Source organism: Streptomyces xingningensis, assembly GCF_054957865.1.
Genome location: NZ_JBDJPF010000065.1, coordinates 1 through 41,967, shown reverse-complemented (window position 1 = coordinate 41,967; position 41,967 = coordinate 1). Strand labels below are relative to the sequence as shown.

Annotated in this window: 39 protein-coding genes and 2 pseudogenes; 21 read left to right on the top strand and 20 right to left on the bottom strand. The window is 70.5% G+C overall.

What is annotated here, in order from left to right; genetic code table 11:
• The first annotated feature begins 77 nt into the window (after positions 1-77).
• Positions 78-311 carry a DUF7848 domain-containing protein gene (locus ABCR83_RS27025; RefSeq protein ID WP_462697814.1) on the top strand — a complete coding sequence of 78 codons (234 nt, stop codon included), beginning with the start codon at positions 78-80 and terminating at the stop codon, positions 309-311.
• Between the two features lie 338 nt (positions 312-649).
• On the top strand, positions 650-1,798 hold the full coding sequence (locus tag ABCR83_RS27020) for a Cmx/CmrA family chloramphenicol efflux MFS transporter (protein ID WP_462697813.1): 1,149 nt from the start codon (positions 650-652) through the stop codon (positions 1,796-1,798).
• Here the strand turns inward: ABCR83_RS27020 and ABCR83_RS27015 are convergent.
• Positions 1,788-2,450 (bottom strand): biliverdin-producing heme oxygenase, encoded by a 663-nt coding sequence (locus ABCR83_RS27015; protein ID WP_462697812.1) that lies wholly within the window; start codon positions 2,448-2,450, stop codon positions 1,788-1,790. The genes ABCR83_RS27020 and ABCR83_RS27015 overlap by 11 nt on opposite strands.
• Positions 2,451-2,608: 158 nt before the next feature.
• Complete coding sequence (gene map / locus ABCR83_RS27010; RefSeq protein ID WP_462697811.1) at positions 2,609-3,466, bottom strand: type I methionyl aminopeptidase; 858 nt, start codon at positions 3,464-3,466, stop codon at positions 2,609-2,611.
• Between the two features lie 67 nt (positions 3,467-3,533).
• Here map and ABCR83_RS27005 point away from each other — a divergent pair, with 67 nt between their 5' ends.
• Entirely contained in the window at positions 3,534-3,764 is a 231-nt protein-coding gene (locus tag ABCR83_RS27005) for a hypothetical protein (RefSeq protein ID WP_462697810.1), read from the top strand.
• A 112-nt stretch (positions 3,765-3,876) separates the two neighbouring features.
• On the opposite strand, the gene ABCR83_RS27000 is transcribed toward ABCR83_RS27005, so the two are convergent.
• Entirely contained in the window at positions 3,877-4,473 is a 597-nt protein-coding gene (locus tag ABCR83_RS27000) for a hypothetical protein (protein ID WP_462697809.1), read from the bottom strand.
• 99 nt (positions 4,474-4,572) lie between these two features.
• Here ABCR83_RS27000 and npdG point away from each other — a divergent pair, with 99 nt between their 5' ends.
• Both npdG and ABCR83_RS26990 read left to right on the top strand, forming a co-directional pair.
• Complete coding sequence (npdG, locus tag ABCR83_RS26995) at positions 4,573-5,295, top strand: NADPH-dependent F420 reductase (protein WP_462697808.1); 723 nt, start codon at positions 4,573-4,575, stop codon at positions 5,293-5,295.
• A gap of 68 nt (positions 5,296-5,363) precedes the next feature.
• Positions 5,364-5,546, top strand: a complete 183-nt coding sequence (locus ABCR83_RS26990; RefSeq protein WP_462697807.1) for a hypothetical protein — start codon at positions 5,364-5,366, stop codon at positions 5,544-5,546.
• Here the strand turns inward: ABCR83_RS26990 and ABCR83_RS26985 are convergent.
• Positions 5,536-6,354 carry a site-2 protease family protein gene (locus ABCR83_RS26985; protein WP_462697806.1) on the bottom strand — a complete coding sequence of 273 codons (819 nt, stop codon included), beginning with the start codon at positions 6,352-6,354 and terminating at the stop codon, positions 5,536-5,538. The two genes, ABCR83_RS26990 and ABCR83_RS26985, sit on opposite strands and share 11 nt — an antisense overlap.
• A 110-nt stretch (positions 6,355-6,464) precedes the next feature.
• Here ABCR83_RS26985 and ABCR83_RS26980 point away from each other — a divergent pair, with 110 nt between their 5' ends.
• Positions 6,465-9,761: a BTAD domain-containing putative transcriptional regulator gene (locus tag ABCR83_RS26980; RefSeq protein ID WP_462697805.1), complete on the top strand. Its 3,297-nt coding sequence runs from the start codon at positions 6,465-6,467 to the stop codon at positions 9,759-9,761.
• 20 nt (positions 9,762-9,781) lie between these two features.
• On the opposite strand, the gene ABCR83_RS26975 is transcribed toward ABCR83_RS26980, so the two are convergent.
• From ABCR83_RS26975 to panB, 3 genes are all read right to left on the bottom strand, one after another.
• Positions 9,782-10,618: an ABC transporter permease gene (locus ABCR83_RS26975; RefSeq protein ID WP_462697804.1), complete on the bottom strand. Its 837-nt coding sequence runs from the start codon at positions 10,616-10,618 to the stop codon at positions 9,782-9,784.
• Positions 10,615-11,628 carry an ATP-binding cassette domain-containing protein gene (locus tag ABCR83_RS26970; RefSeq protein ID WP_462697803.1) on the bottom strand — a complete coding sequence of 338 codons (1,014 nt, stop codon included), beginning with the start codon at positions 11,626-11,628 and terminating at the stop codon, positions 10,615-10,617. The genes ABCR83_RS26975 and ABCR83_RS26970 overlap by 4 nt, the downstream gene beginning before the upstream one ends.
• A 67-nt stretch (positions 11,629-11,695) precedes the next feature.
• A complete protein-coding gene (panB, locus tag ABCR83_RS26965) occupies positions 11,696-12,553 on the bottom strand; it encodes a 3-methyl-2-oxobutanoate hydroxymethyltransferase (protein WP_462697802.1) in 858 nt (285 codons plus the stop codon).
• A 168-nt stretch (positions 12,554-12,721) separates the two neighbouring features.
• Between panB and ABCR83_RS26960 the strand changes: the two genes are divergently transcribed.
• The 3 genes from ABCR83_RS26960 to ABCR83_RS26950 all read left to right on the top strand — a co-directional run bounded on the left by ABCR83_RS26960 (position 12,722) and on the right by ABCR83_RS26950 (position 16,196).
• Entirely contained in the window at positions 12,722-14,341 is a 1,620-nt protein-coding gene (locus ABCR83_RS26960; protein WP_462697801.1) for an MFS transporter, read from the top strand.
• Positions 14,338-14,970: a TetR/AcrR family transcriptional regulator gene (locus tag ABCR83_RS26955; protein WP_462697800.1), complete on the top strand. Its 633-nt coding sequence runs from the start codon at positions 14,338-14,340 to the stop codon at positions 14,968-14,970. Before ABCR83_RS26960 ends, ABCR83_RS26955 begins: the two co-directional genes overlap by 4 nt.
• Before the next feature lie 206 nt (positions 14,971-15,176).
• The gene (locus ABCR83_RS26950) at positions 15,177-16,196 is read left to right on the top strand and encodes an endonuclease/exonuclease/phosphatase family protein (RefSeq protein WP_462697799.1); all 1,020 of its coding nucleotides are present in this window, start codon (positions 15,177-15,179) and stop codon (positions 16,194-16,196) included.
• Between the two features lie 18 nt (positions 16,197-16,214).
• Here the strand turns inward: ABCR83_RS26950 and ABCR83_RS26945 are convergent, their stop codons facing one another.
• Positions 16,215-17,969, bottom strand: a complete 1,755-nt coding sequence (locus ABCR83_RS26945; protein WP_462697798.1) for an NAD+ synthase — start codon at positions 17,967-17,969, stop codon at positions 16,215-16,217.
• 217 nt (positions 17,970-18,186) lie between these two features.
• Here ABCR83_RS26945 and ABCR83_RS26940 point away from each other — a divergent pair, with 217 nt between their 5' ends.
• A complete protein-coding gene (locus tag ABCR83_RS26940) occupies positions 18,187-18,801 on the top strand; it encodes a DUF4234 domain-containing protein (RefSeq protein WP_462697797.1) in 615 nt (204 codons plus the stop codon).
• Positions 18,802-18,926: 125 nt separating this feature from the next.
• Here ABCR83_RS26940 and ABCR83_RS26935 read toward each other — a convergent pair whose 3' ends face one another.
• Positions 18,927-20,501: a multicopper oxidase family protein gene (locus ABCR83_RS26935; protein WP_462697796.1), complete on the bottom strand. Its 1,575-nt coding sequence runs from the start codon at positions 20,499-20,501 to the stop codon at positions 18,927-18,929.
• Between the two features lie 63 nt (positions 20,502-20,564).
• A complete protein-coding gene (locus ABCR83_RS26930) occupies positions 20,565-20,969 on the bottom strand; it encodes a hypothetical protein (protein ID WP_462697795.1) in 405 nt (134 codons plus the stop codon).
• Positions 20,970-21,115: 146 nt separating this feature from the next.
• Here ABCR83_RS26930 and ABCR83_RS26925 point away from each other — a divergent pair, with 146 nt between their 5' ends.
• The 3 genes from ABCR83_RS26925 (at position 21,116) to ABCR83_RS26915 (ending at position 24,098) form a co-directional block, all read left to right on the top strand.
• Positions 21,116-22,003, top strand: coding sequence for an alpha/beta fold hydrolase (locus ABCR83_RS26925; protein WP_462697794.1), 888 nt, complete (start codon positions 21,116-21,118; stop codon positions 22,001-22,003).
• A gap of 104 nt (positions 22,004-22,107) precedes the next feature.
• A complete protein-coding gene (locus ABCR83_RS26920; RefSeq protein ID WP_462697793.1) occupies positions 22,108-22,884 on the top strand; it encodes a MerR family transcriptional regulator in 777 nt (258 codons plus the stop codon).
• The gene (locus ABCR83_RS26915) at positions 22,881-24,098 is read left to right on the top strand and encodes a glycosyltransferase (protein WP_462697792.1); all 1,218 of its coding nucleotides are present in this window, start codon (positions 22,881-22,883) and stop codon (positions 24,096-24,098) included. Before ABCR83_RS26920 ends, ABCR83_RS26915 begins: the two co-directional genes overlap by 4 nt.
• A gap of 39 nt (positions 24,099-24,137) precedes the next feature.
• Here the strand turns inward: ABCR83_RS26915 and ABCR83_RS26910 are convergent, their stop codons facing one another.
• Both ABCR83_RS26910 and ABCR83_RS26905 read right to left on the bottom strand, forming a co-directional pair.
• Positions 24,138-24,593, bottom strand: a complete 456-nt coding sequence (locus tag ABCR83_RS26910) for a DUF6196 family protein (protein WP_462697791.1) — start codon at positions 24,591-24,593, stop codon at positions 24,138-24,140.
• Positions 24,594-24,602: 9 nt separating this feature from the next.
• Positions 24,603-25,211: a CGNR zinc finger domain-containing protein gene (locus ABCR83_RS26905; RefSeq protein WP_462697790.1), complete on the bottom strand. Its 609-nt coding sequence runs from the start codon at positions 25,209-25,211 to the stop codon at positions 24,603-24,605.
• A gap of 87 nt (positions 25,212-25,298) precedes the next feature.
• Here ABCR83_RS26905 and ABCR83_RS26900 point away from each other — a divergent pair, with 87 nt between their 5' ends.
• Entirely contained in the window at positions 25,299-26,207 is a 909-nt protein-coding gene (locus tag ABCR83_RS26900) for a ketopantoate reductase family protein (protein ID WP_462697789.1), read from the top strand.
• Here ABCR83_RS26900 and ABCR83_RS26895 read toward each other — a convergent pair.
• Entirely contained in the window at positions 26,204-27,490 is a 1,287-nt protein-coding gene (locus ABCR83_RS26895) for an MFS transporter (protein WP_462697788.1), read from the bottom strand. The genes ABCR83_RS26900 and ABCR83_RS26895 overlap by 4 nt on opposite strands.
• 56 nt (positions 27,491-27,546) lie before the next feature.
• Between ABCR83_RS26895 and ABCR83_RS26890 the strand changes: the two genes are divergently transcribed.
• Positions 27,547-28,548, top strand: a complete 1,002-nt coding sequence (locus ABCR83_RS26890; protein WP_462697787.1) for an ArsR/SmtB family transcription factor — start codon at positions 27,547-27,549, stop codon at positions 28,546-28,548.
• On the opposite strand, the gene ABCR83_RS26885 is transcribed toward ABCR83_RS26890, so the two are convergent.
• Positions 28,545-29,489, bottom strand: coding sequence for an aldo/keto reductase (locus ABCR83_RS26885; RefSeq protein ID WP_462697786.1), 945 nt, complete (start codon positions 29,487-29,489; stop codon positions 28,545-28,547). The genes ABCR83_RS26890 and ABCR83_RS26885 overlap by 4 nt on opposite strands.
• Positions 29,490-29,549: 60 nt before the next feature.
• Between ABCR83_RS26885 and ABCR83_RS26880 the strand changes: the two genes are divergently transcribed.
• Entirely contained in the window at positions 29,550-29,972 is a 423-nt protein-coding gene (locus tag ABCR83_RS26880) for a MerR family transcriptional regulator (RefSeq protein WP_462697785.1), read from the top strand.
• Positions 29,973-29,986: 14 nt separating this feature from the next.
• On the top strand, positions 29,987-31,471 hold the full coding sequence (locus tag ABCR83_RS26875; RefSeq protein ID WP_462697784.1) for an AAA family ATPase: 1,485 nt from the start codon (positions 29,987-29,989) through the stop codon (positions 31,469-31,471).
• A gap of 87 nt (positions 31,472-31,558) precedes the next feature.
• On the opposite strand, the gene ABCR83_RS26870 is transcribed toward ABCR83_RS26875, so the two are convergent.
• Positions 31,559-32,638 (bottom strand): hypothetical protein, encoded by a 1,080-nt coding sequence (locus ABCR83_RS26870; protein WP_462697783.1) that lies wholly within the window; start codon positions 32,636-32,638, stop codon positions 31,559-31,561.
• A 315-nt stretch (positions 32,639-32,953) separates the two neighbouring features.
• On the opposite strand from ABCR83_RS26870, the gene glnA reads away from it, so the two are divergent.
• Entirely contained in the window at positions 32,954-34,315 is a 1,362-nt protein-coding gene (gene glnA, locus ABCR83_RS26865) for a type I glutamate--ammonia ligase (RefSeq protein ID WP_462697782.1), read from the top strand.
• 75 nt (positions 34,316-34,390) lie between these two features.
• Here glnA and ABCR83_RS26860 read toward each other — a convergent pair whose 3' ends face one another.
• From ABCR83_RS26860 to ABCR83_RS26840, 5 genes and pseudogenes are all read right to left on the bottom strand, one after another.
• Positions 34,391-35,659 (bottom strand): site-specific integrase, encoded by a 1,269-nt coding sequence (locus ABCR83_RS26860; RefSeq protein WP_462697781.1) that lies wholly within the window; start codon positions 35,657-35,659, stop codon positions 34,391-34,393.
• Positions 35,660-35,905: 246 nt separating this feature from the next.
• Positions 35,906-36,136, bottom strand: a pseudogene (locus ABCR83_RS26855) (helix-turn-helix domain-containing protein); the annotation flags it as partial.
• A complete protein-coding gene (locus tag ABCR83_RS26850) occupies positions 36,133-37,794 on the bottom strand; it encodes an AAA family ATPase (RefSeq protein ID WP_462697780.1) in 1,662 nt (553 codons plus the stop codon). The gene ABCR83_RS26850 and the pseudogene ABCR83_RS26855, both read right to left, overlap by 4 nt.
• Positions 37,791-38,495, bottom strand: coding sequence for an HNH endonuclease (locus tag ABCR83_RS26845; protein ID WP_462697779.1), 705 nt, complete (start codon positions 38,493-38,495; stop codon positions 37,791-37,793). Before ABCR83_RS26845 ends, ABCR83_RS26850 begins: the two co-directional genes overlap by 4 nt.
• Positions 38,492-39,523: a GntR family transcriptional regulator gene (locus tag ABCR83_RS26840; protein ID WP_462697778.1), complete on the bottom strand. Its 1,032-nt coding sequence runs from the start codon at positions 39,521-39,523 to the stop codon at positions 38,492-38,494. The genes ABCR83_RS26845 and ABCR83_RS26840 overlap by 4 nt, the downstream gene beginning before the upstream one ends.
• A 310-nt stretch (positions 39,524-39,833) precedes the next feature.
• Between ABCR83_RS26840 and ABCR83_RS26835 the strand changes: the two genes are divergently transcribed.
• The 3 genes and pseudogenes from ABCR83_RS26835 to ABCR83_RS26825 form a co-directional block, all read left to right on the top strand.
• Positions 39,834-40,166, top strand: a complete 333-nt coding sequence (locus ABCR83_RS26835) for a GntR family transcriptional regulator (RefSeq protein ID WP_462697777.1) — start codon at positions 39,834-39,836, stop codon at positions 40,164-40,166.
• Between the two features lie 158 nt (positions 40,167-40,324).
• Positions 40,325-41,572, top strand: a complete 1,248-nt coding sequence (locus ABCR83_RS26830) for a tetratricopeptide repeat protein (RefSeq protein WP_462697776.1) — start codon at positions 40,325-40,327, stop codon at positions 41,570-41,572.
• 277 nt (positions 41,573-41,849) lie between these two features.
• A pseudogene (locus ABCR83_RS26825) lies at positions 41,850-41,967 on the top strand (glutamine synthetase); the annotation flags it as partial.

Below are 41,967 nucleotides of genomic sequence, written 5' to 3'. Positions count from 1 at the left end.
TCGCAGCCCCTTGCCCTGCTCCGCAGGAGTCCGATTCCTCCCCCGCCTGAAGGCGAGGGTCTCCTCGGAGGTATCCGATGAACGCCCATTCCGCGGTCTGCCACGCGGACTGGGCGATTCGGCCGGAGGCTGAATCGGAGACGCCCGTCGCCTTCGCGATGCAGTGCACCACCTGTGGCATGGCTTCCGACCTCGACGCCGACTTCGAGGTCGCACACGGCTGGGCCTTGGACCACGTCGGCCGCAACCCCACCCACACCGGTTACCGGGAGGTCATCAATCGCCACTGGTGCGCCACGGTGGTGAGGTGAGCATCCGCTCAGCGCAACAGGCGTGACGGTCGGAGGCGGGCGAGCTCTCATGGGTCCGCCCGCCCATGACCGCCACCGGAAAACCCTTGGACGTGTGCGCCCGGTGTGGTTAGCCTGCACGCATGTCCAGTCCCGAGGCGTCCAGACTCTAGCCACCGGTCTCCGGTGGCTCTTTGTGCTGTTGCGTTGAAGCTCCGCGGCCAAGTGCGGCCGTCGGCAATGTCTTCCGCGACCCCTGCCACCGGATCGATCGCCGTAGTGCGGACTGTTTTCACCCTCCACTCTTCACTTGGGCCGTGTTGATCTGCCGGTCCTTGATCTGGTTGCGGAGCTTTGCTGTGCCCTTCGCTCTTTACATGCTCGGCCTTGCGGTGTTCGCGCAGGGGACGTCCGAGTTCATGCTGTCCGGACTGGTGCCGGACATCGCATCCGATATGCAGGTGTCCGTCCCCGTCGCGGGAATGCTGACCTCGGCGTTCGCGGTGGGAATGGTCGTTGGTGCGCCGTTGATGGCGATGCTGAGCCGGCGCTGGTCGCGGCGTCGGGCGTTGCTGGTCTTTCTGGTCGCGTTCCTGGTGGTGCACATTCTCGGTGCGGTCACCACCAGCTTTGGGGTGCTGCTGGCCACCCGGGTCGTCGGGGCGTTGGCCAACGCCGGTTTCCTGGCCGTGGGGTTGGCGACCGCGACCGGGATGGTGGCGCCGGATGCCAAGGGGCGGGCCACCTCCGTGCTGCTCGGTGGTGTCACGCTGGCCTGTGTGGCGGGTGTTCCCGCCGGGGCGCTGCTCGGTCAGCTGTGGGGGTGGCGCTCGGCGTTCTGGGCGGTGGCCGTGGTGTCGGTGCCTGCCGTGGTGGCGATTCTGTGGTCGGTGCCGGGTGGTGCTCCCGGGCGTGAGGGCGCGGGTGTGCGGGGGGAGTTGCGGGCGCTGCGCGAGCCACGGTTGGCGGTGACGTTGTTGCTGGGTGCCCTGGTGAACGGGGCCACGTTCTGTGCGTTTACCTATCTGGCCCCGTTGGCGACCGATGTCGCGGGGGTCGGGTCCCGGTGGGTGCCGGTGGTGCTGGCGCTGTTCGGGGTGGGGTCGTTCATCGGGGTCACGGCCGGCGGCCGGATGGCCGATGTGCGGCCCGGGCAACTTCTGGTGTTCGGCGGGGCGTTGCTGCTGCTCGGCTGGGTGGTGTTCGCGGTGGCCGCCGGGAATCCGGTGGTGGCGCTGGTACTCGTCTTCGTCCAGGGAGCGCTTTCGTTCGGCGTCGGATCGACCCTGATCGCGCAGGTGCTGTATGCGGCGACCGAGGCGCCGACCCTGGGCGGGGCATTTGCCACGGCCGCCTTCAATGTGGGCGCGGCGGTGGGGCCTTCGTGCGGTGGGCTCGCCATCGGGGCGGGGCTGGGCTATCGCTCGCCGCTGTGGGTCAGCGCGTTGCTGGTGAGCTTCGCGCTCGCGACAGTGGGAGCGACGCGCAGGTCCGCCGTCAGGCACTGAGCGGGAACGCCTCGCCGAGCTCCCGGAACATGGCCGTATTGAGGGCGAAGGCGCGCTTGCACTCGGCGATGACCTGCTGCTTCTCCAGGTCGTCCAGGGGCAGCGCGTCCAGCAGCTCGCGGTAGGCGCGCTTGAAGGCGGCGGGGTTCCCTATGGACTCGAAGACATAGAAGCGGACTCCGTCGCCCTTGCGGGCGAAGCCCCAGGTCTTCTCGGCGGTGCCGCGGATGATCTGGCCGCCGGAGAGGTCGCCCAGGTAGCGGGTGTAGTGGTGGGCGACATAGCCGGCGGTCCAGGTGCGGGCGCACTCCTCGATGCGGGCCGCATAGGCCCTGGTGGCGGGCAGTGGGGTGAGGCCGGTGTGCCAGTCAGGGCCGCCGAGATGGGTGAGGTCGCGCTCGAGCTGTTCGGTGCGGGCCAGTTCGGGGCGGATGAAGGGGCCGGCCACGGGGTCGGCCGCGAGGGCGGCGGAGGCGGACTCCAAGGCCTGGTAGACGAACCAGAGTTGCTCGGTGTAGCGGCGGTAGGCGGCGACCCCGAGTCTGCCGCCGAGCATGTCGCTCATGAACGACGAGTTCTCGGCTTCCGTGTGCTGCTCATGCGAGGCCGTGCGGATGAGCGTGGAGAACGGTGTCGTGACGGGCGAGTCCAAGGCGGACCTCCGGTGACGGAAGGGCGGAAAGGGAACGAGAGGGCCGGCGCAAGGCCGTGGGTGCCCGGGGAGCACCCGCCGATTCTCTCTAGTTAGGCTTACCTAAGTCAATTGCTTCCCGACGTGCTGTCGGGAAAACCTTACCGCCCCGGCCCGCCCTACGGCAGGGTGAGGATCTCCGCCCCCGTCCCGGTCACCACCAGAGTGTGCTCGAACTGCGCCGTCCGCTTGCGGTCCTTGGTGACGACCGTCCAGCCGTCCTCCCACATGTCGTATTCATGCGTCCCCAGCGTGAGCATCGGCTCGATGGTGAAGGTCATGCCGGGCTGGATGAGGGTGTCGTGATGCGGACTGTCGTAGTGCGGGACGATCAGGCCGGAGTGGAACGAGGAGTTGATGCCATGGCCGGTGAAGTCGCGCACCACGCCATAGCCGAAGCGCTTGGCGTAGGACTCGATGACCCGGCCGATGATGTTGATGCGACGGCCCGGCTTGACCGCCTTGATGGCCCGGTCGAGCGCCTCCCGGGTCCGCTCCACCAGCAGCCGGGACTCCTCGTCCACCGCTCCGCAGAGATAGGTGGCGTTGTTGTCGCCGTGCACGCCGCCGATGAAGGCCGTCACATCGAGATTGACGATGTCACCGTCGCGCAACACGGTCGAGTCGGGGATGCCATGACAGATCACCTCGTTGACCGAGGAGCACAGCGACTTGGGGAAGCCGCGGTAGCCGAGCGTGGAGGGATAGGCGCCGTGGTCGCACATGAACTCGTGCGCGACCCGGTCCAGCTCGTCCGTCGTCACGCCCGGGGCGATGTGCTTGGCGGCCTCCGCCATCGCCTGCGCGGCGATGCGGCCCGCGATGCGCATGCGCTCGATCGTTTCGGCGTCCTGCGCCTCGGGTCCGCTGTACGGGGTCGGGGCCTCCTTGCCGACGTACTCGGGCCGCGGGATGGAGGCGGGAACGGGGCGGGCGGGAGAGAGTCTCCCCGGGGTGAGAAGCGACTGGCCAGACATGTCAGCGAGTGTAGTCAGCGTCCATCGGGGAGCATGTGGGCGAGAGCACGGTGTGAGGAGATCGCGGATGGCACTGTTCAAGCGGCGTACGGCCGGCAAGCCCGGCGAGTGGTACTACTGCCTGAAGCACCAGACGGTCGAGGAGGGCCCGGAATGCCGGGCCGCCGACCGCTTCGGCCCGTACGGCACCCGCGAGGAGGCCGAGCATGCGATGGACACCGCGCGGGAACGGGATTCCGCGTGGCGGGAAGACCCACGGTGGAACGATGACGGGGGCGCCCCGGGCCGGGAAGATTAGGACGCCTCGGCTACCCCCGGTGCCCGCGGCGGCGTGCAGTGCCAGGGCCGGCAGCCCCACCGAGGCGACACGGGCCGGCCCGCCCGCTCACACCGCCGGCGGAACAGTCCGCTCACCAGCGGTCCGGGGGCGGTGCCAGCAGTTCGTCCGCGAGCCGGGAGAGCCGGTCGCGGAAGCGGCGGCCGGGCCGGGCAAGCTCCCCGGCGGCGGCGCTGACCAGGTGCTGGACGAGCTCGAGGTCGAGCTCCGCCGAGTCGGGCACGGACAGTGCGTCATGGGCGAGCGAACGCACCTCGGAGCGCGCTCCGCCCAGCGCGAGCACGGTCGCCCCGCCCCGCCGGACCTCGTACACCCGCTCCAGCAGCTCTTCCCCCAGCGGTGGACCGGTCTGCTCCACCACCAGCACGGTCTCGCCCTGCCGCGCCGCCGCCAGCCGGCCGAGCCCGACCGCCAGGTGGGCCGGGGCGCCGGGCGGCACCCGGTGGCGGACCAGGGTGGGGGAGAGCTCCGGCAGCCCGGACCGGGCGGCCTCCTCGTCCAGGTGGGCGGCCAGGTGCCAGGGCTCGTACTCGGCCGTCCCGATGAGCAGCAGCCCCCCGCCGTGCGCGGTGACCGACTTCCGCAGCGCCCCCGCGAACCGGCGGGTGGCCCGCGGCCACTCCGTTCCGGCCAGCGCCTCGCGCACCAGCGCGACCTGTGCGGCGTCCATGGCGCCCCATCGTGCCGCAGCCGCCGGGGACGGGAACCGGGCCGGGCCCGGTCTCACCCGTTCGGGAATGACGGCCGGGTGCGTGACAGTATCGCTGGCATGACATCTTCTGCCGAACCGACGAAGGCCGCCGACCCAACCAAGGCCCCCGCAAAGGACCCTTGGGCTCTCCCCGATGTTTCCGGCCTGGTCGTCGGAGTACTCGGGGGCACCGGCGACCAGGGGCGCGGTCTCGCCTACCGGCTGGCGAAGGCGGGCCAGCGAGTGATCATCGGCTCGCGGGCCGCCGAGCGGGCCCGAACCGCCGCGGCCGAACTCGGCCTCGGCGTCGAGGGCGCGGCGAACGCCGAGTGTGCCCGGCGCAGCGACATCGTGATCGTCGCGGTGCCCTGGGAGGGGCATGGCAAGACCCTTGAGGCGCTGCGCGAGGAGCTCGCCGGGAAGCTGGTCGTCGACTGCGTCAACCCGCTGGGCTTCGACAAGCAGGGCGCCTACGCCCTCAAGCCCGCCGAGGGCAGCGCCGCCCAGCAGGCCGCCGCCCTGCTGCCGGACTCCCGGGTCACGGCCGCCTTCCACCACCTGTCCGCGGTGCTGCTCTCCGACCCCGGGGTCGCGGAGATCAACACCGATGTGATGGTGCTGGGCGAGAAGCGGGCCGACACCGACCTCGTCCAGGCGCTGGCCGCCCGCATCCCCGGCATGCGCGGCGTCTTCGCGGGCCGGCTGCGCAACGCCCACCAGGTGGAGTCGCTGGTCGCCAACCTCATTTCGGTCAACCGCCGCTACCGGGCGCACGCGGGGCTGCGCATCACCGACGTGTAGGCGCGGGAAGGGCATGGGGGACAATGGCCCGGATCGTCCGTACCGCGTCCCCGACAGGAGCCGCCCCCATGCCCCGCCTCGCTCTCTACGCCCTCGCCGTCTGTGTCCTGGCGGCCGCCGCGGCCGTCCTCTCCTTCGTGCGGGGCAGCTGGCTGGGTGTGGTGTGGGTCCTGCTGGCCGGCCTCTCGTCCAACATGGCCTGGTACTACCTGCGCAAGGCGAAGAACGACCGGGCCGCCGTCAGCCGGTGAACTGGAAGTAGTCCAGCGTCGAGGTCGGGACGTGCTCCGGGGTGCTCCAGAAGCGGAACAGCTCGTGGCCCCAGGCGACCTCCCAGTCGGATACGCCCAGGGACCGCAGCACCGCGTGGATCATGTCGAAGAAGGCCCCGTTGACCTCCGGGATCCACAGGAAGCCGAAGACCGCGAGCAGTCCGAACGGGGCGAACGGCTCGACCTGTTGGCGCAGCCTGGGGGACAGCCAGGGCTCGATGATCCCGTAGCCGTCCAGACCCGGCACCGGCAGCAGGTTGAGGATCGCCGCCGACACCTGGAGCAGCGCCATGAAGGCCAGCGCGAAGCGGACGTCGAACGGCACTCCGTCCAGTGCGTCCAGCCAGAACGGCGCGGAGACGATGACCGCGAACAGCACATTGGTCAGCGGGCCCGCCGCCGAGATCAGGCTGTGCTTCCAGCGGCCGCGGATGCGGTGCCGCTCGATGAAGACCGCGCCGCCCGGCAGACCGATCCCGCCCATGATCACGAAGATCACCGGCAGCACCACGCTCAGCACGGCGTGCGTATAGGCGAGCGGGTTGAGGGTCAGATATCCCTTCGCCCCGATCGAGATGTCCCCGCCGTGCAGGGCGGTGCGCGCGTGCGCGTACTCGTGCAGACAGAGCGAGACGATCCAGCCGGAGACGATGAACAGGAAGACGGCGAAGCCGGCGCTTGCCGAGTTCTTCGTCCACACCGCCCAGAAGGAGACCGCCATGATGGCGACGAGGGCGAGGAAGACGGGGCTCACGCGCCGCTCGCCGCGGGTCGCGTCGGGTGCCATAGGTGTGTGCTCCTGGATGTGGTCTGCCGGAGGGCCCCGGATACGGACGGTCCCGGGCGACGGTACTTGGTCACGGCCCGGATGTCGTAACGCCGGGGGAGAATGACCCGGTGCGCTATGGCATTCTCGGCACCACCCAGGCCCATACCGGCGACGGCCGCCCCACCGCCCTCGGCGGTGCCCGGCTGCGCGCCCTGCTCGCCGCGCTCGCCCTGCACCCGGGGCGCGGCCGGACGGCCCGGGCGTTGATCGACGAGGTCTGGGCCGGTGAACCCCCGGCCGATGCGGCGGGCGCGCTGCAGGCGCTCGTCGCCCGGCTGCGGAAGGCGCTCGGGCGGGACGCCATCGCCTCCATGGTCGACGGCTACCGGCTGAGCGCCGAGCCGGAGGACGTCGATGCGCACCGGTTCCGGCGGCTCGCCGACGAGGGCGCGCGGGTGCTCGCGGGCGGCGAGGCGGCCCGGGCCGCGGACCTGCTCGACGAGGCCCTCGCCCTGTGGCGCGGCCCGGCCCTCGCCGACCTCCCCGACCGGGCGGAGCGGGCGGCCCGGCTGGAGGCCCGCCGGCTGGAGGCCCGCCGGGACCGCCTCACCGCCGCCGTCGCTCTCGGCCACGCCGACCGGGTGCTGCCCGAGCTGGCCGAGCTGTGCGCGGACCACCCGCTGGACGAGCCCCTGCAGGCCCTCCGGCTGCGCGCGCTGCGCGCCGCGGGCCGCCCGGCCCAGGCCCTTGCCGCGTACGAGGAGATACGCACGGCGCTGGCCGAGCGGCTGGGCGCCGACCCGGGCCCGGAGCTGCGCGCCCTGCACACACAGCTGCTGGCCGCCGAGCCCCCCGCCGCGCCCGCCCCCGACGGCGTCCCCCGCGCCCCGGCCCGGGGCAACCTCCGGGCGCGGCTCACCTCCTTCGTCGGGCGGGAGGCCGACCTCGCCCGGATCCGCGCGGACCTGGCCGGGCACCGGCTGGTCACCCTGCTCGGCCCCGGCGGGGCCGGCAAGACGCGGCTGTCCCAGGAGGCCGCCGAGGCGGCCGCCGGCGGTGCGGGCGCCTGGCCGGACGGGGTCTGGTTCGCCGAGCTGGCACCCGTCGAGGACGCGGACACCGTGCCCGAGACGGTGCTGACCGCCCTGGGCGCACGCGAGACGGTCGTCCGGGGCGCCACCGAGGGGCTGCGGGCCGCCTCCGACCCCACCGCCTCCGACCCGCTGGCCCGGCTCGCCGAGCACTGCGGACCGCGCCGCATGCTGCTCGTCCTCGACAACTGCGAGCACCTGGTCGACGCCGCCGCCCACCTCGCCGAGACGCTGCTCACCCACTGCCCCGGTGTCACCGTGCTCGCCACCAGCCGCGAACCCCTCGCCGTGCCGGGCGAGTTGGTGCGGCCGGTGGAGCCACTGCCCGACCCGGTCGCGCTGCGGCTGCTCGCCGACCGGGGCGCGGCCGCCCGGCCCGGCTTCCGGATCGACGACGACCCCGAGGCCTGCGCGGAGATCTGCCGCCGCCTGGACGGGCTGCCGCTGGCCATCGAACTCGCCGCCGCCCGGCTGCGGTCGCTCACCCCGCGCGGCATCGCCGACCGCCTGGACGACCGCTTCCGGCTGCTCACCTCCGGCAGCCGCACCGTGCTGCCCCGCCAGCAGACGCTGCGCGCGGTCGTCGACTGGTCCTGGGAGCTGCTCACCGCGGCCGAGCGCGCCGTACTGCGCAGACTGTCCGTCTTCGCGGGCGGCTGCGACCTGGCCGCCGCCGAAGAGGTCTGCGCGGAGGGTGCGCTGGACACCCGGGAAGTGGCGCCACTGGTCGGCTCGCTGGTCGACAAGTCGCTGGTGGTGGCCGCGCCGGACGACATGGGCGAGATGCGCTACCGGCTGCTGGAGACCGTGGCCGAGTATGCCGCCGAGCGGCTGGACGAGGCCGGTGAACGGGCCGGGGCGGAGCGGCGGCACCTGGTCCACTACCGCGAACTGGCCCGCAGGGCCGAGCCGTTGCTGCGCGGACCGGAACAGCGGGCCTGGCTGGAGCGGCTGGAGCGGGAGCACGACAATCTGCGCGCCGCCCTGCGGCATGCGGTCGCGGCGCGCGACGAGCAGGAGGCGCTGTGCCTGGTGCTGTCCCTGGGCTGGTTCTGGCAGCTGCGGGGCCGCACGGTGGACGCCCGTACCTGGGCGAAGGCCGTGGCCGAACTGGGCCCGGACCCCTTCGCGGAACCCGTGCCGCCCGCCCCGCCGTTGTATGAGCGGTGCATCGACGCCCCGCCGCCGATGCGGCCCGAGCTCCTGGCGGAGGCCCGGCGCGGGGTGTGGCTGGTCTGGCTGACGAACATCGAGACCGATATGAGGGTGTTCACCTCGCCGGAGATGCAGGAGAAGATGCGCGGCGTCGTCGCCGCCTACGCCCCGGGGCAGCCGCAGAACTGCCGGCTGCCGGCCCTGCTGTGGGTCCATGCGAGGCTGCTCACTGCCGACTTCGAGCACCTCAGGGCAGACCTGGACACGATCATCGGGCTCTGCCGCGAGCTCGGCTGGGAGTGGGAACTGGCCTACCACCTCGGGCAGCGCAGCAAGATGTCCCATGAGGTGCTGGGCGAGGCCGAGCGGGCCCGGCTGGACGCGGATGAGAGCCTGGAGATCTTCCGCCGGATCGGCGACGCCTGGGGCGTCGCCGAGGCACTGGCGGGGCGCGGCGAAGGCCGGGAGCGCCGGGGCGAGTTCGCGGCGGCGGCCGAGGACTACCAGGCGGCCATCGACAGCGCACGGGCCCTGGGCGCGAACGCCCAGGTGCCGCTGTTGCGCACCAAACTCGTCCAGATGCTGGTGGAATGCGGGGCCATCGGGGTGGCGGAGAGCGAACGGATGCTTCGCGAGGCGTTGGCCGAGGCGGACGGGGGCGTCCCCGAGGCCGACTTCCTCATCCGGGTCAACCTCGGCATCACCGTCGCCCTGGCCGGCCGGTATGCGGAGGCACGGGAGATGTTCGCCTTGCTGCGGCAGCAGTTCGAGGACCGGCATATCCAGTTGTTCCAGGGCATGATGCTCGGGCTGCTGGCCTGGCTGGACGTCATGGAGGGCCGCCCGGCCGATGCCCTGCCCAAGATGCGCGAGGCCCTGGTCAAGGTCGATGACCCGCTGTCGGTCTTTGTGGGAGTGCATCTGCCGGCGCTGCAGCTGCTGAACGCGGCCCTCGCCCATGCCGAAATAGGCGGCGACCGGCATGGGCTGTGCGCGGCCCGGCTGCTGGGCGCCTCCGCGGCGCTGCGCCCGGCCGTTCAGCACGAGCAGTCGCTGGAGCAGGAGATCAGGGAACGCGCCGGGCGCGGGGCGCGGGCGGCGCTCGGTGACCGGGCCTATGAACGTGCGTACGCCGAGGGCGGCCGCCTCTCCCTGGTGGAGGCGACCGCCCTCGTGTGAGGCGGCATCCGGCGCCGAGCTCAGCCCTTCTTGCGGAACTTGGCGACCGCCAGCGGGGCCGTCACCGCGGTGATGCCCACCGACCAGGCCAGGGTCAGCCAGATCGAGTGACTCAGCGCGTGGGCCCCCGGATCGCCGCTGATCAGGCCGCGGGCCGCGTCCGCGAGGTTGGCCAGCGGGTTGTAGTCGGTGAAGTGCTGGAGCCACCCCGGCATGGTCCTGGTGGGCACGAACACCGAACTGGCGAACTGCATCGGCATCATGATCATCATGCCGACGCCCTGGACGGCCTGGGCGGTCTTCATGGTCAGTCCTACCAGCATGAAGATCCACATCAGCGAGGTGCCGAAGGCCACGCTCAGCGCCACGGCCGCGAGCAGTTCGGGTACCGAGGTCTTGAGCTCGAGCCCCAGGGCGAAACCTATGGCCAGCTGGAAGACCGCCGCGACCAGCATCCGGCCGACCTCCGTCACGATCTTGGCGATCAGCACCGAGGACCGGGCTATCGGCATGGTCCGGAACCGGTCCATCACCCCTTTCCGGAAGTCCTCGTTGATCCCGGCGCCCACCGCCGTGGAGAGCTGGAGACCGGACATTGCCAGCAGGCCGGGTATCAGGTAGCCGAGGTAGTCATCGCGGTGGCCGGGGAACATCGCACCGCCGAAGACATACACAAACATCAGGGTGAAGATCAGCGGCATCAGGACCACGTCGGCCATGGACTCCGGGTCCTGGCGGATCTGGAGCAGGTTGCGGCGGACCAGTGCGCCGATGTGCCGCAGGTGGGAGCGGGGGCCGATCCGGGGGTCCGCGGCGCGAACCGGGGTGAGCGGGGCTTCTGCGGTTGCCGTGGTCATGCCGCGACCTCCTGGAGGGTGCCGGTGTGCTGGTCCCCGGCCGAGGACTTCTGGCCGGTGATCGCCAGGAAGACCTCGTCCAGGCTGGGCAGATGGGTGCTGATCCCGGCGATGGTGAAGCCGCGGGCGGACAACATGCCCATGACGGCGGTCAGTTGCTGGTCGCTGAGGATCGGGACGTTCACCAGGCCCTCGGCCCGGTCCACCGCGGCCCCGGCGGCCCCGTCCAGTCCGGCCTGGGCCAACGCCCCGGCCAGCCGGGCCAGTTCGGCCGGGTCCGCGGGGCGGATCTGCAGGGTGCGGCCGCCCACCCTCGCCTTCAGCTCGTCGATCCGGCCGCCGGCCGTCACCCGGCCCCGGTCGATGACCACCAGCTCACCGGCCAGCTGCTCGGCCTCCTCCATGTACTGGGTGGTGAGCAGCACCGTGGCGCCCTCCCGGACCAGCAGCCGGACCTCGGCCCACACCTCGTTGCGGGTGCGCGGATCCAGGCCGGTGGTGGGTTCGTCGAGGTAGAGCACGGCCGGGCGGGCGATCATGGAGGCGGCCAGGTCCAGGCGGCGGCGCATACCGCCGGAGTACTGCCCGGCGGGCCGCTTGGCGGCCTCGGTGAGCGAGAAGCGCTCCAGCAGTTCGTCCGCGCGCCGCCGGGCGTCCTTGCGGGAGAGGTCGAGCAACCGGCCGATCATATAGAGGTTTTCAAAGCCTGCGAGCTTCTCGTCCACGGAAGCGTACTGACCGGTGAGCCCGATCACCCGGCGCAGCTGCCGGGGCTGGGTGAGTACGTCATAGCCCGCGACGCGGGCGGTGCCGGAGTCCGGGCGGATCAGGGTGGACAGGACTCGCACCAGGGTGGTCTTGCCGGCGCCGTTGGGGCCGAGCACACCGAGCACGGTGCCCTCGGCCACCTCCAGGTCCACGCCGTCCAGGGCCTTGGTCGGGCCGTAGTGCTTGACCAGGCCTCGGACCTGGACGGCGAGGTCGTCGCCGCGGCTGTCTTTTCGGGTCATGCGGATGACGGTCCCAGCCGTCACCGACAACCCGCCGACAGCCGCCGACAGCCTGCCGACGAAGTCGTCAGTGGAAGCTGTGCTCCTCGGCCGGGTACGCCCCGCCGACCACATCCTCGGCGTACCCCTTGGCCGCATCGCCCAGCACCTCGCGCAGCCGCGCGTACTGCTTGACGAAGCGCGGCAGCCGGCCGCCCGTCAGCCCGGCCATGTCCGTCCACACCAGCACCTGCGCATCGCACTGCGCGCCCGCGCCGATGCCGACCGTCGGAATGTGCAGGGTGCGGGTGGCCTCCGCGGCCAGCTCGGCGGGGACCAGCTCCAGCACCACCGCGAACGCGCCCGCGTCCTGTACGGCCTTGGCGTCGCGCAGCAGCTGCTGGGCCGCCTCCTCGCCGCGCCCCTGTACCGGGTAGCCGCCGAAGGCGTTGACGGACTGCGGGGTGAGGCCGATGTGGGCCATGACCGGGATTCCGGCCTGGACCAGCAGCTCGATCTGGTGGGCGGAACGCTCGCCGCCCTCCAGCTTGATCGCGCCGACGCCCGCCTCCTTCACCAGCCGGGTGGCGTTGCGCAGCGCCTGTACGGCGCCCTCCTGGTACGCGCCGAAGGGCAGGTCGGCGACGATCAGGGCGCGCTTGGTGCCCCGTACCACGGCGGCCGAGAGGAAGGTGATCTCGTCCATGGTGACCGGCACCGTGGACTCATAGCCGAGGTGACAGTTGCCCATCGAGTCGCCGACCAGCAGGGCGGGGATGCCCGACTCGTCGAAGACGGAGGCGGTCATCGCGTCATAGGCGGTGAGCATGGGCCACTTCTCGCCGCGCCCCTTGGCGGCGGCGATGTCGCGGACGGTGATGCGCCGGGAGCCTGCTCCGCCGTACAGCGCCTTGCTGCTGTCGGGGGTTTTCACGGCATGCGTCATTGCACTCGCTCCTGTGCTGTCGTCTCGGGGCGCCCTCACGGCGTCCCCGGATCACCTCCATGCTGACACGGTCCGCAACGGCGGGGAAGGCGCCTCCGGGGCGTTCTCATCGTAAAATATTTCCGATACGAGACGGTTCCGTTTCGGAACTGACCTATGGTGATCGGCATGACATCGACTCCTGCCCCCGCTCCCGACCGGCGGGTTCCCGAAGCCGTCCACAGAAGGCGCTGGGCGATCCTCACCGTCCTGCTGTTCAGCCTGCTCGTCGTGGTGCTGGACAACTCGATCCTCAATGTGGCGATGAAGACCATCGCCCTGCCCGGCCCCACGGGGCTCGGGGCCACCCAGAGCCAGCTGGAATGGGCGATCAACTCCTACACGCTGGTCTTCGCCGGAATACTCTTCACCGCCGGTCTGCTGGGCGACCGGCTGGGGCGCAAGAAGATCCTGCTCTTCGGCATGGCCGTGTTCGGCATCGGCTCGGTGCTCTCCGCGCTGGCGGGCTCGCCCGGTGAACTGATCACCTTCCGTGCGGTGATGGGCTTCGGCGGCGCGTTTGTGATGCCCGCGACGCTCGCCATCATCATGAACGTCTTCGAGCGCGAGGAGCAGCCCAAGGCGATCGGCATATGGGCCGGAGCGGTCGGCCTGGCGGTCGCCATCGGCCCGATCACCGGCGGCATCCTGCTGCAGCACTTCTGGTGGGGCTCGGTCTTCCTGGTCAACGTCCCGATCGTGATCGCCGGACTGATCGCCATGGTGGCGCTGGTGCCCGACTCCAAGGACCCCAAGCCGGGCCGCCTCGACCCGGTCGGCGTGCTGCTGTCGGTGGTCGGGCTGGTGCTGCTGGTGTACGGCATCATCAAGGGCGGCCAGCTCGCCGACTTCACCGAGCCGGAGGTCTTCGGCACGGTCGGCGGCGGTCTGCTCGTCCTGCTGCTGTTCGTGCTCTACGAGCGGCGCACCGACCATCCGGCCATCGACGTACGGTACTTCCGCAACCCGGCCTTCTCGGCCGCCGTCTCCTCCATCTCGCTGGTCTTCTTCTCGCTGATGGGCGTGACCTTCTTCATCGTCTTCTACACCCAGAGCGTGCGCGGCTACACCCCGCTGCAGAGCGGGCTGTTGCTGCTGCCGCTCGCCGTCGCCCAGATGACCTTCGCACCGCGCGCCCGGCTGGTCGTCAACCGGTTCGGCACCAAGGCGGTATGCGCCGCGGGCATGTTGGTGATCGCCGCCACCATGGCGGGCTTCCTACTGCTCGAGCGGGACACCCCGATCTGGGTGCTGGAGGTGCTGTTCTTCCTCCAGGGCACGGGGATGGCACACATCATGACGCCCGCCACCGTCTCGATCATGCAGTCGCTGCCGCGTGAGAAGGCCGGTTCCGGATCCGCGGTGAACAACACCTTCCGGCAGGTCGGCGGGGCGATCGGGGTCGCCGTGCTGGGCTCGGTGCTCTCCACCACCTATCGCAACGGCATCTCCGGCAAGCTCGACGCCGTCCCCGGCCTGCCCGACTCCGTCCGGCACGCGGCGGGCGAGTCCATCGAGGCCACCCTCAACGCGGCCGACCGGATCGGCCCGCAGGGCAAGGCGCTCGTCGGCCCGGCCGATGCCGCCTTCCTGCACGCCATGCACGTCACCGCCCTGGGCTCCGCGGGCGTCGCACTGCTGGGCGCGATCGTCGTGATCCTCTTCCTGCCCGGCAAGAAGGCCGCCCCCGCACCGGCGGGCGCGGTGCACCCCGGCGCGGAGCGGGAACAGACGGGAGCGGACGCATGACCGGCACCAGGGCGGCGTCGGTAGCCGGGCAGCAGCGCGGCCGGCCCCGTAGCGCCGCGGTCGACTCCGCCGTCATCGAGACCGTGCTGCGGCTGCTCGAGGAGGGCGTCACCATCGCCGAGCTGTCGATGGAGCGCATCGCCCGCGAGGCGGGAGTCGGCAAGGCCACCGTCTACCGGCGCTGGGACAACAAGGAGGCGCTGATGCTCGATGTGCTGCGCTCCCTGGATGTCATCCGCACCCCCGAGCTCCCGGGCACCTCGGTGCGCGACGACCTCGTCCAGCTGCTGCAGTTCATGCGCCGCCGGGTGCTGGCCAAGCGGTCGTCCGCACTGCTGCGGGTGGTCATGGCCCAGGTCCAGGCGCACCCGCGGCTCTGGCAGGAGTACCACGACACGGTCGTCGCCGCCCGCCGCGAGGCGTGCTACCAGGTGCTGCGGCGGGGCATGGCCGAGGGCGAGATCCGCCCCGACCTGGACCTCGAGCTCTTCCTCGACCTGATGGTCGGCCCGATGCTCACCCGGTCGATCCTGCACGAGTGGCGGGAGCTGCCCGAGGAGCTGCCCGGGCAGATCGTCGACACCCTGCTGAGGGGGGCCCGGCCGGCGGAGTATCCGCCCGGTCGCTGAACGTCCCGATTGTGCTCGTTGTGTCACAGCAGGCCGCATGGGCCGGCTGGCCGGAACCCGCTCCGGCCGGCCGCCCGTCCTTATCCCCGACGCCTCCCCACCGATCGGGAGGCTTCGGGCAAGCCCCACCCCGCGACGATCACTCATGGTCAGTGATCACCTATCGTCGGGTGACGGGACAGCGGACGACTGAATGAGGACAGCGGATGCCGCAGGCGTACACGGAGGAGCCGGGCCGCGGGGGAGCCGCCTCGGAGCGGCCCGGCTCCGGGGTCCGGCGCTTCCTGGGCCGCCGGCAGGGGCCGGGCCTCTGGCGGCGCGGGCTGGTCGTCGCGGCGCTCGCCGTGCTGCTGGGCCTGCTGATGCTGCTGCATGCCGAGATCCCCAACCGGGTCGGCAACCTCGGCAGCCTCGCCGAGACCTTTCTGCCATGGTTCGGCCTGTTCATCCCCGTGCTGCTGATCCTGGCCCTGGTGCGCCGCTCGGCCACCGCCCTGATCGCCCTGCTGCTGCCCGCGGTGGTCTGGGTCAACCTCTTCGGCGGACTGCTCACCGGCAAGTCCCACTCGGGTGGCAACTTCATGTTCGTCAGCCACAACGTCAACGCGGATAACCCAGACCCCACGCACACCGCCAAGTCGGTGGCCGCCTCGGGCGCCGATGTGGTGGCGCTGGAGGAGCTCAAGCCGGAGGCCGCTCCGCTGTACGAGCGGGCGCTCGCGAGCAGCTACCCGTACCACTCGGTGCAGGGCACCGTCGGTGTGTGGAGCAAGCATCCGCTGCGGGACGTCCGGCCGGTGGACATCAAGATGGGCTGGACCCGCGCACTGCGCGCCACCGTCGGTACGCCGCAGGGCCCGGTGGCCGTCTATGTGGCACATCTGCCGTCGGTGCGGGTGAAGTTCAACGCGGGCTTCACGGCCGGGCAGCGCGACAACAGCGCGGCGGCGCTGGGCGAGGCCATCTCCCGTGAGCAGATCAAGCGGGTGGTCCTGCTCGGTGACCTCAACGGCACCATGAACGACCGGTCGTTGGCGCCCGTCACCTCCCAACTCCGCTCCGCGCAGGGGGCGGCCGGGGACGGCTTCGGGTTCAGCTGGCCGGCGAGCTTCCCGATGGCGCGGATCGACCAGATCATGGTGCGCGGGATGACCCCGGCGTCGGCGTGGACGCTGCCGGACACCGGAAGCGACCACCTGCCGGTGGCGGCGCGGGTCGGGCTGTGAGCCCGCCCGCCCCGGTGGTCAGTTCGTCTCCCGCCACCGGTTGGTGATCGGCAGCCGCCGGTCCTTGCCGAAGCCCTTCGCCGAGATCTTGGTGCCCGGCGGGTACTGCCGCCGCTTGTACTCCGCCGTGTCGACCAGCCGCAGCACCCGGGTGACCAGCTCCCCGTCGAAGCCCGCCGCGACGATCGCGGCGCGTCCCTGGTCGCGGTCGACGTAGAGCTCCAGGATCCGGTCCAGCACGTCGTAGTCCGGCAGGGAGTCCGTGTCCACCTGGCCGGGGCGCAGTTCGGCGCTCGGGGGCTTGGTGATGGAGTTCTCCGGGATGGGCGGGGTCTCGCCGCGCTCCGCGGCGGAGCGGTTGCGCCACTTGGCGAGGCGGAAGATGCCGGTCTTGTAGACGTCCTTGATCGGGCCGTAGGCGCCGACCGAGTCTCCGTAGAGGGTGGAATAGCCGCAGGCCAGTTCGGACTTGTTGCCCGGGGCCAGCACGATGTGGCCCTCCTGGTTGGAGATCGCCATCAGCATGGTGCCGCGCAGCCGCGACTGGAGGTTCTCCTCGGCGAGGCCGGTCAGCCCCAGCGCTCCCATATAGGCGTCGAACATGGGGGAGATGGGCACCGTGCGGAAGTTGAGACCGGTGCGGCGGGCCAGTTCCTCGGCGTCGGCGATGGAGTGGTCCGAGGAGTAGCGGGACGGCATGGCCACCCCGTAGGTGTTCTCGGCGCCGACCGCGTCACAGGCGATGGCGGCGACCAGGGCGGAGTCGATGCCGCCGGAGAGCCCTATGAGCACGCTGCGGAAGCCGTTCTTGACGACATAGGCGCGCAGGCCCGTCACCAGTGCCTGGTAGACCTCCGCGTCGTCGTCGAGGTGCTCGGTGACGCCACCGGGGAACCGGGGCCGGTACGCGGGGAGGGGGTCGGCGGAGACGGTGACATGGTCGATGCGCAGGCCGTCGTCCACGGTGCCGGACGGGGGCTCGGCGGGGGCGGCCGGGAGGTCGAGGTCGACCAGGACGCACTGTTCCTCGAACTGCGCCGCGCGGGCGATGACTTCGCCGTCGCGGTCCACGACGATGGTGTCGCCGTCGAAGACCAGCTCGTCCTGGCCGCCGGTGGTGGCGAGGTAGGCGGTGGTGCAGCCGGCTTCCTGGGCGCGCTTGCGCACCAGCTCCAGGCGGGTGTCGTCCTTCTCGCGCTCATACGGGGAGGCGTTGACCGAGATCAGCAGTCCGGCGCCGGCGGAGCGGGTGGCGGGTACCCGGCCGCCGTCCTGCCAGAGGTCCTCGCAGATGGCGAGGGCGACATCCACACCGTGCACCCGGACCACCGGCATGGTGTCCCCGGGCACGAAGTAGCGGAACTCGTCGAACACGCCGTAGTTGGGCAGGTGGTGCTTGGCGAAGGTCAGTACCGCTGCGCCGCGGTGCAGCACGGCGGCGGCGTTGAGCGGGGCGCCCGCGGGGCGGCCGAGGCGGGGCGTGGCCTCCTCGCTGCGGTCCAGATAGCCGACGATCACCGGCAGCTCGCCCAGGCCTTCGGCCTGGAGCCGCTCGGCGAGGCCGCTCAGCGCGGCCCGGCTGGCCTCGACGAAGGAGGAGCGCAGGGCCAGGTCCTCGACCGGGTAGCCGGTCAGCACCATCTCCGGGAAAACCACCAGATGCGCGCCCCGCTCGGCGGAGTGGCGGGTCCAGCGGAGGATGGATTCCGCGTTCTCGGCGATGCCGCCGACGGTGGAGTCGATCTGGTTCAGGGCGAGACGAAGTTGGGCCACGCCACCAGGGTAACCGTCACTCTGACGAGATCGAAGAGCCGGGGATGTGTGAGTGCCGCCACCGTTATGAATACGGGGTTCCGGATTCCATCGGACGAGGGTGCTGACATTCCCCTGACAAGCTGGCACATTCTTGTGAGAAACTTTGCCGTCCGACCGTGGCTTTTCCGGCCATGGTCGGCTGACATCCAGCCAGTAAGCCAGCCGAGGAGTTTTGTTGACCACGCCGCCGCAGTGGGGCCAGCCTTCCCCCGACGATTCGTATCCGCAGCAGGGTGGATATCCCCAGCAGGGTGGGTACCCGCAGCAGGGCGGATATCCCCAGCAGGGCGGATACCCGCAGCAGGACGGATACGGATACCCCCAGCAGCCTGCCGCCGGTTACCCGGTTCCGGCCGCCCAGGGTGGTTACCCGGCTCCGGCTCCGGCCGGATACGGCCTGGCCATGAAGCGCCGTAACCCCTTCGCTGTCTGGCTCGGTCTGACGCTGATCACTCTCGGCATCTACTTCTACGTCTGGTACTACAAGATCCACAAGGAGATGGCGGAGTTCGACAGCCGCCGTCAGATCAATCCGGCCGGCAGCGTGCTGGTGATGATATTCGGCGGATTCCTGATCCTCCCCCCGTTCTTTTCCGTGTTCAACACCGGCAAGCGCATTGCCAATGCCCAGCGGGCCGCCGGTCTGGAGCCCAGCTGCAGCGCCGGTATCGGCCTGCTGCTGGTGTTCCTGCTGGGCACCTACCCGCTCTACTACCAGAGCGAGTTGAACAAGATCGTCGACCACTACAACCAGGTCGAGCCGGGCACCCAGATCCCGCTGGCCGTCTGAGCGGCCGAGCAGGCCCGGGGCCCATACCGTTCGCGGTACGGGCCCCGGCCTCGTGCCGGGCGCGGGGAACTGCGCGACCAGCCACAACGCGCCCGCAGATGATGTGCTCGACCCCAGCGGAGCGCTTACGCGCGGTAGCCGAGGATCGTCATCATCCCGGCCTCCGAGTGATAGACGTTGTGGCAGTGGATCATCCACAGCCCCGGGTTGTCGGCGTCGAAATCGACCTCCAGCCGCTTGCCCGGCAACACCATCGCGGTGTCCTTGCGCGGCCCGCCGCCGGGCAGCGCAAAGGTGTGACCGTGCAGGTGCATCGGGTGCCACATGGTGGTCTCGTTGACGAACGCGAGCCGGACCCGCTCGCCCGCCACCACCGGGTAGCGCTGTGCGGGCGCGTACTTCCGGCCGTTGATCGCCCAGTCGTACTTCGCCATGGAACCCGTGAGCCTGAGCGTGACCGTACGGTCCGGGCCGCGGTCCGCGAGCCGGACACCGGGGCCGGCCCGGAGCCGGTCCGCCGTCAGCGGGGTGCTCGCCAGCTCCCGGGGACGCACCTGCGCGCCGGGTGCCGAGCCGCCGCCGGTGCGCAACAGCGCCAGCGCCGTCCGCTGCTTGCCCTCGGCCAGCGCGACCAGCGGGAAGACCCCGTCCTCGACCTCCACCAGCACGTCGTACCGCTCGCCCATGCCCAGCAGCAGAGAGTCGGTCTCCCGGTGCTCGACCGGGTGGCCGTCGGTGTGGGTGACGGTCATCCGGTGGCCGCCCAGGGCCACCCGGAAGGCGGTGTCGCCACCCGCATTGAGCAGGCGGATCCGGACCCGGTCGCCGGGCTTGGCGGCAAAGGTCTGCGGGGCGTCCGGCGTACGGCCGTTGACCAGGTAGTACGGGTAGGCCACATCGCCCGCGTCACCGCCCAGCAGCGGACTGGTGGCGCCCATCAGCATCCGCGACGGGCCGGAGGGCATGGGCCCGCCGGAGGCCGTCGGCGCCTTGGACATCATCGACATGCCGCCCATGCCATGGTGCATTCCGCCCATGCCGCCCATGTCGTCCCCGCCCATGCCCTTGCTCAGCTCCGCCAGCACCGCGTCCGGGGTGCTGCCGTCCACCCCGTCCACCCAGTCGTCCAGGACGACGACCCACTCCTTGTCGTACCGCAGCGGCTCCTTGGGATCCTCCACGATCAGCGGTGCATACAGCCCCCGGTCCTGCTGCACCCCCGAGTGCGGATGGAACCAGTGGGTGCCGGGACGCCCGACCGCGAAGCGGTAGTCGAACGACGCCCCCGGCCGGATGCTCCGCTGGCTGACGCCCGGCACCCCGTCCATGTCATTGCGCAACGCCAGCCCGTGCCAGTGCACGGAGGTCGGTTCGGGCAGATGGTTGGCGAGGGAGAGCGCGAGCGTGTCGCCCGCGGTGACCCGGATCTCCCGGCCGGGCAGGGCGTCGCCATATGCCCAGGACGAGACCGTGCGGCCGCCGAGGTCGAGCCGGGCCTCGGTGGCGGTCAGCCGGACCTTGCGAACCGGGCCGGTACCGCGCTTCGCCTCCGCGGCCGCGACCTCCTTCCCGTCCGGGGAGACATAGCCGGCGCCGGATTCCCCGGACCCCTCGGATCCCTGGGAACAGGCGGCCAGCAGACCGCCGGTGGCCGTGGCGACGGCGGCGCCGAGCACGGCGCGGCGAGTGGTTGTGCGCATGGGTGAGTGCACCTCGATGGTGTCGATGGCGTGTGTGTACGGGGAGCGCGGGACGCGCGCCCCCTATACGCGCAGCACCGACAACCGGGCGAGGGCCTGGTGCACCGGCGGCGGAAACGGCCACAACGCATGGACGAACCAGGCGCGGGCCGCCACGGCCTCGACGACCGGACGGCGCAGGGCCGCCAGGGCGAGCAGCAGGACGACGATCTCCCAGCCCGCGCCCAGCACGGCGAGACAGACGGACGAGGGATCGAGGCCGTCGTGCGGCGGGGGAGTGGCGTGTGATCCGCCGAGGGCCGGCGCCGCCATCGGCATGGTGTGGGCCGCCGGGGCGGCGGCTTGGTGTGGTGCCCCGCCATGCCCGCCGGGGTGGCCGAGCGTGTGCATGGTCACGATGCCCAGCAGCAGCGCGGCGAGCAGCAGCAGACGACCGCACCGAGCGGTGGCCTCCCGCCGTCCGCCCATCGCACACCTCTCCCCGGCCCGGAAATCTCCCGGCACCCTACCCCCTCGGGGTATCCGGCCTCCAGGTGGATGTGCGCGGACCGGGCCCAAGGCCCTATAGCGCTCCCGGCGTCGACTAGCTTGGCGTCTGACGAAGGGGGATGCGCATGAGATCCGAACACCCGAGAGCCGGACACCGCCCACCAGGGCGCATGCTGCGCATCGGCGGGGTACCCCTGCATGTGCTGTGCGAGGGCTCCGGGCCGGTGTGCGTACTGAGCGCGGGCCTCGGCATGAGCTGGTTCGACTGGGAACCCGTCATGCCGCTGCTCACCCCGCACCGCACTGTTGTGCGGTTCGACCGCCCCGGCCTCGGATTCAGCGCCCCCGCCACCGTGCCGCCCACCGTCACCGACGAGGCGGACCGGATCGCGGGCGTCCTCGACGCCCTCGGGCTGTACGGACCGGCGACGGTCGTCGGCCACTCGCTGGCCGGCTTCCACGCCGAGGCCTTCGCCCGGCTCCACCCCGAGCGCACGGCGGGACTTGTCCTGGTCGACGGCAGCGTCGAGGAGAATCCCCGCCCGGCCCCCGCCCGCGAACTGCGCACCGCCGCCGCCCGCGCCCGCGGCCTGGCCTTCGCCGCCGCCGGACTGCCCCGCGCCCTGGGCCCCACCGTGCGCCGGCTCACCGTCCGGGCCTCCTCCGTCAAGGGCCAGGACCCGGCCCCCGCCGAGCTGGTGCGCCGCACCTATGGCACCGGCCGGGTGGTGCGCGCCGTCCTCATGGAGAACGCCCGCTACCGCGATGTCGCCGCCGAGCTGGCAGAACTGCGCACCGAGCGCTCCCTGCCGCCGGTGCCGGTCACCGTGCTCGCCGCCTCCCCCGGCAGCGGCTCCTGGCTGGAACGCCGCTGGCTCCAGCGCCAACGCGCCCTCGCCGACCGCCTCGACGGCCGCTTCGAGGCCGTCGCCCCGGCCGGGCACCTGCTGATGTACGACCGGCCGCAGGCCATCGCGGCGGCGGTGCTGGCGATGCCCTTCATACGGGCGTGACCGCATACGGGCGTGACCGCAGATGGGCAGGACGGCCCCGGCTTGACGGCTTGACCCTGACCTGACGTCAGGCCCGAGAGTGGGCGCCGACGAAAGGGATCTTTATGAGTTATACGGTCGGACAGGTCTCCGGCTTCGCCGGAATCACCGTGCGCACACTCCACCACTACGACCGGACGGGGCTGCTCTCCCCCAGCGAACGCAGCCCCGCCGGATACCGGCACTATGGCGACGCCGATCTGGCCCGTCTGCAGCAGATCCTCTTCTACCGCGAACTGGGCTTCGCCCTCGATGAGATCGCCGCCATCCTGGACGACCCCCGGGCCGGCGCCCTCGACCTGCTGCGCGCCCGCAGCAAACTGCTCGGCGAGCAGATAGCCAAGCTCCAGCGGCTGGTCGAGGTCGCCGAGCGGGCCATGGAGGTCGAGGAGACCGGCGTCCGGCTGACCCCGCAGGAACGCTTCGAGGTCTTCGGCGAGATCACCTTCGATCTGAGCTATGCCACCGAGGCCCAGCTCAAATGGCAGGACAGCGAAGCACACCAACGGTCGATGGCCAACGCCGCCGCCCACACCAAGGAGGACTGGCAGCACATCATGACCGAGGCCGCCGACTGGCGTGCGGCCGTATATGCCGCCTTCGACGAAGGCGAACCGGCCGACGGCAAGCGGGCCATGGACCTCGCCGAGGAACACCGCCGTCATATCAGCCGCTGGTTCACCCCCTGCCCCCTCGATATGCATCTGCGCATCGCCGATGACTTCGCCGAGGACCCGCGCGCCTTTGCGCTTCTCGTCCCGCCCTCGGAACAGCGTCCCGGCCTGGCCGCATATCTGCGCACGGCCGTGCACGCCAACGTGGCCAGGGCGGACGCCCGATGAGGATCCTGCTCACCGCCGCCGGTTCGCGCGGCGACGTCGCCCCGTACATCGGCCTCGGCGCCCGCCTGCGCCGGGAGGGCCATGAGGTCTCCCTCGCCACCCACGACAGCTTCGCCCCGCTGGCCGAGGAGGCTGGTCTGGCATTCCGCCGGCTGCCCGCCGACCCGCGCGGCCGGGGCACGGCCACCGGCAAGCGCGAACTGATGCGCACCGCGGCCGCCTTCGTCCGGGAACTGGCCCTGGGCCTCGCCGAAGCCGCCGCCCAGGACACCGACCTGCTGCTGCTTTCCACCACCACGGCCCCACTGGGCTGGCACATCTCCGAGGCCACCGGCGTCCCCACCCTCGGCGCGTACCTCGTTCCATCCGCCCCCACCGGTGACTTCGCGCCGGTCGTCGGCGGCACCCGTTCCCTGGGCCGCTGGGGCAACCGCGCCGCCGGACGCCTCGCGGGGCGCATGCTGGACCGCATCTTCGCCGACGCGGTACGCGACCTGCGGACGCACCTGGGGCTGCCGCCCGCCGCCCCGGCCGCGGCCCGCCGCCGCCAGGAGGCGGCCGACTGGCCGGTGCTGCACGGCTTCAGCACCGCCCTGCTGCCCAGGCCCGCCGACTGGCGCCCGGGCCTCACGGTCGTCGGCAACTGGTGGCCGCACCACGCCGACCCCCAACTGCCCGCGATCGTCGAGGACTTCCTCACCGCCGGGCCGCCGCCCGTCTTCATCGGCTTCGGCAGCATGGCGAAGGGCGACGGCGAGCGGCTGGGCGAGCTCGCGGCGGATGCGCTGCGCCGCGCCGGGCTGCGCGGCCTCCTCCAGTCCGGGGGAGTGGGGCTCGCCGCCGACGGCGACGACCTTCTCACCATCGGTGAGGTGCCGCACGCCCTGCTGTTCCCGCGGGTGGCCGCCGTGGTCCACCACGCGGGCGCGGGCACGGCCGCCGCCGCCCTGCGCGCGGGAGTTCCCGCGGTCCCGGTCCCGGTGACCGCGGACCAGCCGTTCTGGGCGAACCGCCTCGCCGCGCTGGGCGCCGCCACCGCCCCCGTCCCCTTCGCCGGACTGACCGCCGAGCGCCTCGCGGACGCCCTGACCAGGGCGGTTGCGGAGCCCTCCTACGCGGACGCGGCCGGGGCCGCCGCCCGGACGATGGCTGCCGAGGACGGTGCGGGGCGGGTGGCCGAGGCGGTGGAGCGCCTTGTGACGGGCAAGGGGTGATGGGTCTGGGCGAATTGACCCGGTCCCGATCCTCAGCCCTCACTCCGTCCTGCGCAGCTCGCCGACGGCGGTCACCGCCTCGGAGAGCAGGTCGGCCGGGCAGCCCCAGTAGTCGTAGATTCCGCCCCGGTCGCGGTTGCTGCCGCAGACCACGAACACGCCCGTGCCCAGGGCCCGCTTGAGATGAGTGGCCAGCCACCCCACGAACCCGCTGTTGTCCACCCCCGGCGGGAAGTGGAACGAGAAGATCCCGAAGTGCTCGATAGCTGCCGGCTCGACATCCGCCAACTCGCCTTCCGGCACCGGGACGAGCGCGCTCCAGGATTCCGCGTCCCGTACCACGGCCAGGGTCTCCGGCGAGAGCTCCGGCGGAGCGGAGGCCGGAGTCTCATGGAAGTACCAGGCACCCTTGTGAACGACCATCTCCGCTTCCGCAAGGACGCCTCGGAGTCGCTGCTCGGTCTGCTCAGGAGTCTCTCTGCTCACATTCACCATGGCTCCACCTTAGGTTGTGCCGGTTTCCTCCCGGCGGCGGCGCCGGTAGTCGGCGGCCCGGGCCCGGCCTCCGCACCGGGTGCTCGAGCACCACCGGCGCCTGCCGGGGCGGCTCAGATCGACGAAGAGCAGGGTGCACTCCTCGCGTGCGCACTCGCGCATGCGCTCCACGTCCGGCGAGGTGAGGAGGCCGATGGCATCCCGGGCGACGGTGCTGAGCGCCGCCGCCGGGTCGTTGCCCCCGGGGGGCGTCAACCGCACCGTGCCACCGTGCAGTTGGGGAACCATGGGCGGCCTGCTCGCGGCGGAGTTGAACCGTTCCTCGTCGGCCGGTTCCGGCACCTCCCCGGCCATCGTCCGCAGGGCACCGCGGTGGATCGCCTCGCGCAGGTCCACGGCCCGGGCGAGCTCACGGTGCGAGACGGCGACGGGCGCGTCCAGCAGCCCGGCCTCGACGTACCAGCGGGCGAGGGCGGCCGGGGAGTCCAGCAGCTCGGTGGCCTCGGTCCGCCGTCGGTACAGGGTCGCGGCGAAGGCCAGGCACAGCCGCCCGGACAGAAAGGTGAATTCGTGCCGCAACACGGGCTCTTCGTTCGAAGGGGTTGCCTGACTGATCACGTCACGACTATAACTCGTGACGTATGCAGCGCAGGAAGTCAGTAGGAAGCCAGGCGGTATCCGCCTTCCCCGGAGAGGACCTGATCGATGAGCGCAGCCACCGACCCCCGGACGGTCGCCGTACTCGGACCCGGAGGGGTCGGCGGGCTGGCCGCGGCCCTGCTGGCCCGGGCCGGGCACCGGGTGATCTGCCTGGCCGGCCAGGGGACCGCGGCCACCCTGCGGGACCAGGGCCTCCACCTCACCAGCGGTCAGTACGGGGACATCGCCGTGCCCGTCGAGGCCGATACCGAGCTCAGGTCGCCCGTCGACCTGTGCCTGGTCGCGGTCAAGCAGACCTCGCTGGCCTCGGCGCTGGACCGGGTACCGGCCGAATTCCTGGGCGAGCAGGGGCTGGTGGTGCCCCTCCTCAACGGCCTGGAGCACCTCGCGCCGCTGCGCGAGCGCTATGGCGCCGGGCGGGTCGTCGCCGCCACCATCCGGGTGGAATCCACCCGTACCGCCCCCGGCAGGATCGAGCACACCAGCCCGTTCGCCCTGGTGGAGATCGCGGCCGAGGCCGTGCCCCGCGCCCGCCTGGACGAACTGGCCGTCCTCCTGGGCGGAGCCGGCCTCGGCATCACGGTGCGCACGGACGAGAACGCCATGCTGTGGGACAAGATCGCCTTCCTCGCCCCGATGGCCCTGCTGACCACCCGCTATGCGAGCCCGGTCGGCGAGGTCCGCGACCAGCACGGGGAGCAGCTGCGGGCCGTGTTCGACGAGGTCACCGCGGTGGCGCGGGCCACCGGCGCGCCGGTCGACACCGAGCGGGTGCTGGGCCTCTTCGACGCCGCATCGGCGGCGATGCGCTCCTCGATGCAGCGTGACGCGGAGGCCGGGCGGGCGCTTGAGCTGGATGCGATCGGCGGCGCGATCCTGCGTGCCGCGGCGGCCAACGGGGTGCCCGTGCCCCGCCTCACCCAGCTCGTGGACGAGCTGGCCTCGATCGCTTAGGACCGGGCCTTCACCACGGGGCTGGGGTGCGGAGGCTGAGCCGGCTGGGCCGGCGGCTCACGCCGCGTCCGGACCGGGGAGAGGAGGAGGGGCAGGAAGGCGAACGCCAGAATGCCGCCGCCCACCCACAGTGCGGTGTGTACTCCGGCGGCCTCGCCGATCACACCCGCCAGGGCGGAGCCGATGGCGAGCGCGCCGGTGAGCAGGAAGCGGAAGGTCGCGTTCATACGGCCGAGGAGGGCATCGGGCGTCATGCGCTGGCGCAGGGTGACGCCCAGGACGTTGGAGGTACCGACCCGGAAGGTGGCCAGCAGCCAGCCGGCCCCGGCCACCCAGAGCCAGGGGCCGCCGCCGATGAGCGGGACGAACAGGGTGACCGGCGCCGCACAGAGTCCGGTCAGCGAGAGGGTCCGGCCGTACCCCAGGCGGCGGGCGAGTGGGCCGGCGCAGCGGGCGCCGAGCAGGATGCCCACGCCGCCCGCTGCCCAGTAGAGGCCCAGCGCACCGGCGGGCAGCCCGAGTTCACGGGTGAACAGGATCGGCAGCAGGGCGTTGATGATCTGTGAGCCCAGGTTGGAGAGGGCGGCGGAGAGCGCCAGAGCGCGCAGTTCGGCATTGCCGAGGACGTGTCGCAGCCCCTCGGTGATCTGGGCCCGCAGCGGGGCCGCCCGCTGCCCGCGATCCGGTGCGGGCGCGGGTGCGGGTGTGCGGCGGATGCCGGTGAGCCTCAGCGCGGAGCCGAGATAGAGAACTCCCGTGGCCACCGCGGCCATTGGCGCGGTGAGCAGCTGTACGAGGCCGCCGCCCGCGCCCCGGCCCGCCACAGTGCTCGTCGCCTGGAGGCTCACCACCGCGGAGTTCGCCCGGACCAGCCCCTCGCGTCCGACCACCTGCGGCAGGAAGCTCTGCGAGCCGACGTCGAAGAACACGGTGGCGCAGCCGTTCAGCAGGACGACGGCGTACAGCTGCCCCAGCGTGAGGACGTCCAGTGACCAGGCCACCGGCACCGAGGCGAACAGGACGCCGCGCATCAGGTCCGCGGCGATCAGCATCCGGCGGTGGCGCATCCTGTCCACCCAGGCCCCGGCGGGCAGGCCGATGAGGAGGAAGGCGGCGGTGCTCAGGGTGGCCAGCAGCCCGACCTGGCCGGGGCCGGCGTCGAGAGCGGACACCGCGATCAGCGGAATGGCGACATAGCCGATGTCGGTGCCCAGCTGGCTGAGCACGGTGGCGGTGAACAGGGTGCGGAAATCGGGCAGCCGCCAGGGGCTTTCGGTGTGCATGACCGGTACGGTGCCGGGCGCCCCGGACCCCGGGCCAATGATTTAGCCTGTACTGAATGGCGGCTTATGGGAGGGTCGGCTTGGGCGGCACGCTGGAGATCGAGTTCTCGGCCGAGGATGTGGCCCGTACCCGCTTCGCCATCTCACCACTGTGGGAGGTGACGGCCAGCCTACGGGTGCTCATGGGGGCCGATGAGCAGGGCCTGCACCGGCGGTGGGCGGAGCGGGTGCGGCCGGTGATCGCGGCCGCGAAGCTGGATCTGTCGCCGCTGTCCGCCCTGATCTCCGAGCCCACCGGCTGCATCCCGGGCTTCCTGGTACCACCGCCCACCACCCCGCAACCCTCGCTGGAAGTGGAGCTCGCGGCCCTGCGCGCCACCCCGCCCCAGGCGCTGCGCACCACAACACCGGGGGCGCAGCGGGCCGTTGACCTGCTGCGCGAGGACCGGGAGCGGGAGCTGGGGCGGCTGGCCGAGGTGATCGCCGCCTACTGGGAGCTGGCGCTGGCACCGTACTGGCCGCGCATCCTCACCCTGCTCGAGGGCGACGTCCTGCACCGGGCCAGGCGCTTCGCGGAAGGCGGGGCCCGGCGCCTGTTCGCCGACCTCGACCCCCAAGTCTCCTGGGATTCGGGCACTTTGGAGGTGGTCCACCGCTACACCCGGGGAGTGCGCCGGCTGGGCGGCCGGGGGCTGCTGCTGATGCCCTCCGCCTTCGTCTGGCCGCGGATCTTCTCCAATGCCACCGGCAGCGACGAGTGGCAGACCACTCTGCGCTATCCGCCGCGCGGCATCGGCACCCTGTGGGAGCGGCGCCCCCAGCCCTGCTCGGACGCCCTGGCCGGGGTGCTCGGCCGCGGCCGGGCCGCGCTGCTGGCCGAGTTGGCCGCCCCCGCCTCGACCACCGAGCTGGCCCGCCGCACCGGCCTGACACCGGGCGGTGTCTCCCAGCATCTGACGGCGCTGCGCGCGGCGGGCCTGGTGAGCGCCCACCGTACGGGGCGGGTGGTGCTCTACGCCCGGACCAGGGTGGCCGAGGCCCTGGTGGTGGGCGGTTAGGGGGTGTCCGATGTGACGGCGGCGTACTGCTCGACGGAGGCGGACGCGAACCGTCCGGTGGAGATGGCCCCGAACTGCTCGGCCGAGAGGGCGATATCGAGTGCCGCCGCATTCTCCGCGAGGTGCTCGGCCGAGGCCGTGCCCGGGATGGGGATCACCGTGGGGGAGCGGTGCAGCAGCCAGCCGAGGGCCGTCTGGGACGGGGTCGCGCCGATCTCCTTCGCCACCGCCGCCAGCGGACTGCCCGGTCCGGCGTGGTCGCCCATCGCGACCGGGAAGTAGGGGACAAAGGCGATGCCCTGCTCGGCCGTGAAGTCGACGACCGCCTCGTGTTCGCGGTTGCTCAGGTTGTAGAGGTTCTGCACGCTGCTGATCGGGGCGATCTCGGAGGCCGCGCGGATTTCGTCGACGGTGACCTCGGACAGTCCGATGTGCCGGACCTTGCCCTCCTCCTGAAGCCGCTTGAGCGCCCCGACCTGGTCGGCCAGCGGGTACTCGGGGTCGATGCGGTGCAGATACAGCAGGTCGATCCGCTCGGTGCGCAGCCGCCGCAGGCTCAGCTCGGCGGCCTGGCGGAGGTAGGCGGGGTGGCCGTGCGGCACCCACTCCCCGGGGGACGGGCGGAGGTTGCCGACCTTGGTGGCGACGGTGACCGAGTCCCGGTACGGGTGCAGGGCCTCGGCGATGAGTTCCTCGCTGCCGCCCAGCGAGTAGGCGTCCGCCGTGTCGAAGAGGTCGATGCCCAGCTCGACCGCCCGCCGCAGCAGGGCGATCAGGGCGTCCCGGTCGGGGGCGACCTGCCAGATGGTCGCGGTGAGGCCGCGCCGGTCCTCGGGGGCACCGGTGAGGCGCATGGCACCATAGCCGATACGGCGCACCGGGAGGTCGCCGCCGAGCTGGAAAACGGTGGGGGCCTGCTGGGCTGCTGTGGTGTTCGTCATGAGGGCGACGCTAGGAGCTCACATGGGTGTGAGCTTCAAGAGAGTGTGAGGGGGATCACCGTGAGGATCGGTGAGCTGGCGGAGGCCACCGGGGTGAGCGTGCGGTTGCTGCGCTACTACGAGGAGCAGGGGCTGCTCGTCCCACAGCGCACCCCGGGCGGTCACCGCAGCTATGGGCAGGACGCGCCGCTGAATGTCCGCCGCATCCGGATGCTGCTGGAGGCGGGGCTGCCCACCCGGGCCATCCGCGAGGTGCTGCCCTGCATCGAGGGCGACGGGATGGTGGTCCACCCCTGCGTCAGCGGTCAACTTCGCGACCGGCTACGGGGGATGGACCAGCACATCGCCGAGCTCCAGGACAGCCGCAGCTCACTGGCCGGGATCCTGGCCGCCACGGAACGGGCCGAGCCGGTGGGCGCCGACGGGGTTCGTCAGGGCGGGGCGCATTCCTTAGGAGTACACTCCTTAGGGGTGTACTCCTAAGGAGTGAGGTTGGCGTGCGGAGACCAGCGGGAGTTGGCAAGCCATCGCATGTTTTCGACCGGGAAGCCGAGTGGAGCGGCCTTTCGGCGTTTGTGTTCAGGCCTGTGCCGCACGCCATGCTCGGTGTCGTCAGCGGCCGACGGCGCATGGGCAAGACATATCTGCTGCGTGCTCTCATCGAGCAACTGGGCGGCTTCTATTTCGGCGCCACGGCGGCGACCGAAGCGGAGTCACTGCGTCAGTTCGGTGCTGCTCTGGCCACCCATGCGGGCTCGCCCGTACCGTTTTCCTTCGGCACCTGGGACGACGCCATTTCCTATCTGTTCGGGCTTGCCGCACCGGACCGGGGGGAGGGGCCACTGCTCGTCGTCGTGGACGAGTTCCCTTATCTGGCCAAGGTGGCGCCCGAACTCCCCTCACTGGTCCAGCGGGAGATCGATCGCCATCAGGCCGAGGAGAGCCGGATGCGGCTGCTGCTGTGCGGTTCGGCGATGTCCGTCATGGGCGGGCTGCTCGCCGGTTCCGCCCCGTTGCGGGGCCGGGCGCAGTTGGAACTGGTCGTCAGGCCTTTTGGGTACCGATCGGCGGCGGACTTCTGGGGTGTTGCCGATGAGCCCGCACTCGCGGCCAGGATTCATGCCGTGCTGGGCGGCACACCGGCCTACCGTCGGCAGTTCCTCGCCGATGATGTCCCGGGCAGCCTGGGGGAGTTCGACGAATGGCTGTGCCGTGTGGTGCTTTCTCCGCTGAGCCCGCTCTTTCGCGAAGCGCGGTATCTGCTTGCCGAGGAAACGGACATCCGTGACACCTCGCTGTATCACTCGGTCCTGGCGGCTGTCGCCGACGGCAACACCACACGAGGTGGGATCGCGGGCTACATCGGCCGTAAGGCGGTGGACATTTCGCACCCCCTCAATGTGTTGGAAGACAGCCATCTGCTGGTCCGCGAGGCAGACGTCTTCCGGGCAGGCAAATCGCAGTACCGCATCACGGAACCGCTCATCAACTTCTATGAGGCGGTGATGCGTCCGTCCTGGACCCGGCTGGAGAGCGGCCAAGCGGCGGAGGTGTGGGCGCAGTCGGCAGAGCGGTTCGCGGCCCAGGTCGCGGGACCGCACTTCGAGGCGGTGTGCCGTGAATTCGTTCTGGGCCCGGGGAGAAACCTGACCGGCGGTTCCCTGGGCCAGGTCGGCAGCGGCGTGGTCACCGACCCGGTGGCGAGGAAGCAGATCCAGATCGATGTGGCCGTGGTCGAACCGGGCTCGGGTGGCCGGAAGCCCGTGGTCGCGATGCTGGGCGAGGCGAAGTGGGGCACGGTCATGGGCCTGGGCCATCTTGAGAGGCTGGGCAGGGCGAGGGAACTTCTCGAGCGCCGGGGCATGGGCACCGATCGGTGTGTGCTCGCCTGTTTCAGCGCTGCCGGATTCAGCGACGCACTGCGTGCGGAGGCCGCGCGCGGCCGGGTACTGCTACTCGGCCTGGACGAACTCTATGGCTGAGCGAGAGCGGCCGATGCGGTGCCCATGCAATGGTGTGGACAGGGTGCTCAAGGGTGCCGTGCCGCACCCTCGAGCCCCGTCGTCCGCTCAGTCGTTCAGCGCCGACAGCTGCATAAACGCGGACATCAGATCCTGTGGCTTGAGTTCCTTGGCGCCGGACGGGGCCTTGACGGTCCTGGTCTGGCCGCTCTGGAGGCCGATGGTCAGCGGCAGTTCGCCGTGGATCTTCTTGTCCATCCGGCCCAGGTCGACGGACAGTCCGGCGATCATGCCGTCCTTGATGCCCACATCGACGGAGAGCTTCTCGTCCGGCGCCTTCTTCGCCTTGGCGAGGTCGTCGATCTTCTTCTGGCCGATCTTTTCCTGCAGCGGCTTGAGGCCCGTTTCGAGGATTTCGGCGAACTTCTTGGACGGCACGGTGACCTTCACATGGTCCTGGCCGTCGCGTGAGCCGGCGTCCTGGAATTCGGCGCTGTCGCCGAATGCCTTCTTGATCGCTTCCAGGGCCTGCTGCTGACTCTTCGGGTCGAGCTTGTCCTTCGACTTGTCCGCCGACTTGTCGAGGTCGGCACCCTGCTTCTTGGCGAAGTCCTCAAAGCCCTTGGCGTCGAGCATGACCCAGTTGCCCTTGAGCCCGCCCCTGACCGCGCTCAGGGAGGCGGGCAGCCGGTCGGCCTGGGCCATCGCCTCGTTGAACTTGCGCTTGCTCTCGCCGGCGGGGGACAGCTCGGCAAGGCCCTTGAGGTCGCCCCGCAGGTAGTACTTGCCGTCCACATACCGGTAGTCCAGCAGGTCCTTGCCGTCCTTCTTGGACAGCCTGATGGAGCCGGAGCCGCTCTCCGGCTTGCCCTGCTTGATGTCCTTGACCTTGACGTCCTTGAGCGGCCGGTCGTAATCCATGCCATAGCTGAGCTTCAGCCCGGCCAGCAGATCCGCATCCTTGCGCTTGAAGTCCTCGGTGTCCTTCATCGCGGCAAAGATCTTGTCCGCGTCGCCCTCGAACCCGATCTCAAGGGAAAGCGACTTCTGTTCGCCCAGCTTCTCGAAGGCGCGCTGCACCTTGGTGCCCGCGCTGAGCTGCTCGGCACTTCCACAGGCGGCGGACGCCGCGGCTATCAGGGCGACACAGCCAACGGCCGCCAGCCCCTTGCGCTTGGTAAAGATCACGTGCTCCTGAGTCGATTCCGGCAGGTAAAGAGAGACTAAATTACAGACCAAGCGGGTATGTCAAAGTGGTTTTCGATCAAGGAAATCCCTTGCCGGACTTGACGATCAAGGTCCGGGGCCGCCGTCCCCGCAGGACTCCTCGCCCGACAGTGCGAGCGACGCAGGTCGACCGGGCATAAGTACGATGCACGGAGGAAGTGGAGGGGGCGCGCGACCGGCCGGAAACCCTCTGGTAACCCGCGGACGTGATACTCAGGATCAAGCCCCGCCCGCACCCGCCGAACCGAGCCGTCTGACCTGCGAGGATAGGTAGCCATGGATAAGCAGCAGGAGTTCGTGCTCCGGACGCTCGAAGAGCGCGACATCCGGTTTGTGCGGCTGTGGTTCACCGACGTCCTCGGCTACCTGAAGTCCGTCGCCGTCGCCCCCGCCGAGCTGGAACAGGCCTTTGACGAGGGCATCGGCTTCGACGGCTCCGCGATCGAGGGCTTCGCCCGGGTCTATGAATCGGACATGATCGCCAAGCCCGACCCCGGCACCTTCCAGATCCTGCCCTGGCGCGCCGAGGCCCCGGGCACCGCCCGGATGTTCTGCGACATCCTGATGCCGGACGGCTCCCCCTCCTACGCCGACCCGCGCTATGTCCTCAAGCGCATCCTGGCCAAGACCTCCGACCTCGGCTTCACCTTCTACACCCACCCCGAGATCGAGTTCTTCCTGCTCAAGGACAAGCCGGTGGACGGCAGCCGCCCCGTCCCCGCCGACTCCTCCGGCTACTTCGACCACACCCCCACCAATGTGGGCATGGACTTCCGCCGCCAGGCCATCACCATGCTCGAATCCATGGGCATCTCGGTCGAGTTCAGCCACCACGAGGGCGCCCCCGGCCAGCAGGAGATCGACCTGCGCTACGCCGACGCGCTCTCCACCGCCGACAACGTCATGACCTTCCGGATCGTGATGAAGCAGGTCGCCCTAGAACAGGGCGTGCACGCCACCTTCATGCCCAAGCCGTTCTCCGACTACCCCGGCTCCGGCATGCACACCCACCTCTCGCTCTTCGAGGGCGACCGCAACGCCTTCCACGAGTCCGGTGCCGAGTACCAACTCTCCAAGGTCGGCCGCTCGTTCATCGCCGGTCTGCTGTGCCATGCGGCCGAGACCTCGGCGGTCACCAACCAGTGGGTCAACTCCTACAAGCGCATCTGGGGCGGCTCCCAGCGCACCGCCGGCGCCGGCGGCGAGGCCCCCTCATACATCTGCTGGGGCCACAACAACCGCTCCGCGCTCATCCGGGTCCCGATGTACAAGCCCGGCAAGACCGGATCGACCCGGGTCGAGGTCCGCTCCATCGACTCCGGCGCCAACCCGTACCTGACCTATGCGGTGCTGCTCGCCGCAGGACTCAAGGGCATCGAGGAGGGCTACGAACTCCCGGCCGGTGCCGATGACGACGTCTGGGCGCTGTCCGACGCGGAGCGCCGGGCGATGGGCATCGAGCCGCTGCCGCAGAACCTCGGCGAGGCGATCGAGCTGATGGAACGGAGCGAGCTGGTCGCCGAGACGCTCGGCGAGCACGTCTTCGACTTCTTCCTGCGCAACAAGAAGCAGGAGTGGGAGGAGTACCGCTCCGAGGTCACCGCGTTCGAGCTGCGGAAGATGCTGCCGGTGCTGTAATGCCAGGTCAAAGAGGGTTTCTCGAACTGGCCCCGTGGGGTCCACGGGTGTCGGCCGTGGGCCCCACGTCCTGTCTCACTGTCCCTGGGCCGTCTGTGGGCCGTCCGGCCCCGAACTGGCGCCCCGATAGAGGCTGTCCACGGCCTTGCGGCTGCGCCCCTCACTGCTTGGCAACAGGTGCGTGTACACGCGGAGCGTGAAGCCTGGGTCACTGTGGCCGAGGTACGTACTCAGTGCCTTGATGTTCTCTCCGGCGTCTAGCAGGACGGACGCATAGAAGTGCCGGAGCGCGTGCATGCCGTGTTCGCGCGCGGCCTGGTGGCGCTCACCCGGTTTGGGCTCGGGGATGACGCCGGCAGTCACGAGAGCAGGCTTCCACAACCTCGTGTTGAAGACCGTACGCCGGACCGCGCCTTCGCCGTCAGGACGGACGAACAACAGTCGCTTCGTGACCAACGGCCCGTCAGGGCGGCGCCATGGCAGTGAGACTTCCGTAGGCGGGTGGGTGTCAATGTGCCCCTTGAGTACGTGCGCCACGCTGTCGGCGAGCGGTACGTCACGCTCCTTCTCGCGCTTCGGGGGAGCGAACACGAGCTTCCCGTCAGCCACCTTCACCTGATACGCGACATGCAGCCAACCGGCATCGAACCTGATCTCGTCGACCGGGAGCCCGAAGATCTCACCTTGCCGCAGACCGCACCCGCCGCCCAGGTCGACGATCGCCCTGTACTGCTCCGGCAGAGCGGCCCGCACGGCGAATGTGCGCTCGGCCGTCCACGGTACGACGCGGCGGGCGTTGGGGCCCGGGGCACGCACCGTGCTCGCCTTACAGGGGTTGCGGTGCAAGTGGTCGTCTTCCACGGCGGCGGTGAACACCGCTGAAACGCTGCCGAAGATCACTCGACGGTACGACGATGCGGGTATTGCACGCTCCAACTCGCTGAGCCAGTCTCGGATGTGCTCCGGCTTGAACGACCCGAGCGGGCGCGGACCCATGTACGGGATCGCATGGCGCCTCAGCTGCACGTCCACGGAAGAGCGGGTGGTCGGGTCCGTGGTCTGGGAGGCAAGCCACTTCTCGGTGTACTGCCGGAACGTGGTACGCCCGGCGTTGGGGTCGATGTACCGGCCGGTGTCCATGTCGGCGGCAATCTTGATGAGCCACTTCTCCGCAAGGCGCTTCTGCCGGTCGGGGAAGCTCTTTGACTTCTCGGTGCCGTCGGGGCCCTCGTAGCGAGCGCGGTAGCGCATACCGGTGCCGTGACGCTCGGTCTTCACTCGTCGGGGTTTGCCGTCGGGGTCGGTTTCGGTCTTGTACCAGCGGTCTTGGACGTGGCCAGCCATGGGGCTGGTCTCCTTCCGGTAGCAGGGTGGGGGAGGGCCTGGAGGCGGCTCTCCGGCCGGTTTTGGGGTGTGCGGGGTGGGGCCCGCTACGTGCTACGGGCCTGATCAAGAAGGGTTTGTGGTGCTAGCGGGGGTGCTACCGGTAGCAGGGGTTGCCGCTACCGGTAGCGGCTCTCAGGCCGCGTCTTCGGCGTCAGCTCGCCGACGGATGGAAGAGACCACCCGCCCCCGGGCGGGGGTGGTCTCTTCCCGGCTCATCTGCCCGGCGACCCAGCGGTGCACGGTGGCGGGGTCGTAGCGGACGTGCTTGCCGACACGGAAGCCGGGCGGTCCGGTGCGCTTCTTGCGCCACTGGTAGACGGTCTCCAGCGGCACGCCGAAGAGCTGCGCGATGTCCTCGGGGGTGAGGTACCGGTCGGGCAGCCCCGCCCGGAGCGTGGTGCGCGGGTCGGGCGGCTGAGCCTGGGCGGGGCTCATGAGGCTTCCTCCCGCGCGTCGCCGGTGGTGTCGTGGCCGGGGTGGTGAGGCTTCGAAAGCAACAAAGCAACAGGTGTTGCTTCGGGTGTTGCTTTGAGTTCTTGCTGGTCAGCGCCCTGAGAGCAACAAAGCAACAAAGGCAACACGGTGCCGGGGTCTGCGGCCGGGGTGCTGGTGGCTGTTGCTTCTGTTGCTTTGTTGCTTTCGCCCTCCTGGCCTGCGGAAACGAAAGCAACAGGGGAAGCAACAGGTGTTGCTTTGTTGCTTTCGGAGTGCGTCCCCCGGCTCGGGAGCGCGTACGTCCCGCGACAGGGCTGGGTGAGGCGGCCCCGGTCCCGCAGCCGCCCCATAAGGGTGCGGACGGAGTTCGGGTCCTGTCCGGTGGCTTCGGCGACCTGTCTGGGGGTGCTGGGTCCGTGTTCGTGGATGTGGGCGAGGATCTTCGCGTTCGGCTCGGTGGCGGTAGCGATGTCGGCGGGCCCGTCCACGAGATGCCAGGTCATCGAGCCGTCGTTGCGCCGGAGCGCGTATTCGTTCTCCTCGACGTCACGCCCGGTGAGGTGGAGCAGTCCTTCAGCCTCGCCGCGTGCCCGGGAGAAGAACAGGGTCGCGTCGGCTGCGCCGTTGATGCCGTTGGTGCCGGAGGTCGCGTCCATCCAGTCCGCCGACTGGGCCTTGCGGATGTGGTGGACGACGATGAAAGCGACCTGGTAGGCGTCGGCAAGGTGCTTGAGCTGGGTGATCGCGGTGTAGTCGGCCGCGTAGGCGCTGGTCTCGCGTCCCGTGTCGCCTCTGACGCGCTGGAGGACGTCCACGATGACGAGGCGTGCCCCGGGGTGCTGGTCGAGCCAGCGGCGGATGCCGCCCAGTTGGGCGGGCAGTTCGACATGGATGTGCAGACCGGCCGGGGGCACCTCGTGCCCGAGCACGCGGTGCAGACGCGACTGCATGCGGCGCGGGGTGTCCTCCAGGGCGAGGTAGAGCGCTTCCCCCTGCTCGACGGGGATGGCGTCGAGGGCTTTGCCGCCGGTGGCGACGGCCAGGCCGAGGCCGAGGCAGATCCAGGACTTGCCGACCTTGGGGGCCCCGGTGAGCACGGTGAGCCCTTCGGGGACCAGGTCGGGTACCGCCCACCGTGGTTCGGGGAACTGTGCGCGGTAGAGGGCGTCGGCTGTCCATGCGGCCTGTCGGCTGGCCCGGCCCGGCACCTGGTCGCTGCCCTCCAGCACGGGCAGGACGTCGGCGACCAGGGCGGCCAGGTGCGGGGGTTCGGCGCCGGGGGCGGCGGTGGCCTGCAGGAGCCGCACCCCGAGTTCGCGTGCGGCTCGCAGGCGTGCGGTCTTCTTGAGCTCCTGGGCGTGCCAGGTGGCATCCGGTACGGCGTGGCCGGGGAGGGCGGAGACGTAGGCGGGCCCGCCGACGGTTTGCAGGGTTCCCGCGGTGGCGAGGGCGGCGGTCAGTGCCGGCGGGTCGATGGGCTCGCCCCGGCCGAGGCGGTGCGCGAGCATCGACCAGACCACGCTGTGCGCTGGTTTGTAGAAGTCGCCGGGGGCCAGGATCGCGGCCAGGCCGGTGAAGCGGTCGGGGTAGTGGATGACGCACCCGAGCACGCACCGCTCAAGCTCCTCATCGTGCGGCATCACCGCATCCACGCTCATACCGCCGCTCCCTCGCCGATCGCCCGGCTGCACGCGCGTACGGGCCGTGGCGCGTCACGCTCGCAGTCGGGCCGTACGGGCGGCTGGTGTGCGGCCGTACGGTCGGCCGACCGTACGGCCCGTACGGGCAGGTCGCACCCGACAATGCCCCGACCGTGTACGGCCGACCCGTGGGGTGCGTACGGCCGGTCCGTACGCGTACGCACCCCCGACCGGTCGGGCAGCCAGTCAGGTTGCCGGTCGGGCCGTACGGCCCGTACGGGCAGGTCACCCCTCGACCGTGAGGGCGTCCAGTCGGCCGTACGGTCGGCCGACCGACCTGCCGACTGGTGCGCGTACGCGAGGCGCGCGAGCGTGAGCCAGTCGGCCCGGCCCAGGGGCGTAGGAGTCGGGGCCGTGTCGGGCGTCGGGGCTGGGTCGGCGCCCGTCGGCTGGTAGCCGGTCGGTGTCGACCGGAGCAGCAACAGGGCCATGGACAGGGGCAGCCGGTCGGCCTTGGTGTGGTTGCACGGCTCGCACGCCAGGACCAGGGCGGTGACCGTCCAGGTGCGCCACAGCGAGTACGGCACGACATGGTCAAGGGTCGCCTCTTCCAGCGAGGCGAACGGACGGCGGCAGTAGGCGCAGTGCTGTCCCAGACGGCGGGCGAGCTGTTCCTTGCGGATACGGCGCCGCCCGCCGCTGATCTGCCGGTGGCTCATGCCGCCTGCTCCATGTCGTCCTGGGAGCGGGTGACGAAGAACCCGTGTCCGCGTGCCGAGCTGATCAGCCCCTCGGCCCGCAGGATCTCCATGGCGCTCTGCACAGTCCCCGCGCCGCAGGCGAAGCGGTCCATCAGCTCCAGCTTCGACGCCAGCCGGTCACCCGGCGCCATCGTCTCCAGCTCCTCACGCACGGCGTCCGCGATGATCTGGGACTTCGACCTGCGGACCGGCCGCATCTCGTCGTCCCAGCCGCCAGAGGCCCGCAGCACCGACAGGCACCGGCCTGCGTTCATCACCGGCTGCTCGGAGACTCCCAGCCGCGCGGCCACCTGCTCCAGCGAGAGCCCCGCACCGAGCAGGAGCAGACTGCGCCGCGCCGTCTCCTCCATCCGCAGCAGCGCCGCCCGCTTCGCCTCGCTCAGCCCCGTCAGCGCCCGCCGCTCCCACTGGGGCAGCGACTCCAGCGCCACGGCAGGACCCGACAACTGCGGGTTGTCGATCTGAAGCAGCAGGACAGCCGTCCCCACCAGCCGCCGGGCCGTCGCCTCACCGCACTCCAGGCGGTCACCCACCAGCCTCATGGGCGTGCCGTCCAGCCGCAGCAGCAGCGCCGCACGCTCGCGCTCCGGCAACGCGTCGACCATCTCGGCCAGATAGGCGGGCAGTTCCACCAGCGCGCACCCGCTCGGCATCAGCGGGCACAGCCGGTTGCAGGTCGCCTGGTCCGTCCAGTCGACCGGCGACTCCGACGACGAGGACAGCGCGAAATGCGCGCTGATCTGCTGCTTCACTCGCGCGAAGAGGATGGGCCGCACCTCGTCCTCGGACAGGCCCTCACCTAGCACGCCCCGCTCACGGCTACGGGCCACCTGCACCCACATGGACTGCGCGATGTCCTCGGCCAGGGACCACGCCCCATCGGCGCTCCGACCGAAAACCCGCAGCTTGGAGTACGCGTAGCGCACCATCCGGTCCCCGTACTCCGCGTACAGCGAACCCAGCCGCTCCGACTGCTCAGCCGTCAACGGCACAACCTCACCGGCACGCAACCGGCGACCACCAGGACCATTGCCCCTCACTGTGACCTGCTCGTTCACCCGTTCCACGACAGCTCCAGGCATCATGGAGACACCCCTTTCGGGTAGGGGAGCGGCTGACTGCTTGGCGGTAGGGAGCCGCTCCCTGCTGTAAGCCCTGGCTTTGACCAGGGCTTTTCTGCGGAGAATCCGCCTCGGACGAGGCGGCCGCTATTGACTAGCGTGCACTAGTCGGCTGTGGTGCACAAGCCCCATGCGGTGGCGTGCGCTAGTCAGCTGTGGTGGGTACGCTCAGGGCATGATTGCCAGAGGACCCAAGCCCAAGGCCGTGCAGGTCGCGGACGCGCTCCGCGAGGACATCAAGCAGATGCAGCCGGGTGAACGACTCCCGACGCAGCGGGAATTGGTGGAGCGCTTCGGATTCGCTGGCCAGACCATCCAGAACGGGTTGGCCGTCCTTCGCGCTGAAGGGCTGATCGTCTCAGCGGGAAACATCGGCAACTTCGTCAGCGACAGCGCTGCCCCGAGCGATGACGTGCGTGACGACATCAAGGAAATCCGCTCCCAGATTCAGGCGTTGACTGAACGGGTCGCAGCGCTCGAAGAGCGCTGCATCCCTAGTGGTGCGTGATCTGCAACCAGCATGCAGCTAGCGGGAGTTGTGCCGTAAGTGACACCCAAGGGGCAGTGAGCGGACGGGGTGACATGTCCGGTGTCACCTTGCTGTCCCCTTCCCTGTCCCCCTGGTCGGCGAGCGAGACTCAGAGCCACGTACTCGGAGGAGGGCACATGACCGAAGACAGGCCCGCATGGGCACGGCGCATGGAGGCCGAACGGAACGCGCGCGGCTGGTCACAAAGAAAGGCAGTCAGAGCGCTGCGGGCCCACGCTCCAACGGAACTGCCATCCGAGGAAAGCATGCTCCGGCAATGGAAGCGTTGGGAGTCCGGCCAATGGCCAAACGACTTCCATCGTCCGCTCATCGCGGCTGTCTTCGGCACTGTGACGAACGCGCTCTTCCCGGTGACATCGCGCCGAGACGGCGACAAGGAGATCCTTGCCGCGAGCGGTATGGAGACCCTGGAGATAGTGAGTCGCCTTAACCGGTCCGACGTGGACAACGCCACGCTTGACGCTCTGCGCATTACTATCGACCGGCTTTGTTCGGAGTACCCGTACATGCCGAGCGAACAGCTCATCCTTGAGGGACGGCAGTGGCTGCGTCGCGTCGTGGAACTCCATTCGAAAAGTCTCACGCTGTCCCAGCACCGCGAGGTGTTGGCCCTTTCCGGCTGGCTGGCGCTTCTCGTGGGTTGCGTTGAATACGACACGGGCGACCGTTACGCGGCCGAGTCGACGAGACAGGCCGCACTCTCCCTGGCAACCGAGGCGGACCATGCCGAGGTAGGTGGGTGGGCCCACGAGATGCGGGCATGGTTCGCACTCACGACGGGCGACTACCGCGGCGTCATCACGGCCGCGCAGGCCGGGGCCGAACTCGCTGCGCACCACGGAGTTGCGGTGCAGCTCGCTGCGCAAGAGGCCAAGGCTTGGGCCCGGCTCGGCGACCGCCGGCAGGTTGAAGTCGCGCTCGACAAGGGGCGTCGGCTGCTTGAGGGGATGCCTCACCCGGAGAACTTGGACAACCACTTCGTAGTGGATCCGGCGAAGTTCGATTTCTATGCGATGGACTGCTACCGCCTGGTGGGCGAAGACAAGCTCGCCCGCACTCTCGCCGAGGAAGTCCTTCGTGTCGGAACGGACTTTGACGGCCTTGAACGCAAGCCGATGCGCAACGCGGAAGCGCGCGTCACGCTGGGCGTGACGGCAGCCCGTGAGGGAGACCTGGAACAGGCAATCACCATGGGCGAGCGGGCCCTTGACGGCGACCGCCAGTCGGTGCCGTCGCTCATCATGACGAGCCGCGAGTTGGCTGCCGAGCTGAAGCAGCGCTACGGCAAGGAACCCGCAGCGCGCGACTACCTCGCCCATCTGCACGCGCTCGGACAGCAGAGGCCCGGTTTCCTGCCTCAGTGACGTTCCATATCCATGTAACCGAGCGTGACGAGCGGCAGGATGGTGCTAGCGAGGGCGGCGGAGGTCACCCGGGGCCTCCAGAGCCGGTTTTGAGGGTTTCCGCAGGTGGGTCGCTAACCGCTAACACGCTGATCAACGGTGGTTTGGGTCGCTAGCGGGGTCGCTAACGTTAGCGGGTCCGGCTGCTAGCGATAGCGGCTCCGAGAGTCCGACTCCGGGCCGTCCACGGGCCGTTCGAAGGCGCCCGAAGGCGCCCGACAACGACCAATGACAACCGCTCCCCCGCAGGTCAACGATCTACGCTCCCGCACTCCCGCACGTGGCAGATTCGCCACTTCAGTTCCTGCGCAACAAGAAGCAGGAGTGGGAGGAGTACCGCTCCGAGGTCACCGCGT

Excerpts from the sequence above, each read along its gene's own strand:
- ABCR83_RS27025 (WP_462697814.1), top strand. The coding sequence starts at position 78 with ATGAACGCCCATTCCGCGGTCTGCCACGCGGACTGGGCGATTCGGCCG.
- map (WP_462697811.1), bottom strand. The coding sequence starts at position 3,466 with ATGTCTGGCCAGTCGCTTCTCACCCCGGGGAGACTCTCTCCCGCCCGC.
- ABCR83_RS27005 (WP_462697810.1), top strand. The coding sequence starts at position 3,534 with ATGGCACTGTTCAAGCGGCGTACGGCCGGCAAGCCCGGCGAGTGGTAC.
- ABCR83_RS27000 (WP_462697809.1), bottom strand. The coding sequence starts at position 4,473 with ATGGACGCCGCACAGGTCGCGCTGGTGCGCGAGGCGCTGGCCGGAACG.
- npdG (WP_462697808.1), top strand. The coding sequence starts at position 4,573 with ATGACATCTTCTGCCGAACCGACGAAGGCCGCCGACCCAACCAAGGCC.
- ABCR83_RS26990 (WP_462697807.1), top strand. The coding sequence starts at position 5,364 with ATGCCCCGCCTCGCTCTCTACGCCCTCGCCGTCTGTGTCCTGGCGGCC.
- ABCR83_RS26985 (WP_462697806.1), bottom strand. The coding sequence starts at position 6,354 with ATGGCACCCGACGCGACCCGCGGCGAGCGGCGCGTGAGCCCCGTCTTC.
- ABCR83_RS26975 (WP_462697804.1), bottom strand. The coding sequence starts at position 10,618 with ATGACCACGGCAACCGCAGAAGCCCCGCTCACCCCGGTTCGCGCCGCG.
- ABCR83_RS26970 (WP_462697803.1), bottom strand. The coding sequence starts at position 11,628 with ATGACCCGAAAAGACAGCCGCGGCGACGACCTCGCCGTCCAGGTCCGA.
- panB (WP_462697802.1), bottom strand. The coding sequence starts at position 12,553 with ATGACGCATGCCGTGAAAACCCCCGACAGCAGCAAGGCGCTGTACGGC.
- ABCR83_RS26960 (WP_462697801.1), top strand. The coding sequence starts at position 12,722 with ATGACATCGACTCCTGCCCCCGCTCCCGACCGGCGGGTTCCCGAAGCC.
- ABCR83_RS26955 (WP_462697800.1), top strand. The coding sequence starts at position 14,338 with ATGACCGGCACCAGGGCGGCGTCGGTAGCCGGGCAGCAGCGCGGCCGG.
- ABCR83_RS26950 (WP_462697799.1), top strand. The coding sequence starts at position 15,177 with ATGCCGCAGGCGTACACGGAGGAGCCGGGCCGCGGGGGAGCCGCCTCG.
- ABCR83_RS26935 (WP_462697796.1), bottom strand. The coding sequence starts at position 20,501 with ATGCGCACAACCACTCGCCGCGCCGTGCTCGGCGCCGCCGTCGCCACG.
- ABCR83_RS26930 (WP_462697795.1), bottom strand. The coding sequence starts at position 20,969 with ATGGGCGGACGGCGGGAGGCCACCGCTCGGTGCGGTCGTCTGCTGCTG.
- ABCR83_RS26925 (WP_462697794.1), top strand. The coding sequence starts at position 21,116 with ATGAGATCCGAACACCCGAGAGCCGGACACCGCCCACCAGGGCGCATG.
- ABCR83_RS26920 (WP_462697793.1), top strand. The coding sequence starts at position 22,108 with ATGAGTTATACGGTCGGACAGGTCTCCGGCTTCGCCGGAATCACCGTG.
- ABCR83_RS26915 (WP_462697792.1), top strand. The coding sequence starts at position 22,881 with ATGAGGATCCTGCTCACCGCCGCCGGTTCGCGCGGCGACGTCGCCCCG.
- ABCR83_RS26910 (WP_462697791.1), bottom strand. The coding sequence starts at position 24,593 with ATGGTGAATGTGAGCAGAGAGACTCCTGAGCAGACCGAGCAGCGACTC.
- ABCR83_RS26900 (WP_462697789.1), top strand. The coding sequence starts at position 25,299 with ATGAGCGCAGCCACCGACCCCCGGACGGTCGCCGTACTCGGACCCGGA.
- ABCR83_RS26895 (WP_462697788.1), bottom strand. The coding sequence starts at position 27,490 with ATGCACACCGAAAGCCCCTGGCGGCTGCCCGATTTCCGCACCCTGTTC.
- ABCR83_RS26890 (WP_462697787.1), top strand. The coding sequence starts at position 27,547 with ATGGCGGCTTATGGGAGGGTCGGCTTGGGCGGCACGCTGGAGATCGAG.
- ABCR83_RS26885 (WP_462697786.1), bottom strand. The coding sequence starts at position 29,489 with ATGACGAACACCACAGCAGCCCAGCAGGCCCCCACCGTTTTCCAGCTC.
- glnA (WP_462697782.1), top strand. The coding sequence starts at position 32,954 with ATGGATAAGCAGCAGGAGTTCGTGCTCCGGACGCTCGAAGAGCGCGAC.
- ABCR83_RS26860 (WP_462697781.1), bottom strand. The coding sequence starts at position 35,659 with ATGGCTGGCCACGTCCAAGACCGCTGGTACAAGACCGAAACCGACCCC.
- ABCR83_RS26850 (WP_462697780.1), bottom strand. The coding sequence starts at position 37,794 with ATGAGCGTGGATGCGGTGATGCCGCACGATGAGGAGCTTGAGCGGTGC.
- ABCR83_RS26845 (WP_462697779.1), bottom strand. The coding sequence starts at position 38,495 with ATGAGCCACCGGCAGATCAGCGGCGGGCGGCGCCGTATCCGCAAGGAA.
- ABCR83_RS26835 (WP_462697777.1), top strand. The coding sequence starts at position 39,834 with ATGATTGCCAGAGGACCCAAGCCCAAGGCCGTGCAGGTCGCGGACGCG.
- ABCR83_RS26830 (WP_462697776.1), top strand. The coding sequence starts at position 40,325 with ATGACCGAAGACAGGCCCGCATGGGCACGGCGCATGGAGGCCGAACGG.